Genomic DNA, 57,671 nt, shown 5'->3' on the forward strand with positions numbered 1-57,671 from the left:
AAACCTCGCCTACAAAGATTTGTTGTTGATGTGAGATTACATTAAAATAACTTTATGTAAGGTTATAAATTCACTTACAAACTTTGAGATTTTCTTTATAAAAAAAGCCACCTACAACTTAATATTGTAAGTGGTTATATATTTTATTCTGCAAAAGCATCATTTATAAATCTAGCTGTTGCTGCTTTAACTGCTACAGCTAATGGTATTGCAATTACAAGTCCTATGCCTGTTGTTATAGATGAAGTTAACAAACTTGCAACAGCACCTTGCCATCCTTTAAATAAAGCCCAGTTAAATACAAAATATCCTAGTAGCGAAACAACTCCTCCTGCTACAAATCCTAATATATTGTAACTTAAACTTTTACCATTATTACCATTGGCAAAAGCTATTTTGCCTGTTACATACCCCATAAGACCTTTTACAATAAGAGTTGGAATTACCCAAAGTGAATATCCTGGTGATATTAAATCAAATAGTGCACATCCAATACCTGCTGGAATAGCTGCTTCTTTACCAATAAGAATAGCTATTATAAATATCATTGTAGTTCCTAGATGAATCATAGACATACCACCACCTATAGGTATTGGAATATGTACCCAAGTACCTACAAAACACAGTGCTGTAAATAATCCCATTAATATAATTTTCTTTGTTTTCAAATTACTCCCCCCATAATCAAACAAATTCTACTAACAATTCAAACCTTAACCTAATTTTTGAATTATTATGTACATATTTACATTTTTTTAATATCTATATACATAATAATATATTGGTTTAATTTAGTCAAACATACATTATATTACATTAATTTCAACTTTTCCTTATTTTTTTCTGTAATAATTCAATTTATATTGACTTATTCATATTCTAGTTGTAACTTATTTATATACTAAAATAAAATTCAAATTAAAAGAAGGTGATTTAAATATGAAAGTTGAATTTGATAAAAAATTGTTTAAATATGGTGTATATATAACTTTAACAGCAATTGTTATATATGTTTCATTTTTACTACTATTCAACATAGGTACTATTTTTAAAACAACTTTTGCTATTTTAGCTCAATTAATTAATTTAATTAAGCCATTATTAATAGCCATTGTTATAGCATACTTGTTATTTCCTATTACTAATGGAATTGAAAAATTTCTTGATAAAAATAAGTTTCATAAATTTAAAAATGAGTCAACAAAGCGTGTATTGGCTATTTTAGGTGCTTATCTTTTAATAGTAGGTATTATTATGCTTTTAATTTGGGGTATTTATTTTATGATTGGTGGTCAATTATCAAATAATACAACATTAACTAATATAATAGATGAGATTACACAGTATTTAAGAAATAGTTCATTATCAGCTACATCCATAAAAACAGCTATTGAAGGATTAAATATTCCACTTTTAGATAATCTAGAACCACATATTATAAATGCAATTAATTCTTTACAAACATACATTGCAAGCAATCTTGGAAATATGACATCCTCAATTATGTCTATTGGCAGTAGTATTGCTTCATTCTTTATTGCTTTTATAATTAGTATCTACCTTTTAAAAGATTATGAATACTTTTTATCTCTTTGGAATAAAATTTACTACTTAATATTTGGAAATAGCATTTTAGGTGGTAAAATAACTCATATTTTCAAAGTTATTCATGATGTATTTGGTAAATATATTCGTGGACAATTATTAGAAGCTTGTTTTGTTGGAATACTTTCTTCTATAGCACTTGCTATTGCAGGCATAGACTATGCCATTGTCATAGGTTTAATCGCGGGAATATCTAATATGATTCCTTATGTTGGCCCTATAGTTGGAACTGTTCTTGCTGGAATCATGGGACTTGCTAGTGGAAAACCAATAAAAGTTCTCTATGCAATTATTGCAATGCTAATAGTACAACAAGTAGACAATAACCTTTTAGCTCCAAAAATTGTTGGAAACAGTGTTGGATTACATGCTGTATTTACAATGATGGCTATTTTGATAGGTGGTAATATTGGTGGTTTATTTGGTATGTTACTTGCAGTTCCAATAGCTGCATCATTAAAAGTTCTTTTTAATGATTGGTATGATAAATATACAAAAACTGAACGTAAAAATAAAAAGAATATTATTTCTTAATTTAAATGAGGCTTTTATTATATAAAATAAAAGCCTCATTTAATAATATTATTTTATTTGCTATAATTAGTATAAAATTCATCTAAGCCTTTTGCTCTTAATTTACATGCTGGACATTTTCCACATCCCTCTCCAATAATTCCATTATAACAAGTTAATGTTTTATCCTTTATAATTTGAAATGCTCCTAAGTCATGACTAAGTTTCCATGTATCACATTTATTAAGCCACATCAATGGAGTATGGATTATAAATTCATAATCCATAGCTAAATTTAAAGTTACGTTTAAAGATTTTATAAAACTATCTCTACAATCTGGATATCCACTAAAATCACTTTCTGAGACACCAGTAACAATATGCCTTAATCCTTTATTTTTTGCATATATTGCTGCAAAACTTAGAAAAATCATATTACGTCCCTCAACAAAGCTGTTAGGAACTTTTTCATCATTTTTAACTTCTTCAACTTCAATATCTTGTCTTGTTAAAGAATTTGATGTAAGGCTATTTAATAATGACATGTCTAAAATATCATAATGAATATTATACTCTTTGCAAATGTCACTAGCACATTTGAGCTCTAATTTATGTTTTTGTCCATAATCAAATCCTATTGCTATTACATTCTTAAAGTTTTCCATACACCAAAATAGACAAGTAGTACTATCTTGTCCTCCACTAAGAACAACTAAAACATCTTCATTTTTCATAATACTCATTATCTATTGTCCACCTTTTCTGGATACATATCATGACTTATAAGTCTATTAAAAGCTACCTCTTTCCATTTAGTACCTTTCTTACCATAGTTACAATAAGGATCAATAGATATTCCTCCTCTTGGTGTAAACTTTCCCCATACTTCTATATACTTAGGGTCCATAAGCTTTATTAAATCTTTCATTATAATATTCATGCAATCTTCATGAAAATCTCCATGATTTCTAAAACTAAATAAATATAATTTTAAAGATTTACTTTCAACCATTTTTTCATTTGGAACATATGATATATAAATTGTTGCAAAATCTGGTTGTGATGTTATTGGACAAAGACTTGTAAACTCTGGACAATTAAACTTTACAAAGTAATCATTATCTTTATGTTTATTTTCAAAGGTTTCAAGAATTTCTGGTGTGTATGAAAAATCATACTTTACATTTCTATTTCCTAATGAATTCAATTTTAAATTTTCCTGCATAATTATTCTCCAATCTTACCTTTAAATATTTTTATTAAAATTACACCTAAAATAGCTGGAACAACTTGTCCAAGGCACAAACTAATAGCTAAAACCTTATAAGGCACAATTAATATTTGTGATAACCAAATAGGCACCAAAATACCTGGAATAAGTATTATAGGAATTGCTACAAAACATATATTTAATTTAAACTTTCTAATTAAGCAAATTAAAATTGAGGTTATTACACCTACTAATCCTCCACCTAAAATATCAAATATACCTAATCCACCTAGTAAAATATTAGATATGACGTTCGAAAGACCAAGGGGTAAAACTAAGAATGGGCATAGATAAGCTAATGCATACAATGTTGTAGCAATACGAATTTGTACTGCACCAAATGAAAAACTTTGAGTTAAAAACATTATTACTACGTAAAGTGCTATTACTATACTTGAAGTAGTAAGCTTTTTGGTTTTTAAACTTCTATTATCTATTTCCATAAAATCACCTCCAAAAAAATAAAAGATGGAGCATTGCTCCATCTTAAAACACATAAATAAACTTTTTTATGCTCTCCTAGTTTTGTTTAGAGACAGGATGGTCAACGAACTGTCTTATTTAATTTAATTTATTTTACTTTCTTGATTATAAATTATATTTTTTCTAAAATCAAGAAATTATTATATGATTTTACATAAATATATTAAATATCTTTGAAATACTTTACAAAATAGATTTTTATAAGATAACTATCATGTTATAATTAAATTGCATATTCTGTAAGTTTATGTTTTATATTAATGTTTTTAAAAATTTTATGCACTTTTAAGAAAGGACTATTTTTTATGAAAAGTATAAAAACAAAAATATTGTTTCCAATTTTTTTAATGTCAATATTTTTCATTGGATTTATGGGAATTCAATTTATGCATACTAAAACGAACTTAAATCTTGTAAACGAAATGAAAGATAAACATTTTACTACTATGCTAAAAGCAAATGATTTAAAATTAAGTGTTGTTCAAGTTCAACAATGGCTTACTGATATAAGTGCAACTCGTGCTGCCGAAGGCTTTGATGATGGCTTCGAAATTGCTGAAGATTATGCCAATAATGTAAAAACTATTTTAAGTGAACTTAAAGATTTAAACCCTAAAAGTGAGTCAATGCTTAATGATATTGAAAAAAGTTTTGAGCCTTATTATGAAACTGGAAAAATAATGGCCTCTGCTTATATTAGTGATGGGCCTTCAAAAGGTAATAAATTTATGGAAGACTTTGATGCAAATGCTGAAACCATTAATAAAAAAGTTGATGAATTCAAGATTATATCAAGTGAAAATATTGATAAAAGTATAAATAACATTAATAAGTCTGTTGGTAAAACCACTAACTTAATTTTAATAGACCTATTTATATTAGTTATTATTTCAGCACTTTCAACAATGTTTATAAATAAAAATATACTTATACCTATAAACAAGATATTGCTAAAATTAAATGATATGTCAAATAACAGCAGTGATTTAACTGAACATATTGATTTTGTTAGTAATGATGAAATCGGCAGACTTGCTTCAAGCTTTAATTTAATGCAAAATTCATTTAGAGAAATAATTAAAACTATTACCTCTGAATCACTTAGTGTTGAAGACAAAGTAAAATCTGCAAATACAACTATAACTGAATTAAACTTATTAACTGAAAATGTATATTCAATTACCGAAGAAGTTTCTGGTGGAATGGAAGAAACTGCTGCATCTACAGAGGAAATACGCGCATTAGCTTCTGAAGTTAGTAGCAATATAGATTTAATTGCTAAAAAAGCTAAAGAAGGTTCAAATGAATCAAATATAATTAAATCTAGAGCAACTGAACTTAAAAATGTAGCACTTACTTCTAAAATCAATGTAGAAAAAATAAATACAGAAACTCAAACCAAACTTTTAAATGCTATTGAAAATGCTAAACAAGTTGAAAAAGTAAATGTTTTATCTGATGCTATCTTAAAAATTTCATCACAAACTAATTTATTGGCATTAAATGCAGCAATAGAAGCTCAAAGAGCTGGTGAAGCTGGAAAAGGATTTTCCATAGTTGCTGAAGAAATAAGAAAACTTGCAATAGACTCTAAAGATACAGTATCAGAGATTAGAGTTGTTAATGATTTAATTGTTGATACCGTTACTAATTTAGTAACTACTTCAAAAGAAATGATAGATTTTATAAACGCTAACGTTATAAGCGATTATAACATGATTGTAAAAACTGGTGAACAATATAATGATGATGCTACTATGATTTTTAACATGACCAAAGATTTCAGTGAAATGTCTAACAACATAATGATTGCAATGGAAACTATAGTGCAATCTATAAATGAAATAAGTGATTCTACTAATTCTTCGGCTAATGGCACTAATAGCATTGCTGAGAAAATGAATTTTCTTTCTGAAAAATCTCATTCTGTAGTAAAGCTTATTGATGAAGTTAATACTAGTAGTAATACACTTAATGATACAGTAAGTAATTTTATAGTATAAAGTACATAAAAACAGAGTATAAAAATCCTTATACTCTGTTTTTTATTTAAATTTTATTCCTTGTATAATCCTCTTAATAATTCTATTTCTTTTTGGTATCCATCAAGTTCATTTGGCGTTTCAAGGAAAAATGGTAAATGACGTAATTTAGGATGATTAATTATATTTTTAATTGCTTCTATTCCTAAAGATCCTTCACCTATTTTTTCATGTCTATCTTTATGACTTTCAAAAGGATTTTTACTATCATTTAAATGTATTGCTTTCAATTTATCAAGTCCAATTATTCTATCAAACTCTTCTAAAACCCCATCTAAATTATTTACTATATCATATCCAGCATCATATACATGGCATGTATCAAGACAAACCCCCATATGATCTTTTAATTCAACTTTACTTATTATCTCTTGTAATTCTTCAAAACTTCTTCCTATTTCCGTTCCTTTTCCTGCCATTGTTTCTAATAAAACTGTTGTTGTCTGTTCTTCTTTTAAAACAGAATTCAACATATCTACTATGTACTGAATTCCAACTTCTACACCTTGTTTAACATGACTACCTGGATGAAAATTATATAGATTATTAGGTACATATTCCATTCTCACCAAATCATCTGCCATCATTTCCATTGCAAATTTTCGAGTATCTTCCTCTTTAGAACAAGCATTTAAAGTATATGGTGCATGAGCAAGAATCACTCCAAAATTATTTTCTTTTGCTATTTCTAAAAACTCTTTAACATCCTTCTCGTCTATATCTTTTGCCTTTCCACCTCTAGGATTACGAGTAAAAAATTGAAAAGTATTAGCTCCAATTTGAACTGCTTCCTTTCCCATATTTTTAAAACCCTTACTAGTTGACAAATGACATCCTATATTTAACATATATCTATCTTCCTCTCTTGTTTATTCTAAAAGCCTAATTAAAAATAATATATAACCATAAAAAATTCATCTTGGAGAATAAATTCCCCATTATAATATTCTTAATAAACATAGTTTTAATAGTAAGTATAACTATTATTTTATATGTTTTAACTAAATTGCTCTTCAAATTATTATAGAAATTGATTTAAAAAACTGAGGCTTTAGTTTTATTGTTAATTATTAATTCTTGTACAATAGTTCAAACTTATATATCTAAATGATACTACAGTTATATAAAACTTTGCAATGGATAATTTTTATTATTTAAAAGTTTTTATTATTGTTTTATTTCTTCATTAAAATTTTTAAATAACTCTTCACCTATTTCATTAAGCGATTTATTCTTAATTTTCAAAAACCAAAGTGCTGGACTAAGTGTATTATTATCATTCACTACTTTCATTGTTTTTATATTATTTCTCTTATCATAAGAATCATTCATAATTGCATAAGATGGGCCAAATGAAATTGCCATATTTTGTTCTACTGAATTTATTATAGAACTAAAATTATTTGTTTGAAACAAAACATTAGCAGACTTTTGAGTTTCATTTTCAATATGACTCAAATAATTTAGTAAAAATTTATCATTATAAATAGCTAACGGTTGGTTAATAATATTTTCATAATCTAAAATATCAAAACTAGCAATTGGAGAGTTTTGATTAACTAAAAAATAAAATTCTCCATCTATAATCTTAGTAATTTCATAATTTAAATTGTGATTCTTAATATTATCAGAAAACGCAATCAACACAAAATCTAATTTTTCTTGTTGCAATAAAATTAATAACTCTTCAGTATTTTGCTCAATTATTGTGCTTTCAATAAATGGATATTCATTTTTCAACTTTTGAAGTGACTTAATAAGCGGAGAATTAATTCCTGGAATACATCCAATTCTTAACTTAACTTTAGGACTTTGAAATTTCTTATCACAATATGCATATATATCTTTTTTTCTTTCTAAAATCATATATGCATTTCTAATTATATACTGTCCTTGTATTGTTGGAAAACTTCCCTGCTTTGATCTTTCAAATATTTTTATTTTTAATTCATTTTCAAGTGAAGAAACTGCTTGACTAATAGCTGAAGTGGTTAAATGAAGTTTATTAGCAGTTTTTGAAAAACTTTTTTCTTCTGATAATGTTGTTATAATTTCAAGTTGTTCAAAATTCATAACTTACCTCTTTGTATTAAGTTGTACTTAACTATATGTTAAGTAACTTTATTTTTACTTAATTATATCATAGTTGTAAAATTTAAATATAATAAATTAACAAAGGAAGTGTAAATAAATGTGTACTAGTTTAACTCTTAAAACTGAAAACGGATATAACATTCTTGCTAGAACAATGGATTTTGCAATAAAACTAAATGAAGAAGTTCATTTAATACCTAGAAACTATAATTTTATTAGTGATATAGATAAAAAGCCTTTAAAAGTCAAATATGCTTCAGTTGGTATGGGAATGTTAGTAGATAATCATCCTGTACTTGCAGATGGTGTAAATGAAAAAGGATTAACATGTGCAACTCTGTATTTTCCTGGATTTGCCGACTTTGAAAATGGACTTAGCGAAAATAAAACAAATATTGTAGCCTATGATTTAGTTGTATATTTACTATCTCAATTTGCTGATATAAATGATGTAAAAGCCAATATGTCCAATGTAGAAATATTATCTAAAAATATATCTGTATTAGGTGTAACTCCACCTTTACATTGGATTTTATGTGATAAATCATCTAAGTGTATAGTTATTGAAAAAACAATTAATGGCTTGCAAATTATAGATAATCCTATTGGGGTAATGACAAACAGCCCAAATTTAGAATGGCATTTAAATAACTTACGCCAATATATAGGACTTAATCCTAAACAACTTTCACCTACTAAATGGCAAGATTTAGACTTAAGTCCATTTGGTCAAGGTTCTGGTACTTTTGGATTACCTGGTGATTTTACTCCACCATCTAGATTTGTTAGAGCAAGTTATTTAAAAAACAATATCTTAAATGTAAAAACAGAAACTGATGGTGTAACAGCTGCCTTTCATATATTATCTGAATGTAATATTCCAAAAGGTGCAGTAATAAAACAAGATGACTCTGTAGACTATACAATTTATACATCTGCAATGTGTAGTGAATCTGGTTCTTATTATTATCACAATTATGAAAATCGCCAAATATCTGCTGTTCACCTATTTAATGAAAATTTAGACTCAGACAAAGTAAAAGTATTTCCAAACTGCAATTCTCAATGTATAAATAATTTAAATTAAGATTATTTATTAATAATTGTATAAACTAAAGTATTAAATTGAAACCTATATAAAACTTAAACTAAAAAAGGTATGAACTACAAATTAAAGTAGCATACCTTTTTATTAATTATGAGAAAAACTCTTTATGTTCAATATCTACTATATCTTTAGCATTTACTTTTATATCTACCACTCCACTAGCATTTTTCCCAACAAGTCTAATTGAATACTTTTCATCTTTTGATGTTTTAAAACTTATATTGCTATTTTCTTTAAAATCTATTTTTTTCTTAATTATATTATAATTAGAATCTAATACTACAATACCGAAAGTTCCATTTTCTATATTACTATTATCCTCTATACTAATATAATTATTTTTACCTGATTTAAACTCCATGATTGTCCACTTTCCAGTAAACTTTTCAAACTCAAAACTGCAATAATTATAGTCATTTTTATTATTGTTTGTAGATTTAACACTTCTCTCTTCTTCATTTTTACTACTCAAATATTTATCAGAACATATGTATGAAGAACTGCTTTTATATGAATTAATGAATAAACTTATCGTTATTACAAGTATTATAACAATTAATAATACTTTACCTCCTCTATTCACCACTACTCCCCCTTAAATTAACATTAAAATCCATAAAACAAAATAATTTATATTAATATTTTTTACTTTATAGTATAATTATATAATTACATTATTTTCTATATTAAGTATATCATTTTCTTCTATATTTTTCTAATATTTTTATAACTGTTATCTATATAAAGAAATATAGGAATCACAATATTATATATAAAAAAATAAATGGTAAAATCTTATATTTTTAAGATTTTATCATTTATTTTTTTATTATTTATTTATTTCTACAACTAATTTTTCTATTTCTTCTTTTTTTATTTTAGATTCACTTTCTTTCTTTTTAGTTAGCATTTTTATTATAGTTTTTTCAAAAAAGTTCATCTTGTCAAAATCATATTCATAACCACAGTAACTTTTATATAAGACTTTATCTAATAATTCTTTAGGGAAATTAGCATTCCATTGCTGTTCTAATTTCTTTTCGTCTTCCATTCCTGCACACATATAAAAATATAACTTCTTATCTTTTAAATAGCTCAAATTCTTTTCTATCCAATCCTTTAATGTCTTAGGTGCTTGTCCTGCTTTTATACCTGTTCCAATTACAACTTTATCTATTTCTTTTAGATTAAGTAATTTCCATTCCATTACATTTGCAACTTCTACTTCGCCATTTATTTTATCTTTAATCATATTTGCTACTTTTTCACTAGTTCCATAATTACTTCCGTAAACTATAGCTGTTTTCATAAAAAACCACTCCTCTATATAGACTCTCTATAATTTTTCTAATTTACATATAAATACATATTATATTAATTATTCTATATTGTAAACACCTGATTATGTTTATTACTTATACATTTATTATAACACTTTGCAAGGTTGAAATCTGGCCTAATTATTAATTGAAAGTTGAGAATTGAAAATGATTTATAATATTATTTAATTCAATTTTTTCTCCTTCGTAGCTGAGACTTTAGTCTTGGTGGTCTTTGATACGAAATTAACATTCAAAATAACACTTTGCAAGGTTGAAACCTCGCCTACTTATTAATTGAAAATTAAAGATTGAAAATGACGTTATGTAAGAATGAATTCTCACCTACAAAATTTGGGACTTTAATCTTGTCCGTGTTTTATTCATATATGATTTTACAAGGTTGAACTTTGTTTATAATAAAAAACAGCTTTAAAATTTAAAAGCTGTTTTTCTATTTCATTTATGTATTAAATTATGCATATGCTTTATGTTTCTTACCAGCTTTTATTGTTGCTATGTTATTAGCATGATCTCCTATTCTTTCAATGTTTGATAGTAAATCAAAGAACATAACACCTGAATCAGCTAAACACATTTTAGAGCTTAATCTTTTAATATTATTCTCTCTAAATTTAACTTCTAGCTCATCTATTTTTTCTTCCATTTCTTCTGCTATATTCTCATTTATGCTTTCATGGTTTTCATAATTTTCTATTGCTAAATCCAATGCTCTTAATGTAGTTTCAAACATTTCCTTCACTTCATCTATTGCATCTTCTGACATTTCAATTTTCTTATTACATTTCTCTAAAGCAAGTTCTGCTATGTTTTCTGAATGGTCACCTATTCTTTCTAAGTCATTTATAGTATGATATATTTGACTTACCAATTTAGCATTTTCTTCTGGTAAATTCTGTTCTGAAAGCTCTACTAAATATTCTGTTATATCTTTTTCTAAAATATTTATTGTATTTTCATTTTCATAAATCTTTTCAATATTTTCTTCTTTATCATTAAAGAAAGTATTCATGGCCAATTCAAAGTTTTCCTTAGCTTTTTTCGCCATTCTTATAGTTTCTTTAACAACTTGAGCACTAGCAACTACTGGAGTTTCTAGAAGATTTTTATCTAAATAGATTGCTCCTTGAATTTCTATTTCATCATCCTTTTCTGGCAACATACGATCTACTAGTTTAACCACATATGTTGATACTGGAAGCATTACAACTGTTATAACAATATTAAATATAGTGTGTGCATTTGCTACTTGTCTTCCTAAATTATCAGGAGTCATATGTGCTACTATTTTTACAACTTGTGATACAAATGGTAAGAATAATATTGTTCCAAAAATCTTGAATAATAAATGTATTAATGCTGCTTTTTTTGCAGTTCTATTAGCTGTTAATGATGCTATTATTGCAGTTACACATGTTCCTATGTTACAGCCTAGAACCATTGGGAATGCAACTTTCATATCTATAGTTCCCGCTGTAGCAAGTGCTACTAAAATTGCTGTTGTTGCTGATGAACTTTGTAGTACCGCTGTCATTACAACTCCTACAAATACACCTAATAATGGATTAGTACCTACAACCAAAATAAAATTTTTAAAAGATTGTAATTCTGAAATTGGCTCCATTGAAGATGACATCATTCCCATCCCCATAAATAATATACCAAATCCTACAGAAATTACTGCTAATTCTTTTGTTTTTTTCTTTTTAGCCGCCATCATAAGTATAGCACCTACGCCAATAAATATAGGTGCTACAACTTCTAGTTTAAAACTAACCATTTGAGCAGTTATAGTTGTACCTATATTAGATCCTAATATTACGCCTGTAGCTTGAGTTAAAGACATAAGTCCTGCATTAACAAAACTAACAACCATAACAGTAGTCGCACTAGAACTTTGAATAATAGCAGTTACTATAGTACCTACAAATACTCCCATTAGTCTATTACTTGTTATTTTTTCTAAAATACCCTTTAGACCTTCACCTGCTACATTCTCAAGTCCATCACCCATTAGTTTCATTCCATACAGAAATAAACCTAATCCTCCAAAAATACCTGTAAAAATTTCAAAGTTACTCATAAAAAATTATTAATCCTCTCGCTTTATATTATTTATACACCATAACTATTTATCACCAACCATTAAATACCATTAACTAACAAAATAATTGCATATATAGTTTATTCTTTTAACGGTGTATTCATCTTTTTAGGCGACCAATGCTCAAAATATTCATTTAATACGACTTTGGTACCCTATAAAACTTGATGTTTCCATCATTTTTTACTATAATATATTATTTTTTAGATCTTTTTTAAAGACCATCCCCCTTTATTAATTTATTTTATAAATAGCTTTTTTTCAATCTATACCAATTTACAATTTATCATTCTAATTATATGCTGTCAATGGTTTTCATTATTTAAAAAAATTCAAATCTTTCACAATTTGTAGTATTACTTATAATTTTTTCTATTTATTAAACATTTGAAATATATTGTTATTCTGGTAAAAAGTTAATTGAAAAGTTTTTATATTTTTTGATATTCTTTTTATTTTTCTACAGTTCTATCATTCCACTGAAATCTTAAAAATCTAGTTCCTTGAAAAGTTAAAATGCCCCACTCAAACTCTTCAAGTTCATAAAATATTCTTCTATTAACAACAAAGTTAACTTCACTACCCGTATCAAGCTTAAATTCAAGTTTAAATGTTTCATTATGATGCATAACATTATTTACATCCATAGTCATACTAACATCTTTTTTTCTATTTATAAGTTGTGCTTTGATAGATATAACTGGCGAATTTTCGTTTTTTACATATTGTCTAATTCCATTTATAATTACAATTGCTAAAATTATAAAAAATAAAATTTGAAAAACTATAATCATATATTTACCTCCATTTGCTAATCAGCATAGTTCTTTATATTAGCATATTCAAAATGTATATTGATTACCTTCATGTATTTTATATTTAATTTTGTTTACAATAAATTTAATGTTCTTAATTATAATTATGTAAACTAATTTAATAATAGAATATATAATTTATTATGGCATCAAAAAACTCCAAGGTTGAAACCTTGGCTACGAAGAAAAAATTAAAGTTAATGAAACAATTTATTATGAATAACCCCTTGTATCATTTTCAATTAAAAATTGTAGGCGAGAATTTATTCTTGCATAACGTCATTTTACATATATTACTTCTAAATTTATATCTATATCAAAGTCCACCAAGACTAAAGTCTCAGCTACCGATAAAAGCAAGTTTAATTAAAAGTCCCAACTTTTGTAGGCGAGGTTTTAACCTTGCATAACGTCATTTTAATGTATTACTTCTAATTTCAAATCCATATCAAAATTCACCAAGACTAAAGTCTCGGCTACGAATAAAAGCAAGTTTAATTAAAAGTCCCAACTTTTGTAGGCGAGGTTTTAACCTTGCATAACATCTTTTTACATATTATTTTTCAATTTCTATTCTGTTAGTGACTGACTTTACTTGCTTATATAAGTATATTATTTAAAAAGATAATTAATTATAAAAAGGTAATTAGTCTATAATATGTCCGTCCCTCTTGTTGATTGGTATATTTAAGGATGAATCCAGTAAAATTTAGCAAGGATATATTCCCATATCAAAGTCTGCCAAGACTGAAGTCTCGGCTACGAATAAAAGCAAGTTTAATTGAAAGCACCAACTTTTGTAGGCGAGAATTCATTCTTGCTTAACGTCATTTTTAATATATTATTTCTTATTTTACATCCATATCAAAATCCGCCAAGACTGAAGTCTCAGCTACGAAAAGAAAATAAAAAAACACCAAGGTTAAAACCTCGGCTACGTTGGATATCAAATCAAAAACCCCAACTATCGTAATCGAGAATTTATTCTACTTAACGTTATTTTACATATATTATTTCTTATTTTACATCCATATCATAGTCCGCCAAGACTGAAGTCTCAGCTACAGTACATAAATCAAATAGCACAAATACAATAAGAAAAGCAACATAAATCTAAAATATTTGATTTATGTTGCTTCTTTTTTAACTATTTTTTTGTTCTTCTATTTTATCTGCAAGTTCATTTAAATAAACCCATCTTTCCATAAGTTCATCTAGTTCACTTTTTAATGTTTCTTGACTATTTAATAACTCTTGTAGTTTTACAAAATTACTTCCATTCTTCCCTATTTCTATCTCAACATTTTCTATTTCTTCTTCTTTCGCTGCAATTTTATCATCTATTTCTTCATATTCTTTCATTTCTTTATAAGAAAATTTAAGTGTCTTCTCTCTTTTTTTATTTTTATAATCATTATCCTTAGGCTTTTCTTCTTTTTTAGCTTCTTCTACTTCTTTTAAAAACTTTTCTTGATAGTCTTTGTAGTCACTATAATTTCCTGTAATTTCTACTATCTCACCATTACCTCTAAATGAGAATATTTTATTAGCTATTCTATCTAAGAAATATCTATCATGGGAAACCGTTATAACTGCTCCATTAAATTCTTCTAAATATTCCTCTAATATATTTAAAGTATCTATATCTAGATCGTTTGTAGGCTCATCTAGAAATAATACATTGGGACTTTCCATAAGTATTTTTAAAAGATATAGTCTTCTTCTTTCTCCACCTGATAATTTATTTATAGGTGTATATTGACTTGGTCCTTCAAACAAAAATCTTTCAAGCATTTGAGATGCAGAAATACTTGTTCCATCGTTAGTAACTACAAATTCTGCACTTTCTTTTATGTAGTCTATAGCTCTTAAATCATAATCCATTTCCTCATTTTCTTGCGAAAAATACCCAAGTTTCACTGTTTCTCCAAAAGATATTTCTCCACTATCTGCTTCTAACTTGTTACTTAACATATTTAAAAGTGTAGATTTTCCCATTCCGTTATTTCCTATTATACCCACTCTATCTTCTTTAGTAGCTATATAACTAAAATCTTTTATTAAATGTTTATCCCCAAAGCTTTTACTTATATTATCTACTTCTATAATTTTTTTACCAAGTCTACTGCTTCCTGTACTTATATTAACTTTTTCATCATTAACTTCAATTTTTCCATTTTTAATTTCTTCAAATCTATCAAGTCTTGCCTTTTGTTTTGTACTTCTAGCCTTTGCCCCTCTTTTTACCCATTCAAGTTCTCTTCTATATAGGTTTTGTCTTTTTCTTTCTAAGCTTTGTTGCATTTCCATACGCTCTATTCTTTTTTCTACGAACATAGAATAGTTTCCATCGTATGTATATAAATTTCCTTTTTCAATTTCAAATATTTTATTTACAACTCTATCTAAAAAGTATCTATCGTGTGTAATCATAAGTAATGCACACTTACGAACCTTTAATTCATTTTCAAGCCATTCAATTGCTTCATTATCCATATGATTTGTAGGCTCGTCTAAGATTAAAAGGTCACACTTTGCAATTAAACTACTAGCGAGTGCAATTCTTTTTCTTTGACCACCAGATAAGTTTTTAACTTTTTCATTAAAATCATTTATTTTAAGTTTTGTAAGAATTCTCTTAGCATCACTTTCTATTTGCCATCCATTTAAAGCATCCATTTTACTTTGAAGTGTTGTAAGCCTTTTTTGAAGATTTTCATTCATACTATCTTTTTCTAATTTATAAAGTACCTCTTCATACTCTCTTAAAACCTTCATAACTTCTGAAGATCCTTTAAAAACTAAATCTAAAACATTGTCTTCATCATCATAAAAAACTTCTTGAGTTAAATATTCAATTCTAAGTCCATTCATTTTTACAACATTTCCATTGTCGTAAGACTCAATACCTGCAACAATTTTTAAAAGTGTTGATTTTCCAGCACCATTAACTCCTATAATACCTATTTTATCTTCGCTAGAAATTGTTAATTTTATATCATCTAATAAAACCTTATCACTATAGCTTTTCGTTATATTATCTAAAGTAATTAAATTCATATGTTACCATCCTTTATTTTATATTTATCTAAGAATAAAGCACGTTTTCTACATGCGATTATTTATATATTTTTAAAATCAAATTATACATCATATCCTTATATTATAGTATATATAATATTTTTGCACAAACAACAATGAATTTTAAAATTCTTCTCCCCTTCCTAGCTGAACATTTCAAAATAATATATCAAAATAACGTTTTGCAAGGTTAAAACCTCGCCTACTTTATTAATTGAAAGTTGAAAATTGAAGATTGAAAATTATATTATGCAAGAATAAATTCTCGCCTACAAAGGTTGGGGCTTTCAATTCAACCTCTGTTTTTCTCGTAGCTGAGACTTTAGTCTTAAAAGTTCTTGATACGGGAATATATTTTTAAAATAATAAAAAAACTCCAATTAAAAGAGTTTAATCTTTAATTGGAGTTTTATATTATTTTTCTAATAAATCTAGACTATATCCTTCTTCTTGCATTTTGTGTTTAGGCACAAACCTAAGTGCTGCTGAGTTAATACAATATCTAAGACCACCTTTATCTTTTGGTCCATCTTCAAAAACATGACCTAAATGTGAATTGCTATGAGTGCTTCTAACTTCTATTCTAAACATATCGTGTGAAAAATCATGTTTTTCTCTAATATGCCCATCATTTATAGCACGTGAAAAAGAAGGCCAACCACATCCTGCGTCAAATTTATCTTTTGAAGAGAATAATGGTTTTCCACTTATAATATCAACATATATTCCTTCTTCAAAATTATCAAAATACTCATTATCATGAGGTGGTTCTGTACCATTTTCTTGTGTTACATAATACTGCATTTTAGTAAGTTTCTCTTTAAGTTCTTCTTTATTACAGCCACAATTATTCCAAGTATCTTCTATAAAAGCCTCTCTTCCTGAGCCTTTATAATACAACTTATATTTTAATGGTTGTTTTTTATAATAATCTTGGTGATACTCCTCGCCAACATAAAAATCATTAGCTTCTTTTATTTCTGTTGCAATTGGTGTTTTGAACTTTTTACTTTTTTCTAAATCATCTTTGTATTTGGTTGCAATTTCTTTTTGTTCATTATCAATATAGAAAATAGCTGTTTTATAGCTTTCCCCTCTATCATTAAACTGTCCCCCTACATCAGTTGGATCTATATTTCTAAAAAATATATCAACTAAATCATAGTAGCTTATTTCATCTTCATCATAAGTTACTCTAACCCCTTCATAATGACCAGTATTTTCTCTTAAAACCTCTTCATATGTTGGATTTTTCTTATGTCCACCAGTATATCCAACTTCAACTTTTAAAACTCCATGACATTTATCAAAGGGTTTTACCATGCACCAAAAACACCCACCTGCAAAAATAGCTTTCTTCACTTTACCCATATATATCACCTCACATTTATTATTAAGCATTGTAAGTGTAAGGTTCCAAATTGAAAATAACATGCTTATCAAATGACAATGATTAAGTTACATTTTATATCCATTATCATATTTGGAACCAAATTTAAATTAACAATTAAAATAATACTTTAAATTAAATATTAAAATTTAAATCTTTTTTAACTCCCAAAGTATATTTTTATATTCTTCATCTAAAGTCATATATTCTTCACTTTCTTTTTGTACATTACAAAGCTTTCCTAATACATAGCTTAACCTATTTTTTAAAATCATTTCATTTTCTTTAGATTTATCTTGATTTTTTTTATTTATATATTCATCAAAAGTATATTCGTATCTATTTATTGTATTATTTTCAAATACTAACAATTTTGATGAAATTTTTGTAAGCATGTATCTATCATGTGTTACCAATATTATAGTTCCACTATATTTATCTAATGCATCTTCAAGTTCTTCTCTAACATGCAAGTCTATATGATTAGTAGGTTCATCTAATATTAAAACTTCACAATTATTTTTAATCATAAGAAGGAGTTTAATTTTCATCCTTTCACCATGACTTAAAGAACTTAAATTTTTACTTAAATCATCTGTAGTAAAACCCATTTGGAAAAGTTCTCTTCTTAAAATCCCTTCTTCCTCTCTAGATTTATAAGAAAATAATTCTATAATCTTCTTAGCTTCTTTAAGTTCTGGGATTTCTTGACTCATATAACCAATTTTTGCATTAGGATTTAAATTTATTTCACCATCCACTTGAATTTCTCTTAAAATGGCTTTTATTAATGTGGTTTTACCACATCCATTTTTCCCAATCAAAGCTATTTTTTCTCCTCTTTTAATATAAAAAGAGCTATTTTTAAATAAGACTTTGCCATTAAAAGATTTACTAATATTTTTTGCTTTTAATATTAATGTTCCCTTGTTTTCTCCATTGTTAACATTAAAGTTTATACTCTTTTCTTTCTTTGGCTTCTTTACTCCTTCTACTTCTATTTTCTCAAGTTTTTTTATTCTAGACTTAACTTGTATATCTTTTTTCTTTGCTTTAACTCTAAAATATTCTTTAACGCCCTTTTTCCCTCCAATTGTACTTGCCTTTTTAGTAGAGTCTCTATGAGCTTTTTCTGACCAAGATTTTAAAGTTTCTATTTGATTTTCTATATTTTTTTTATATTTCTCTTGTTCTCTATATCTATGCAATGTATTTATATATATTCGTTTCTTCTCATCCCTATAAAAAGAGTAGTTACCTTTATACTCTTTACATATGCCATCTTCTATTTCAATTGTTTTATTAGTTGTTTTATCTAAAAAATACCTATCATGTGAAATTATTAAAATAGTATTTTTATAATAACTTATTCTCTTTATTAAATACTCTATTCCATCATAATCTAGATTATTAGTTGGTTCATCTAAAATTAACATATCGTAATTTTTTGAAAACAAATATGCAAGTGATAATTTAGTTTTTTCCCCTCCACTAAGACTTCTTATTCTATCTTCATTTAGTAAATTTTCTGCATTACTAATTCCAAGCTCACTACATATTTTTAAAAACTCTTTTTTAATAACCACACTTTTATTAAAAAGTTCTTCATCATAACTTGATTGATTTAAATAGCCTATATTCATATTTTTCATATGCCAATTTAAATTTCCACCATCTAAAGGATAAATTCCTTTTATTATTTTAACTAACGTTGTCTTTCCTACTCCATTGTCTCCAACTATCCCTATCCTATCTCCAGTAAATATATCTAAATTAATATTTTTTAATATATCAAATTCTCCAAAATTCTTTTTTATATTTCTACACTCTAATATGACTGACATAAAATCACCTTTCCTTTTATGCAGTACCTTTAACTAAAAACACCTTTTAAATTTTATTCATAATATTAACCATAACAGTATTATTTGATAAAAAAATACTAGCCATGTTATAGTTTATTACCATATTTATATCTGTAATAAATCAACAGTTAACAATGATTGTGGATATTACTCACTTCGCTTTTAATATCTAAAAATAAAACTATAAAAAATAAAACTGCAAATGAAAATTTCATTTACAGTTGTTTATTGCAAATCCAATGAAAAGTGTTAATTTATAATGACTTATATAAATGGTTAAAGCCTTAAATTACCTTTAAAATATATTATAATTTAGAACCAAAATTTTAGCTAAAAAAATATATGGCTTTCTTTACTTAAATATATTTTAAATTTTAAAACTACAAATATATAACTTGTTTCATATATCATTATAAAAAATAAAAGCAACTGTATCTGATGTTTTAGCTATATTTGTTCGCACACAAATAAAAGGGTACTGCCCTTAAATTTTTAAACAAATTTTTAAAATTAATTAAGCTAAAACTAAAATACGCATCACTTTCTCCTTTTCTAAAATTAAATATTTTTCTTTTATTATAACACATTCAAGTCTAAAAGTTAATAACATAAAGAAAATTAGCACATATTTAAGTGCTAATTCCCTTTTAATGACAACTTTGTGTGGATTTTTAAAACATATTACTAATTATTTCTTTTCCCATGCAATCATAACAAAATCTTTGCCAGTTTCTTCTTTTACAAATTTTTCACATTTGTTAATTGCTTCTTGCTCTACACTACCTACATCTGCAACTTTATAATTCTTTTTATAATCTTCCATTTCCTATTCCTCCTTTCATTTAATTTTATAATATTGTTCCCATATACATTAAAATTATATACATTTTTAAATCCCTAAACCTCAATTTAAAATAAAATCATTATACGCCTTACACTTTCCATATTATAATTTAATACATCCATATAAAAATCCGCCAAGACTAAAGTCTCAGCTACAAAGGAAATCAAATTGAAAACCCAACTCTTATAGGCGAGAATTCATTCTTGCTTAATGTCTTTTATATATTACTTCTAATTTTACATCCATATCAAAGTCCTCCAAGACTGAAGTCTCGACTACGAATAAAAGCAAGTTTAATTGAAATCCAAACTTTTGTAGGCGAGAACTTATTCTTGCTTAACGTCATTTTACATATATTACTTCTAAAATTACATCCATATCGAAGTCCGCCAAGACTGAAGTCTCAGCTACGAAAAGAAAATAAAAAAACACCAAGGTTAAAACCTCGGCTACGTTGGATATCAAATCAAAAACCCTAACTATCATAATCGAGAATTTATTCTTACTTAACGTTATTTTACATATATTACTCCTAATTTTACCTCCATATCAAACTCTGCCAAGACTGAAGTCTCAGCTACGAATAAAAGCAAGTTTAATTGAAAGCCCAACTTTTGTAGGCGAGAATTTATTCTTGCTTAACGTCATTTTACATATATTACTTCTAAATTTACATCCATATCGAAGTCCGCCAAGAATGTAGTCTCAGCTACGAAGAGAAAATAAAAAAACACCAAGTTTGAAACCTCGGCTACGTTGGATATCTAATTAAAAACCCCAACTTTTGTAGGTGAGAATTCATTCTTGCTTAACGTTATTTTTATGCTTTTTTAAATATTTAAGATAATATATTTAAAGGATTGAATAATACATTTTCATAAAGTATGTTATAATTAATTTACAATAAATAGGATATATTTTAGAGGGGGATATTTATGTGGGATGAATTAGGTGTTAGTAGTGGTACTGCCATTATTGTTTTAATTGCATTGTATTTTGTTATTAAATGGTCTGTTAAAAATGGAATTAAAGAGGCCTATAAAGATATTGCTGAAAACAAGTTCTCTGAGAATGAAGAATCTCTAGAGTCTGAAGATAAAATTTAAAATTCCTAATTATAAACTAAAATAGCACTATGTATGTTTAATAATATAAACCATAAAGTTTTAAAATAACAGTTCAATATATATCTATTTTTAGAAAATGGTATACTTTTATAAAGTATTGGGAGGATATTTATGCTTTATAACTTTGAAATTTATATTTATATATGTTCTTTTATTTTTTTATTGCATTTAATTTATATGATAAAATCCAAAAGTTCAAATAAAATTCCAAGTTATTTATTCATTTTAAATTCATTTTTCTTTATTTTTATTTCGAATTTGAGTGATTTTAATTATGGTATTTACATTGATGAACACAATTTAGTAGGAAATTATGTTTCTTCAATATGTAATATTTTTAATAATCTTGCCTTTTTAATTATTCTATTTTTATTTATTGTAATTAAATCTAAGGATAAAAAGAGCATACTTTATGATAAATAAATTATAAGGAGAGAACTTAATGAAAAATATAAAAAAATATGTTCCGTTTTTAATAGTTTTTATAATTTCTATTATTACTTACGGACTTGTAAAAAACTTAAACAGTAATATGACAAATATTCCTAGAACTACTTATATTAGTGAATCTACATCACCTACTGGAAAATATACAATAATTAATTATATTATAGAAGACAATTTTAATCCACCTATCATAAGTTGTGATTTAACAGACAACACTAATAAATCCATGGAACCTAAAAACATATATCATGTTTCTAATGAAGATGATGCAATTGTCAATTGGTTAAGTGAATCTAAAGTTAAAATAAACAGCAAAACAATTACATTAGAAGAGTAAAACTCAATGAAAAAGCTAAGTCAAAACAATCTTAATTTGACTTAGCTTTTTATAATTTACATATTTATTTCTAATTTTACATCCACATCAAAGTCCGCCAAGACTAAAGTCTCAGCTACAGTTTATGAATTAAATATATTGTCAATGGGATGAATAATATTTTCCACCATTTTCAATTTTTAATTTTCAACTTTCAATTAATTAAGTAGGCGAGGTTTTAACCTTGCTTACCGTCATTTTAATATATTATTTCTTATTTTACATTCACATCAAAACCTACCAAGACTGAAGTCTCAGCTACGAATGAGCCAAAACCCTCGTAGCCGAGAATTCATTCTTGTATAACGTTATTCATATTACTTTTCAATTTACAATCTGTTTGGGACTGACTCTACTTGTCTTGATAAATATCTCTTTTAAAAGGGATATCCATTATAAAAAGGCAATTAGCATATAATATGTCTGTCCCTCTTGTTCATTGGTATTTTTAGATCTAGAGCAATAAATATTAGCAAGGATATCTTCCCGTATCAAAAACCACCAAGGTTGAAACCTCGGCTACAAAGGATATCAAATCAAAAGCCAACTTTCGTAGGCGAGGTTTTAACCTTGCTTACCGTCATTTTAATGTATTACTTCTAATTTTACATCCATATCATAAGTCCGCCAAGACTGAAGTCTCAGCTACGAAGAAACTAGAAATAAAATTAAAAGTCCCAATGTTTATAGCAGAGAATTTATTCTTGCATAACGTCATTTTACATATATTACCTCTAATTTCAAGTCCATATCAAAGTTCGCCAAGGTTGAAACCTCGGCTACGAAGAGAAATTGAAAATTGATAAAAGAATTTATTTATTGCATTTTCCATAATGAACATGTAGTAATTCATGACTTCTGTCTTTTAAAAGTCCATTGTATAGTGAAGTAATCATTGGATTTTCTTGACTTCTCTTTATTTCTGTAACTTTATCGTCTTTGTAAAGTCCTTTCATTCTTTCTTCTTTAACTTTACTAAAGCTAAATGGTTGTCCTGCTCCAGCTATGCATCCTCCTGGGCAAGCCATAACTTCAACAAAATCAAAGTGTTCTTCTCCACTTTCAATTCTTTCAATTAATTGTTCTGCATTGTTAAGACCACTAACTACACCTATACGAAGTGTTTTATCTCCCATAGGAAGTTCTAGAGCTTTTATACCATCCATTCCACGAACACCTATAAACTCTATATTTTTAAGTGCTTTCATGCTCTTATCTTCAACAACTCCACGTATAACTGCTTCTGTAACTCCACCGGTAGTTCCAAATATAACACCAGCTCCTGAGTGTACAGAAAACGGCATATCTGGAGCTTCTGCTTCTATTTCATCAAATTTGATTCCAAGTTCAGTAATCATTCTACATAATTCTGTTGTTGTAATTACATAATCTATATCTCTAATGCCATTTCTTACAAATTCTTCTCTAGCAGCTTCTGATTTTTTAGCTGTACATGGCATAACTGCAACAGAAATAGTTTCCTTTCCTTCTTTTTCATCTCTTTCTTTAAAATATTCTTTAACTATGCTACCAAACATTTGCATAGGTGATTTACAAGAAGATACATACTTCATAAGCTCTGGATGTTTTGTTTCCACATATCTTACCCAAGCTGGACAACAAGATGTAAATAATGGATAACTATTGTCACCAGATTCTAACTTTTCTAAAAATTCCTTTGTTTCTTCTATAATAGTTGTGTCAGCAGTTAAAGATGTATCATAAATTTCATCAAAACCAATTCTTCTCATAGCAGCTACTATCTTATTCATAACATTTTCGCCATGCTTTATTCCAAACTCTTCACCTAAAGCAACACGTACTGCTGGTGCAATTTGTACTACTACTCTTTGTTTTTTATTATAAATAGCTTCCCAAACACTTGCAGCATCACTTCTTACAATAATCGCTCCAGTTGGACAAACTGCTGCACATTGTCCGCAACTTACACAATCAGTTTCAGAAAGTTTTCTTTCAAATGCAGGACTTACTTCCATCTTAGGTCCACGATATGCAAAATCTATAGCTCCAACATTTTGCACTTCATTACAAACTCTAACGCAGTCTCCACATAAAATACATTTGTTTGGATCGCGTATTATTGCTCTTGATGATGTATCTAATTTTTGTAATTTATGTGTATCTTTAAATCTAATCTTTTTAACACCAAATCTTAACGCTAATTCTTGAAGTTTACATTTTCCATTCTTCTCACATATTGTACAATCTCTACAGTGAGATGCTAATAAAAGTTCCAAAATCATTTTTCTGTGTTGATTTATTTTTGGAGTATTAGTTTTAATAGACATTTTATCCTTAGGTGGTGTAGAGCAAGAAGCTATAATTCCGCCTCTCTCATCTTCAACAACACACATTCTACAAGCACCATAGATAGACAATTCTGAATAATAACAAAATGTAGGTAAATCTATGCCAGATTTTCTAACTACATCTAAAATATTCTTTTCTTTATCAAACTCTACTCTATTGCCGTCAATAATCATATACTTAGACATACTTTCTACCATCCCTTCTAAATTAAACTAAATCTATAGCCTTGAATGAACAACCTTCCATACAAGCACCACATTTTATACACTTTGAATTATCGATGGTATAAGGTTTCTTTATCTCACCAGTTATTGCTCCTGCTGGACATAATCTTGCGCACTTAGAGCATCCCTTGCATTTATTTTCATCTATTTTATAAGACATCAATGCCTTACATACACCACCTGGACACTTCTTATCTACAACGTGAGCTATATACTCATCTCTAAAATATTTTAAAGTACTCTTAACTGGAAGTGATGCACTCTTTCCAAGTCCACAAAGAGCAGTAGCTGAAATAGTTTCAGATAATTCTTCTAAAAGCGCAATATGTTCCATTGTTCCCCTGCCTTCAACTATATCAGTTAAAATTTCAAGCATTCTCTTTGTACCTTCTCTACATGGAACACATTTTCCACAAGATTCATTTTGAGTAAAGTTCATAAAGAAACGAGCAACTTCAACCATACAACTTCTGTCATTCATAACAACTAGTCCACCACTACCAATCATTGCTCCAACTTTCTTTAAAGAATCAAAATCTAAATCCAAATCTAGATGTCCTTCATTTACACATAAACATCCACCAGATGGACCACCTATTTGAACTGCTTTAAAGTTTCCTTCTTTAACTCCCCCACCTATATCAAAAATTACTTTTCTTAAAGGTGTTCCCATAGGAACTTCTATAAGACCTGTATGTTTTACATTGCCTGTAAGTGCAAAAGCTTTGGTTCCATAATTGTTTTCAACACCAAAAGTTTTATACCAATCAGCACCTCTATTAATAATGAAAGGAACATTACAAAATGTTTCTACGTTATTTAATACAGTAGGTTTTGAAAACAATCCCTGTTCTACTGTTCTAGGTGGTTTAACTCTTGGCATACCTCTATTACCTTCAATAGATGCTGTAAGGGCACTACCCTCTCCACATACAAATGCTCCTGAGCCTTGATTTATATGTATGTCAAAATCAAAACCAGAACCTAAAATATTTTTTCCTAAAAGACCTCTTTCTCTAGCCATATCTATAGCTATTCTAAGTCTTTTAACTGCAAGTGGATACTCTGCACGAACATATATATAACCATTATTAGCTTTAGTAGCAGCACCAGCTATAATCATACCTTCAATTACTCTATGAGGATCACCTTCCATCATACTTCTATCCATGAATGCACCTGGGTCACCTTCATCACCATTACAAACAATATATTTCTCAGGTTCAGCTTGACTTAAAACTTGAGACCATTTTTTACCTGTAGGGAAACCACCGCCTCCTCTACCTCTAAGTCCTGCCTCAGAAATTTCCTTTACAATCTCTTCTGAAGTCATATCAAAAAGTGCCTTAGCTGCAGCACTATAACCACCAACTGCTATATATTCCTTAATTGATTCTGCATTAATATGACCACAATGTTCTAACGCTACACGTTTTTGTTGTTTATAAAAAGGAATCTCTTCTTGTTTGCTATAACTCTTTACATCATCTTTATAAATTAAACGTTCTATTACTTCTTCCCCAATTATACTTTTTTCAAGAATCTCTTCACAATCTTCTACTTTAACTTTTATATATAACCATCCTTCTGGTTCTATTCTAAGAAGTGGTCCCATTTCACAAAATCCATGACATCCACTCTTTTTTAATCCTATACTCTCGCCATGTGGCTCTTCTTCTAATATAACATCAAGTTTAAGTCCTCTTTCCTTTATAAGTTCTTTAAGTCTTGCATAAATATTTAAAGAACCACCAGCAACACATCCAGTTCCAGCACAAATTAATATTTGTTTATGCTGCATATCTAAAGCTTTTTTATATTTTTTACTAAGCTCATTTAACTCTTCTCTACTATTAATTCTCACTTTTTGTATCCTCCTTTAATTCATTTATTAAAGTTCTTACTTTGTCTTTAGTCATACTTGGATGCACAACATCATTTACAGTACAAACTGGAGCTAGTCCACATGCACCTAAACAAGATACAGTCTCAATAGTGAAAATCATATCATCTGTTGTAGTTTTACTTTCTGAAAGTCCTAATATATTTCTAAACTCCTCTAATATAGGAATTGACTTTCTTACGTGACAAGCAGTTCCGTCACAAATTTTAATAATATACTTTCCTTTAGGTTGTAATGAAAAATTTTCATAGAATGTTGCCACACTATAAACTTTTGCATCACTAATTTTTAATTTTTTCGCAATATAACATAACACTTCTTCTGGTAAATAACGATATTTCTTTTGAATATCTTGCATAATAGCAATAATAGAGGCTTTATTGTAGTTGTATTCTTCTAGTATATCCTCTACTTCTTTTATTTCTTGCTCATTTAACATGACCATCCCCATCCTTTATATGGTATTTTTGGTTTAATTTAATTATATATCACCCAAAAGTCAATTTGAATAAAAAAACTATTACTAAAAAGGAAACTTTTTATTAATATTTTTTCATATTTTCTACCTTATATTGTAAAATTTTATAGTTAAATTTTAATGTATGAGTTCCTATATACCATTATATAAGGTAATTTTTAAATAAATTTTTATTAAAAAGATATAGTTTTTTTATATTTATTCTTATTACAATGAAATATAAAATATACAAAATATTAAAACTTTATATATATTTATTGAATTTTTCAAAACATATACTTCTAAAACTTAAATGAGACTTAAAGTCAATTAGATATATGTTAAATACATCCATTTTTATTTTAGTTTCTTTTCCTATTGTATATATAAATTTATACATAAATTACTTATATATCAAATTTAAATTATTATTTGTATCATTTCTTTCAACATTTATCGATTTTTTTTACACTCCAATAAATTTTTGAAACTTTTTAAAGTGTAAACTTGTTGCCTTAAATATATACAATAAAAATGAGAGCATTTCTGCTCTCTTATCTAAATCTATTTATTGAATTTTCCAAGTATGTTTGTGCTTTTTTATCAATAATCATTACACTTTTATTCTCACTAAGCTTTATTAAAAAACCTTCATTATTAACTTGTGTTGTCAATATATCGTCACTTTTTATAATAAGTTCATCTAAAACAATACCATCTTCGTAACTACCAACTCTTCGCCCAAAAACACTCGTACCGCTTCTATCTCCATGTTCAAGTGTGTATTTAACTTCATTCTTACCCTTATATACTGAAAGTTTAGGTCCATAAAGCCTATCTGTAAAAACAACCAAAACCAGTATAGATAAACATATAAACAATGGCAAATTCATTCTTTCATAATCTAATCCTAATACAAGAATACCTGCTATAATCCAACCAGTAATTAAACTACTTATAATTATAACTATTTGTAATTTAGGATTTATACTTAAATAATGGAAATTCTTAAGTTTCATCTTTTTAAGTTCTGCATTGATAGATTTTATAACATTACCCATTAAATAATCATTAATTACAACTACTAATAAAGATGTTAAAATTTTTATCAAAATACCATAAGTCGAAAAAATAAAAATAACTATTACAAATAATATATTCACCAACCAAACCAAAACCCTAGCAAACTTATTACCTATCATAAACATCTCTCCCTTAAAAACATCACATTGTCAAATCTCCAAAGTAAAATTATGTTTAACCATAAACTTAATTATCTCAATTAATAAAATCACACATTAAAAATATAAACTAAAACTATATAACCTATAATTCTATATCATAACTATAACTCAAAATTTTACAAAATTCTATATTTATAACAAAACTAAACATACTCTTAAAACTCACCTAAATTTTTATAACCATAACTCATTTATATTAATTATTGCCACATCCAATTAAATTCTTACAAAAATAAAAAATAACATCATGCAAAATTAAAACTTCTCCTACAAACTTTAGGACTTTCAATTCAATCTCTGTTTTCCTTCGTAGCTGAGACTTCAGTCTTGGCGGCCTTTGACATGGCATCTCATTTTTAAAATAATATATTAAAATAACACTTTGCAAGAATGAATTCTCGCCTACAAAGATTGGGATTTTTAATTTTATTTCTGTTTTCCTCGTAGCTGAGACTTCAGTCTTGGCGGTCTTTGACATGGCATCTCATTCTTAAAATAATATATTAGAATAACACTTTGCAAGAATAAATTCTCGCCTACAAACTTTGGGACTTTCAATCCAATCTCTGTTTTCCTTCGTAGCTGAGACTTCAGTCTTGGCAGTCTTTGATACGGGAATGTATCCTTGCTTAAGTTTATTTGTTTCATCTTTAGATATACCAATCAACAAAATTTCTAATTAAACACAAAATTAAAGACCTCTAGCTATAAAAGCTAAAAGTCTTCTTTAAATATAAAAATATACTTATTATTAATGTGTTATATTGATTTCTTCAAACCTATTTACCAACTATAAATTCCATAGCCTTTAATGTTTTTTCATCTAAATCACTAGGATATTCATGACCAATTCCTTTATTAATATGGTATTCATACAAAATTCCAACTTCATTAAATAATTTTAAAACATGCTTAACAACTGGATCAATTGAATTTTCTCCTTCAAATATAACTATTTTTGTTTTTCTTTCTTCTAATTTCTTTGTGTCTTCAAGTGTTATTCTATCTAAATAATCACCAGGACATAATGCAATAACTCCTTTTACTGGTATAGCATTTTCAAATGCAACATCAATAGAAGTAGTTGATCCACCAGAAAATCCTCCAATTATTACACAAGTTTCATCAATAGAATAATCTAATAATAACTCTTCATAGCAATTTTTTAATTCTTTTCTTGATAACTCTGGATCACTAAGCCAACCAAAGCTATTATGAAAATACATTTGTGATGATTGCGGATATACAACTATGTATCCTTTTTCTAAAAGTACATCAGGCTTCCACCACCATCTAGCTTCTTTCATATTGCAATGAAACCCATCACCATGTAAGCAAAAGAATAACGGATATTTTTTTGTTGAGTCATAAGATTTGGGAAGGTACACTTCATATTTAAACTTAGAATTTTCTTTAGCTTGTCCAAGTATTTTTGTATTTAAATTATTAAGATACTCATATTCAGGATGTTTTCTTAGTAAATTAAAATTTGACCAATGTAGTGGAAATAAATAACCCTTTTCAAGAGCTTTTTTTATAAGATTAATGCAGCTCTCAGTATTATTGGTACGAGTATATATTCTAGACTCATCAATCATAAGTTCAAATAAATTTTCTTCATACTCATCTTTTGGCAAAAGTTCATTTGCATGAAGAAGCATATTTAAACCTTCATCATACTTCTTTTCAGAAAAAATCATTGAATACTGTTCTTCAAATTCATAAAAATTTTTATAACTCATAAATTCTCCTTTAATTTAAATTTATTCAATTTATTACCATTAACCAAATTATAACTAATGCATTAGTACAAGTAAATGAAATAATTAAATTTGTTCTATTACTATGGTTCTTTTATATTTGCTCTTTTTATAGCTTGAACACCTGTAACAACTCCATAAAAATCAAAACACAAAGCAACTATATAAAGGACCAAATCTAACCAACCAAATTCTCCTATTATAAATGACATCAAAACTAAACCAGTTAAAAAACAAAAAACACATATAAACCTTAACTCACTCTTGTCCTTATACTTATTCAAACACTTAGCAAGCTTCATAATTATCAAAAACATTATAACTAATGTCACTGCAATTGAATTACCTGACATAACACATCCCCCTATTCAAACCATAAATTCTTAACATACAATTTTATTTTATGTGAATATTATACTTTATTCAAATTTATTTTAATATTCATAATTTTTTTCGTCATAAAATCTATAAAAATTTATTTCTTTATAAAACAATAGATAGACCATTAAAAGTCTATCTATAATAGTTTCATATATTCCCTATGCTACTTCTTTATCTATCATAAGATTCTTTTGACTATTTTAGGAATTTCTGAAATACTATTTATAAATACTTCTTTTCTATCTATATTTCCAAATCCATATGATGCAAATATAAATGGAATTTCTGCAAAATCAGCAGCATTCAAATCTCCTTGTGTGTCTCCAACGTATACTGCCTTATCTAATTCATTTCTATTCATTATTATTTTTATATTTTCACCCTTTGATTTTCCAGATCTACCTGACATCTCAAAATCATCAAAATAGCAATTCAAATTATGATAATCTAAGAATGCTTGAATATATCCATCTTGACAGTTACTAACTATATAAAGATTATAATCTCTTTTTAAAATTTCTAACGTTTCTTCCAAATTAGAAAACAAAACTCCGCCATGTTCACGCAAATAAACTTGCTCTTCTTTGCAACATTCCTCTAACACTTTAACACTTTCCTCTAACTTAATATTAGGAAACATTATTCTAGCAATATCTGATATGGTTTTCCCCATAAACCCTTGCATTTCTTCAATACAAATTTGCTTATTAAGTTCACTATATCGTCTAAGCACACTATTCCAAGCAGGTACTACTTGTAAAGATGCATTCCACAAAGTCCCATCCAAATCAAAAATAATTCCATTTTTCATAACCCCACCTACAAACTATTTATTTTTTCATAATGAATTTAAAATAGAAACTTCCTACATACTTATTTATTTTGTATACAAAGTTCTTTTATAGCATTCCTAAAATAACTTATCATTCCTAAAACATCATCTTTGTCATAATAATTCTTAGCTAAAAGTTCATAAGCCCCAGATAAATTTCCAAAACAATGGAATATGTGATAAAACTTCATTCTATTTTCGTCTAAATTATCACTCTTTAAATATTTATAATTATCATTAAATCTAATCTTCAAAAAGCTTTCCTCATATTCTAAATCAAAAAACCTTGCTCCCTCTATATCTATCATATATACATTATCCTCATCATCTATCATTACATGATTAGGACCTAACTCTGAATGAATAAACCTAAAATCACATCTTCTTTCTATATTTTTCATTAAATTCTCTAATACTATCTTTAGTTGTAAATATAAACTTGCATTTTCTTCATCAACCTCTATAAGATAATCCACATTCTTCAAAGCCACACAATAACAATATTCAACAGGATCAAAATCTTCTCCTAAAAAATTATTCAATTGCCCTACTTTACTACTTTTAATTTCATGTAAAGCATCAAGATTTCTCTTTAAAGATTTTAAAATTACATTGGTCCTTTCCGGTTGTTTCTCTAATACATAATCCAAATCAACACCATCAATATACTCCACCAATGCATAAACTGGCTCTTCAAAACCTTCATCCATATAATACAACCTTGGTGTCTTTATCCCATGCTCAACCATTAACTTATTATTTAGTTCAAACATCAAAGCACTGCTAGACAAAAATACATCATCAATTTCATTTTCACAATCTGAAAAATAACTAGTGCTCTTATCCCACACATAAACAACAAACTTAAATCCATCATCTAAGATCCCCAAATAAACATGCTTCTGTGCTCCACCTAAAAGCCTCACTAGACTTTTTAACGACACATCTTCTCCAAAACATATCCTTGCCTTCTCCTCAATCACCTTATCCATAAACTATCCCCCCATAAAATTATCTCTACAATTTTATAATATACTATTTTACTTTTTATACCATATATTAATTTTATTACTTTTGGAAATATTTTTGTTTTTAATTATTTACAAGAGACTTTTGTTTTTATACTTATTTATATAGAAAATAGCCTTAGATGTTGATATATCTAAGACTATACGTATTTTATATTTTGTTTTAGCAGGTAAATCTTAATTGCATTCTTTACCTTTCCTTGTTTTAATGGATTTTTATATTTAAATGTAATGCATCTAAAAGCTTTCAAGTTACACAAGACAGTTTCAATCCTTGTTTTAATGGATTTTATATTTAAATCTGAAGCATCCTTTAACCCCACAGAACATGTTTCCAGTTTCAATCCTTGTTTTAATGGATTTTATATTTAAATGTTTTAGAACCTAATGAGTTTTGGAAAGATACGTTGTTTCAATCCTTGTTTTAATGGATTTTATATTTAAATCTTCAATTAAAGTACTTTAATTATAGCATACTTTACTGTTTCAATCCTTGTTTTAATGGATTTTATATTTAAATATGAGAAAGCTATATATTGCTATAGTTAGGTTTATAGTTTCAATCCTTGTTTTAATGGATTTTATATTTAAATAGCATTTTTTCATATTTCCCTTTGTTTTAGCCATTTATAAGCTATGTAAGACGAGCTTAGAATGTTACTTTTTTAGTTTTAGTACATGCTTTTTTACATCATTTTCTGTCCACCTTACATACCTTATCATATCACCAACATATTGATTTTTCAATGTTTATTCTTCTGTATACTTGTACTTAAAACAAATTTTAGCATTACATATTTAAATACATCACATGTTGTTGTATTATAATCCTTGTTTTAATAGCTATTTATTTTAAACAAGGTGTATTAAAACTTCATACACCTTGCATTGTATATATTTTATTATTGTTTCTCAACTGTACCAAATCCTCTTGATACAGATTTTCCAATTCCTAAATAGTCTGGTATTATAAAATTTGTCTTAAATTCTCCAACAAATGCTATATGTTTAATTCCCTTAAGCATAACTTCCTTTTCACTTAAGTTAATCCAACATTTAATTTGTTTATCTACAGTATAATTTAAACCTTTAGACATAGATATTAAATTTCCTATTAAAACTTTCTTTAATATCTCTTCCTTTTCTAATAAATTTGACTTTTCATATTCTAAAACTTTTTTTTGATTTAAAGCTATCCAAGGTGTTAGAAATTTATAATTAATATAATCATCATAACAACCGAACTCTACTTCTTCTTTTATTATTTTTTTACGATAAGTTATATTTTCTTTGCCGTCTATTAAAAACTCATCATCATTTTTACCAATATTAAAAACATCTTCAATAGCTTCATTTATTCCTATAATCATTGGTGTTTTTCTAATAACTTTATATTGTACTAAAGGATATCTATATATATATTGTTTACCACAATGATTATGTAAAAGTGTATTTCCCTTGTATTTATTTCCCAAAAAGCCTCGTAACTTCTCACTAAATCTTGCACTTGTTTTTAAGTCTTCAAATGTTACTTTTATTACATTTACATTCATAATATTTTCTAAAAAAAACTAGTTTTTTTTAGAACTAACCCTCTTTCTTTATCATAATGACATTTATCTAATAAATTTATTCCAATATCAGTCTCATAAAGATTACTCACCAACTTCTTACTAACTGAAACTTTATATTGATTCAATCTTCTCCATGCATTAACAGTTTCTAAATAATTATCTGAATTTTTTATTATACTAATATTTCTTTGGACCTCATCATCATAATTAATTACAACATCAACTTTAAAATTATCATCATCAATCAATTTAAAATTATCATCATCAATCAATTTAAAATTATCTCTTATATACTTAAAATTCATATTTTTCATTGCATTAATAAATTCATTTGAAACTTCATTACTTTTATTTTCTGTTACTTTATATACTTTATTAAAATATTCACTATTTAACTTAAATATATCTTTTTCATCTATCACTTTTTTATCTTTAAAAAGTTCTAATGTTATCTCAAGTAATATATTGGAATATATCTTGTAATAAGGTCTTCCATTCATATCAACTAATCTATACAAATTTAATATTCCTTTACTTTCAATTCCATTCCTATTTGCTCTTCCAGCACTTTGATTTATAGAATCTAGTGGTGCAATATCCCTATAAACTACATCATAGTCAATATCAACTCCTGCTTCTACTAATTGAGTAGAAACTAATATTGTTTTTTCTTTTGATAACTTTATATTATTTATTATCTCTAATCTATGTATAGGCAACAATTCAGTGCTTAAATAATATATCTTTCTTTTATCACCTGTACTATCTAAAAAATTTTTTATTTCTTTTGCTGAACTTATTGTATTCATTATAAAAAGAAAACTTTTATCTTTATTTTCATTAATATCATTTTTAATTATTACTTTAAAGTCTTCAATAGAAGTTTCTTTATCTGTAAAGTTATGAAATTCTATCCTATTCATCATTTTAAATATTTTTTCATTATCTTGTATTAATTCCTTACCTCTTAAAAATAGAGGTTTAGTTGCTGTTACTGTTATAACATAACAGTTAAACTTTTCTGTTAATATTTTAAACACTATTTCAATAATTTTATAATATTTAGGGTCAATGGCTTGAACTTCATCTAAGATGATTATTGAGCCTGCTAAATTATGAAATCTATGAATAATTGAGTTTATACCACTTTTAAAAATAACATTAAATATTTGTATAAAAGTTGTTGTTATTATGCTACTTTGCCAATTTTCAAATAAGAATTTCCCATCGAAATCTATATATTGCTTACTTTCATCATCCTTATATTCAATCTCACACAAAGAATGGTACTTCATCATCAATTCACTTGAAATATTCATATTATAATACTCCATCATTTCTTCTAGAACATTATAATTCTGATCTATAACACTTGTAAACGGCAGGCAATATATTATTTTAAGTCCTATATTCGTATTATATCTTATAACATTTTTCAACTTTAATGCCGTTCCATAAACTGCTATAGTTTTTCCTGTTCCTGTTGGAACATTTATTGATAATATTTTATCTTTAGATATATCCATTTCATCTATAAAATTTACACAACTCTTATAAATATTTTCTCTAATATTAAATAATGCACTCTTTTCTATGCCGATATTTTTTTCTTTTAACTCCTTCCTTATTTTTTCTTTATACTTTCTACAAATATCTTCACCTATTTGATTTTTCACTTTAAACTCGCTTCCTCTTATTAGCTGAGTTTTATCTGCTGTTAATAGTACTGACCATATATATTGAAAATTAACAAATTCCTCTACTATAACTTCTATATTATTATCTTTAAATCTTCTTTCTCTTTTTTTAGCAACTTTCTTAACTTCATTGACTAATGAACCATCATCCATTCTTTTAAAAAATTCACCTAAATCACATTTGTAAATATCATTCAATTCATTTATATTCTCTTTTAATGACGTTATTATCTTTTTCAAATTTTCTTTTTCTAATGGATGAAAAAAACTATTATCAATTTCTATATTTCCATGATGTCTTTTTACTGCTATAAATCCATAAAGTTTCCATTTTTTAGGCAATAGATAATAACATAAATATGCTGATATTTCTCCATGATTTTTAAGACAACCATTGTATTCATTTTTTAAATATTTTTGAAAATAAATACTACCCTTGCCAAAGTCATGACAAATACCTATTGTTTTTAATATTTTTAAAAACTCTTTATCTTTTATTCCACTATTTAAAGCTAAATTGCACATTATATTTGAAACGCCATTTAAATGGTCAACTAGTAATTGATTTTCATTGTTCTTTAAATTGCTATGCGAAAGTAACTTAAAAGAAGTACACATTAAAATCCCCTACTTTGTATAATTTAATTTTTTTAATATTTAATTTTTCCTTTACTGAGAATATAACCTTTTCATATTTTGTGTACTCTCTAGTATTAGAATTTTTTATAGGTATTCTATCAAAATAAATGAGTCTATTATAAGTTATATCTCCAACAAATTCTTTAGGCATAACTGTATCGCACGTTCCAGCATGTTCTATACTTTCTTTTCTAACTACTCTTTCAAAATCTATTTTTGCAATATGTTCACTGCATCCTAAATACGGTGTAAATTGAAAATTTCTATTTTTTATAATTCTTTCAATTTGTTCTATTTTATCATCTTCATCTTCTAAAAAAATCCTATACTTTACATTTCTTAAAAATTCAACTCTTGATTGAAAATTAGCAGCATCATTACAATCGCTTTGTGCTATTAAATTAAAACTTTGTGTATCCTTATTAATTTTCTCTAGAACTTGTATTCCTATATTCATATTTTTTGTATATTCATATAATTCTGAGTAGTCTATACCCATTATTGCTCCAATCATTCCTTTTACTGCTATTGGATGAATCACAGAATAAGTTAATGCAGATGTAGTAGTATATGCTACTCTAAACCGTGCAAAATCACCCTTTGCTGTAAAAACTATAGTTTTCATATAAATTCACCATTCCTTATAAAGGTAAAATTTCAACGCCAGTTGGAATATTTATTGCCTTAACTTTTGAATGCATATATATTCTTACTTTATCAATATTACTTTTATGAATATTAATAAAGTTATTTAGTTCTGAAAAATCGAAAGTAAATTCATCTATACTTCTTAATTCTAAATCACTTTTCTCATAATTTACTTTTACATAATCTAATTCTCCGTCAATAAAATTTTCATTGTATATAACTTCTAAAAGTAATCTAGGCATTTGATTTTTAGAAGTACTTTTATAACTTCTAACTCCTGTAATTAACAAATCTTTAAAAAGTTCCATATCTTCTTCTGTTACATTTATATTTTGTCTTTTTGCACAGATATCATTGTAAACCATATATGTTTTAAATAATGCATATGGTGTATAATACTTTGACCATGTTGTTCCTTGAGTTTTATTATCTCCTGATGAAAACGACGATGTTCCTTGTGTAAATTTCACTTCTGCCTCATGAATACTTTTGCTCCACATAACTTGCAATGGTCCCATTACATTAAACTTAGGATCAGTTGTGCCAACTACTCCAAAAAGCTTAACATCATAGTAATTATCTTTTAAATGTTGTTCTAATTTATCCTTTTTTTTGTCTAACTCCTCTTTTATTATATTTGCTGCTACTTTTTTACAATCCATTTGTTTTCCTTTTTCATCTGTTGTTGGTTTAACAAATATTTTAATACCTCTATTTATTGCTTCTTCTCTTGCATATCTTTTTATTCTCACATCAGTCATTTCAAGTTTTCCAGTAGTTTCATCTGTTCTCGGTCTATTATCATTTATCATGTCACCATTTTGATTGCTCATTATTGCATCTGAAAAAAATAAAATTTCTCTTGTTTTTGCCATTTCCTATTCCTCCTCAACCTTTTCACCTTCACTAATCTTTTTAAAATACATATCCATTCCCCAAAAGAAAAGATATTTAGCTTCATCAGTTGAAAGTTTATTTTCTTTATTAGCCATTAATTCTTTTGCTTCTATAATCATACCTATTAAATATCCACTACTTATTCTATACTTTCTTATTTTATCATCTATTAAATTACAAAAAGTTATAAAATCACGAAAATCAAATTTTCTAGAGAAGAAAAAATTCTTATCTAATGAAGTTCTATCTGCAATTTTTCCATCTTCTCCAATATTGCTTTTTCTTATCTTCCAATTTATGTAATTATAAGTAACACCTATAATAAACCAAGCTTTTTTTTCATTAGTAGAAAAATACTTTCTATTATTCTCAAATATTTCCAAGTAATTTTCATATTCTCTCATATAATCAAAACCTCCTTCTATACAACCACAATCAACTAAAAAGTTATAATATTTGTTTATTTCTGATATTTTGAATTTACTTTTTTCATTTGAATAATAACTTTCTTTATATTGTTTCATCATTCTATTGAAGAAAATATTTCTATTGAATTTCTTTCCTGAAAAAATAATATCAATTAATTGAAATCTTTCTTTTTTTGTTGGCTCCAATCCATCTTTTCCATACCTATCTGCACCTAACTTGTTAATAAACCAATATAAATTTATCTTTTTCATTCTAAGCTCCTCTGCTAAAAACGAAAATCTAGATGGCAATAATGATTTTATACTATGATGTATTTCAAAGGTCTTTTCCGCTTCTTTCTTAAAGAATATCATATCAGTTTCAGCATTTCCTTTTCCTATCTCCTCAAGTACATCTTCTTCATTAGTTTTTATATTATCTAATAAATTTAATTTTTCTCCATCATTCAATTTTGTATCTCTATATACATAATCTATTTCCTCATTAAATTCATGAGGTATAAACATTATATTGCTACCCATCCAATAGGTTGTTAAATATTTTTCAGCATATTTTTTACCTATTATAATATTTTCAAGACATTCTTTACATATAACTGTACCAGCCTTATTTTTTTCATTTATATTTCCATACACCTCTTTGTCATTGGTGTAAAATTTAAATGTAACTGTATTAAAGCCTTCACCTCTATTATCACATATATGGCATTTGTGCTCTCCCTTAAGCTTTTTAAAATCAACATTGTAAAAATCGTCCAAAAACTTATCACTTAAAATTTCAAAAGGATATTTTCCATTGATTAAAAGAACAGCAAAAAAATTCTTACCGTAATTCTCTATTCTGTTCATTATTAATTTCTGTATTTCATCTCTATATGAATCTAATCCACAATATTTAACTCTACGATTTATAGAATCTAAAAGTTTATTTCTTTGTTCTTGTAAGTAGACATCAGCACGTATCCCTCCACCTTTTTTACCATTTCCTGCTTCAAAGAATAAAGCTTTATATACTATTTCTTCATAAAATTCTTCTACTTCTGTTTTTATTCCTTCATCAGTAATATTAATTAAAAAAATTTCTTTAATAGCATTTCCATTTATAGTTCCAACTAAGTTTTTTATAATATCCTTTTTCGTTTGTTCTCCTGATTTCAATAAGTATTTTCCAATATTTTTTATTGCTACAATCATTTTTACCTCCTTTCTAAATAGTTCACTAAATCTTTATATAGTATTATTGACATATATCATATTTTTATTCTTTACTAATATCTATATATTAATAATGTAAATCTATTTTAACCTTTTATGTATGTTTTCCCATAAAAGTGTTAAAAATAGAAATACATTACAATAAGTATTGAAATCTAATTTCTATTTATTAAAAATTCCATTAAAATAAGGATAAAATAAGCTCAAAAATAACTATTTATTTTTGAGCTTATTTATATTAATTTTCACAGATATTTCTATAGCAACAATCAATACATCTAGCCTTATTTTTTGTAGCTTTAGGATAATATCCGTTCATTACTTCTTTATAATCTTTAACATATTTTACAGCCTTTTTTCTTAATTTATCTTCAAATTCAATTTCTTTTAACAAACTTTTGCTTCTTAAATAAACTAAAAAAAATTTATTTACCTGTACATTGTAAGCATCTTCTATAATTAATGAATATAATGCCATTTGAATTTTATATGTTTCAAAATTTTTTTCTTTGTACTCTGCAAATTTATAGTCTAAAGGAGCATAAGTTTTATCATTTAAAATATACAGCTCATCTACAATACCTTTTATTCCGTATTTTTTAGAAACTAAATATTTTTCTTGCTCTTTTGAAACTCCACCAATACGTTTTCTTATTTTTGTTAAATTCTCCTTTTGCTTATCTAAATGTTTTTCTCTACCTAATTGTACTTTAAATCTTTTTTCTTCATATTGTCTAATACCTAAATTTTTCATATAATAAGTAAACCTTGGACAATATAAAAATTCTATTATTTCTGATGGTGTTACATATTCTTCAAATTCATCAAATAAATTTTGACACGACTTCATTACTAACCAACTCCCTATCGAATCCATTTCCTATTATATCTGTGTCATAAATAAATTCCCTTGTACTTGGAAAAATATATATAGAATCTGTACTTTCATCAACTAATCTTTCCATTATTATTTTTAATTCATCTTTTTCATTTTTATTAAGCTCTCCTAAAAATATACTTTTTTGAACTCTATACAGTCCTTTATTTTTACAAGCTTTAACAGCTCTATTTCTTATCCTATTTTCTGATATATCATACATAACCCAATACAACATTAGCATACCTCATTTAAAATTCTATTTGCAATATTATGACAATCAAACTGAATTATATTATTAAGTTTAATCATTCTATTTTTATATTTTATTTTTTCTTCAAATCTGTTATTAACAGCCTCTATTAGTAATTGTTTCCCCTCTTTATTTAACCAATAACCACCACCTTGAATTTTATCAAACATACTTTCCTTAACTTTTCTTTTAGAAAAAAGCAAAAATACTATCTCATCCATATATCCCCTATACATTTCAATTAAATCAAATACTAGTGCTGTCTTGTTATAATTATCAGTATGCATTATTCCTATGTATGGATCTAAACCAGCTATAACACATGCTTTCTCTACATTTGAATATAATATTCCATAAGCATAATTTAACATACAATTAAACTTATCCTCCGCTGGATTTTTACTCCTTCCTTTAAAGGAATATTTTTCTGGTATAAGCTTGCCTAAAGTATTAAAATATATCTTTGCTGAATATCCTTCATGCCCTTCTAATTTCCCTCTTATATTATTTTCTATATTATTTATCTCATTTTTATGCTTTATTATTTCTTCTATTGAAGTATCTATCAACTTAACTTTTTCATCACTTCTATTTAATTTCAACTTGTTTAAAACTCCTATCTGATTATCAATTTTTTGAATTATCCACTCTTTAACTAACTCTGTTCCTAATTCTATTTCATTAAGCTTCAATTGATATCTTCTAATTGTTGTAATACTTCCAAGTTTCGAATGCCATACTCTTCCAAATGGTTTTCCATCAAACTCTAAAAAAACTACATCAATATTATTTTCCATAGCTAACTTTAAAGCATCTGTTGTAATACTAGTAGATGTAGTTATTAATATACGTTCAACCTTTTTACTTGAAAACTCCTGTTTAACTCCTCCTAAAGAAACTTGAAAACGCTCATCTATCTTGCTTAAATAAGCACCTCTTGAATTAATCACTAACTCCATAATATTCCTCCTTTCTTTTCTAAATATATTAATGACAAAAATTATAAAATTTATACATTATTAGGTAAAATAATTATATTTTTACCTAATAAAAAAAGAGCCATAAATCATGACTCTACATTAATCCTTATTTTAATGGATTTTATATTTAAATAGATTTTAATTCTTTATTTTCTTTTGTAAGTATCTTGTTTCAATCCTTGTTTTAATGGATTTTATATTTAAATAAATAAATCTAGTTGGATTATCTCCATAATCTTTTATGTTTCAATCCTTGTTTTAATGGATTTTATATTTAAATCTACATCCAATTTTTGAATATAATAATTCTATTAATTGTTTCAATCCTTGTTTTAATGGATTTTATATTTAAATCATATGTACTAATTCATTTAATTTTATGTACTCACTATGTTTCAATCCTTGTTTTAATGGATTTTATATTTAAATCCTATTTATTTCATCTAATTTCATATGGCTAATATTAATGTTTCAATCCTTGTTTTAATGGATTTTATATTTAAATAGCATTTTTTCATTTTTCACTTTGTTTTAGCCATTTATAAGATATGTAAGACGAGCTTAGAATGTTGCTTTTTTAGTTTTAGTACATGCTTTTTTGCATCATTTTCTGTCCACCTTACATACCTTATATTAACACCAATACATTGATTTTTCAAGGTTTCTTATTGAATATGCTTGTATATAAAAATAAATTTTTATTCACTAACTATAAACTTAATTTTTATAATATCTATGTTTTAAGTCTTAACTGCTATTTATTTAATATTTCTATGTTTTAAAATTCATTTAATTCATTGAATATAGCATGTTTATTAGTGATAATTCCTGCATATATTTTGTCGTTGTTTTTTCCTATATTTAAATAATGTTTTAAGCATTGTTTAGCTGTAAATGGCATTTCTTTTTCTAATACTTGATTTATACTGACCCATTCTAAAGTTCCCTCATTACAGCTATTTATTTTTATATTTTTATTTATTAATGTTGTGAAGTAATAATAATTTTGTCTAATTTCGTTATTCTTGTTTCGTAGTGTAATATATTTTAATTTTACAGGTTCTACGTCATTGACTGTAATTCCTGTTTCCTCTAATAATTCTCTTAATACACACTCTTTAGGATTGTTTAATTCTTCCTTTTCAAAATGACCACCTATACCACACCATGAAGGGCTCACTACTCTTGAACCTATTCTGTAAAGTAATAAAATTTTATCATTATTTATAATATAAATTGAAGTCATGTTTCTTAACATTTATTACATATCCCTCTTCTATTTACCATATTTTATTACAATTATTAATTTAATTATACATTAAACTATCAATAATATTTTTTTAATTTGCAAAAAAGCCGTGTATTCATTTTCGAATAACACGGTATTTTAATGAATTATTCATTTTTAAAATTATCTACTAATTTGTAATATTATTTTATGTGTCAATTTTGCATATTTTTCTCTTTGTTGCTTATAATGAAATCTTTATATAGAAATATTATAGTAACAATTGCACTAAGGACAGTGATGCCTATAAATATAGTATTATTACATATAATTTTTTCTATAGAAGGCATTACTAAAAGAAAATGAATTACAATGAAAGGATAAACTAATTTTCTAATTTTACACATTTCAACAAATTGACACATACTAAGTATAACTAACGATACTATAGATGTTGTTACCAATGATAATGGTATTTCTATTTTCATAAATATCATCATAAATTCAAAGATACCAATAACAAATAATAATAATGTTAAGATCATCGGCATTGATTTCAACTTCATAAATATAACCTCCTACAAGTTTATATTAATTATATATTATAAGATAATTTATTTATGATTAAATCAACTATTAAATAACTCTATTTTTCGTATTCTTATTTTAGGCATCTAATATATTTTTTAAAACTACCTCTTCTTATCTTTAATGATTACTTAAATAATATTTGCAGGGTTTCCTTTTAGCTTTTTTATTATGATGCAAAAATATCGCAATATACATAAGAAATATTGCGATATTTTAATATATTATTTTATATTTACTTTTTAAGTTTTTTTATAAATTGAAGACTATAGCTTTTTACAATTCATTTATTGTGTCGGTTACTTTCATGTTGGAAATTCGTTTTGATGGAGCATAGACTGCAATAATAGCTGTAATGGTACCAATTAAAAGTACAATGATTAACGGTATAATAGGAATACTCCAAGTAGCATAGCTAAAATGAGAAGCAATAAGAGTGTTGTATATTAACTTGCTAATGAAGAGACCAACTACAACTCCAACAATACAACCAGATGTAGAATAGGTAAACGCTTCGGCGGCTATCATTTTTGTGATTTGATGTTCATCCATACCAACTGCACGCATGGCTCCATATTGCTTTATTCTTGCAGATACACTCATAGAAATACTGTTCATGATATTTAATACAGATACAGAGCCAATAATTGCCAAAAACCCGTATACAAACAGCATGAAAGCTATATAAGTACTGGAGTTACGCTGGTCACGCATATCATTAACTTTATAATTCTCATCTAATATATTACTGATTGCTGTCACATTTTCATCTGTGGCATTGTTTTTTAGCTGTATCATAAAAAGTGAATAATCAGTTATACCAGTTATATGTGAAAATGTATCTGTAGAAGTAATGATTGTTATCTTTCCATCTGTACTTCCATCATCACTGAATGGATTACACTTTAACAATCCAGCAATTTTAACTTCATCATTACCAACTTTTATTTTATCGCCTATGGCTAAAGGATTATCCTTATCAAAAATTGCAAGTACATACTTGCTATCATTATACACTTTTGAAATATCGCTACCTTTTCTTAGTTGCTTATCTTTTGTGAGACAATCCAAATCAAAATCATCGTAGGAAATCATATCAATGTTTTTTGTTTTAGAATTCACTTCTGCCGGAATATCAAGACATTTTTTACGACCAAAAACATGTTTTATGCCATACATATTTCTAATCTTATCAAGCAACACACTATCTATTGAATTGGAACCTTCATTGCTTGAAATATTTATATCAGAAGTATTGGACGATTGTGGCATAATATACCCAACAAACTCTATTAGAACAGAAAAACTCAAAAAAAGGATAATACTAAATGCAAAGGAGCTTGTCATAAGTATAAAATTTTTCTTTGCTGATACTGCATGGTGAACTCCAAGGGAAATATCAATTTTTGAGAAATGAGTATTCACAGAACGAGTTGTGTTTTTTGCATTATCAGAATTTCCAGACACTGCTGCTACTGGAGATACTTTAGATGCTCGTTTTGCTGGAGAACTAGCAGCAATAAGCACTGTAACAATACCAAGCACAATTCCGCTGATAATACCAATTAGACTTATTTCAAAAATAGGCATATCTGAAAATTCTCCACCAACAAGAAACCGTAATGCAGCACATAATCCCCATGTGATTACAATTCCAAGAGCAATTCCTGCTGGAATAGCAGTTTTGCACCAATTAAGAGCTTCTAACCTAACAAAACGGATAATTTGTTGTTTGCTCATTCCAATACATCGCATCATTCCAAAAAATTTTGTTTTTTGGGCAACATTACTGTTCATGCTACTTGAAATCATAAGTACACCAGCAATCAGTATCATAACAAACAATATAGCAGCAACAGCATATAGCCTTTGTGCCATAGCACTATCCCATACTCCTTGTAAACTGCCATGTTTACTAAGTAGTCTTGCTTTCTCCATCCTAACACCCATATCTGCCATGCTGAAAACAGCCGTTACCATAAATACGGCAGAGACAATACATAGAAATGTCATACGGTTCTGTCGTTTATGTACTTTTGCAGAAATAGGAATCAGACTAAGATAACTTCTCATTCATGGCACCTCCCAAAATCGGTTAGTATTCCATCTGACACTTGCAGCACTCGATCCGCAGTTTGTGCAATACTTCGATTGTGGGTAATCATAACAATAGTTTGTTCATACTTCTTTGCGGCTTCTTTTAATAAAGCAATTACTTCACTACTATTTTGTGTATCCAGATTACCAGTTGGTTCATCTGCAAGGATGATTGATGGTCGCGTAATCAAAGCACGTCCTATTGCTACACGCTGTTGCTGTCCACCAGATAACTGGCTAGGTAAATGATTTCGACGTTCTTTCAAATTAAGCACCTTAAGTAATTCTTCAAGATATTCTTTATTGGGTTTTTGATAGTCTAGTAGTACGGGAAATATGATGTTTTGTTCAACATTTAATTCTGGAATTAGATTAAAGCTTTGAAAAATAAATCCAATATTTCTGCGTCTGAAAACTGTCAAGTTGCTATCTTTCATTGAAAAAATATCTTTGCCGTCAATAAGCACCTTTCCTGAAGTAGGTGTGTCTAGTGCTCCTACCATATTGAGAAGCGTACTTTTACCAGAACCAGATTCTCCAACGATGGCTACAAATTCACCTTTTGGAATGGAAAAGCTAACATCTTTCAATGCGTGAACAGCAGTTTCACCTCTGCCATAGGTTTTAGAAATTGATTTAACTTCTAATAAATTCATAGGTTGTTCACCTCTTTCTGTCTTAATACTTAAAGATTATCATTTCAATCCTACTGTAATATGACACTCTCCCTACAATTTTGTAGGAATTAAAAAATTGATTGTAAAGATAGTACCTATACCTAATTCACTATCAACTTCAATTGTTCCATTGTGTGCTTCAATAATGGCTTTTGCAAGTGGAAGTCCAAGTCCGATGCCTTGTGTGTCTTTAGAAAAATGACTACGATAAAATCTTTTAAAAATATGATGTAAATCCTCTTTATGAATTCCACTTCCATTGTCTTTTATGTTGACTTGAACAACAGATGCAAATTGTTTCCATTCAATATGAATTTCTTTTCCTCTTTGTGTATGGTCAAGAGAATTTTTCACTATATTACTGATTGCTTCCATCAGCCAATTACGGTCACACAATAAAGTAATATCATCATTACCAGATAAATTTATTTTCTTTTCCTCTTTCTTTACACGAAATAAAAAATGTCTTTCTATACTAGCCATCATTTCAGATACATTTTCTTCAGCTTTTTCCATCACCATTGTTCCAGCATCCAACTTTGTGATTTTCAAAAGGTTTTGAACCAGCATTTCTATTCTGTCTAGTTCTTGTTCCGAAAGGTCTGTGAACTCCTGAATGGTTGGTAAATTTTCTGCTTCTCCTTGCAAAATACCGTTATAGATGTTTAGTGCCGCAAGCGGTGTTTTTAACTGATGGGAAATATCTGCAATTGTATTTTTCAAGAATTCCTTGGCTCTTAATTCATTTTCAGCATGTGCATTCAAAATAGAAACTAATGAATTCACTTCATGAAACAGTCTATATAATTCACCTTCATAATCACACTCAATACGAGCGTTTTGATTTCCTGAAATATATTCTGTAATTTGTAAAGCAGCGTCTTCAATAATCTTGTGCTGCTCCTTAAAATACTCATAGCATACAATCAAAATTGCCACAGCCATGCACAATGAACATAGAAAAATATATATTGCTGCATTTTTAGTTACCAAGGTCATGATAACTGCTGTAATAACACAGAATACCAATATGCATATAAGTATTCTACTAAAGAGATCCTTGATTTTTTTATTTGTTAGTATTTTCATCATACACCTCAATCAACTGAATTCCACTTATATCCCATGCGACGAACGGTAATTATCCTTTTTGGGTTGCTTGGATCATCTTCAATTTTTGTGCGTAATCTACGTATGTATACGGTAAGTGTATTACTATCAACATAATTTTCGTTGCAATCCCATAATTGGCTTAAAATCTGTTCTGCTGAAAGTACCACATTTTCATTTTCCATAAAAAGACGCAACAACTTATATTCGCCTGCGGTTAATTCAAGCTTTTCATTGTTTTTGTAGACTTCTCCTTTTAGAAGCTCAACCCTTATATTATTAGAATGCAGTTCAGCATCTGTCTTAATAAAATTATTACTTCTTCTAAGCAATGCATTTATTCTTGACATGAACACAGCAAGCTTAAAAGGTTTTGTAATATAATCATCACCGCCAATATCAAGTCCCATAATGATATCAGTTTCTTCATCAGCCGCAGTCAAAAATATGATAGGCACATTTGAAATTTGACGAATTTTTTTGCATATATCAAAACCACAGCCATCAGGCAAAGAAACATCCAAAATCACTAAATCATATTTTCCATCTGCCCACACATTATCTGCCTCATAATTTGTACGGGCAATATCTAGTTCATATCCTTGCTTTTTAATAGCAAAAGAAAGTCCGTTAATTAAACTCAAATCATCCTCAACTAAAAATATCCGTTTCATTTATCTTCACCATCCATTGTCTTATTGATTTTACATTAGTTTCAACTTGAAATCCCTAACTTCCTTTTATCTTTATTTCTTATACAAATAAATCTTACTTAATATATTTTGATTATTATAAATTAATTATAACATATTATGTAAATACTGAATTATTCAGTATTCAAAGCACATTATTATAGGGTTTCAAGTTCAAATTTAAAGTAATGTATTTCTCAAATGATAGTACTAATCTTACAGTTTATTCTGATATCATGATTGAAACCAATTAAGAACTAAGAGTGAAAAGTGAATAGTTATGGTTAATATTACTCATTTCATTCCTAATATTTAAAATGGAAATATATAAAAACTACGTTTTTATATTGTTTATAACTAATTTGCTTAGCAAATTTAATAAAAAATCATTCTTTAAAATTGGAAATCCAATTTTTACATTCACTTTCAACTTTCAATTTTCAATTTTCAATTTTAAAAATATAGACTAAAACTTCGAGTTAAAATTCTCAACTTAAACATGAATGACTTAAAGTTTAAACTTGTATTCCTATATAGGGTTCCAAGTTCATCTTCATAATTATTAGTTCCAAAACTTGGATACCCTTAAGAGTGAGACTAGCTCGGAATCGTTTTATAGTAAGTATTTCTTTTGAAATCAATATATTTACAGCTAAAAAATAGTTTTAAATTCGAGCTTGTTTCCCTATAGTAGTCTAAACTTAAACCTTATATCACATTTTAATTATAATTTATATCTTGCATTGGAATTGTGACATAAAAAAATACCGTAAATTTATTTTTAATAATACGGTATTTTACGAAAGTATTTATTTTTATAGTTATTATTTCTTATTCCTGAATTTCACTATAAGGAATATTCTTCAAATAATTCTCAACAGCTTCTTTTCTGATATCAATAATATCCTTAGGAAGATCACTTAGTTCAAACCACTTTAATTCTGAACATTTATCCTTTTCCATAATTGTAGGTAACCCTTCATAATCATTTACAACAAAATAGATATCATAATATGTTCTTCCTCCACTAATACTAACACGGTGTGATAAATGAGCAAAAGATAAATCATCAATTTTTACATCAATACCCAATTCTTCTTTACACTCTCTTAAAACCGCCATTTTAGCAGTTTCATTTTCATCAACATGACCACTACCTGCTATATCCCATTTTCCATCTTGATAACCAGTATTCTTTCTACAATGTAATAAAATTTTTGTATTTTTTTCATTGGTTTTTAAAATAATTGGAAATATTGCTGATAATGCCTTGAAATGTTTTCCCATTCTTTACTCCTATTAATACTTATTTTTGATAAATTATATCATATTTATAAATACAATGTTATTTAATTTTTATATTATAAGAATATTGAGTATTAGACTATCCTTATAATTTTTCTTATATACCTATCTTGTTCTCCATATACTTACAGTATTCCAATGCAAGTGAATGATTCAGTACAATATTTTGATCTGAAGTATAACATGCAAGTGCTTCTTTTATTAAGCCTTGATATTTACCATCAATATTTTTTATTCCCCATTCTCCACCTTCTTTTTTTGAAAGCACTAATCTATCTTGTACATATGCTAAAACCCTGCAAAGGTTCAAAATAATATAAATTGAATTATCTATTACTTCATCTTGTGAATCGGCAATATCTCTCTTAATACTATCTAAATATGCTTCTGATGGTATTTCTCCGAAAACATCATTAATTGGTTTTCCATATAGAACAATGCCCCGATTCTTAGTTATGACAAAATGAGCTGCTAAATCAGGGTCTTTTCCATTCATTTTTTCAATATATTCAGTTGGATTACTCTTATACCAGTTTAGATGCATATTTGAAAAATGCAAATCAAAAGGAGTTGGATAAACAAAATTTTTACAATACTCACTTCTAACTATACTCATTTCTATTCCTTTTGCTGGTGCATTATCATTCAAAGCAATAATAACGTCCATAAACATTTTCTTTTGAATGTCTGTAATTGCACTTTCTACTACAAACAAAATATCCAAATCGCTTTTCGTCGGATTAAAGCACCCCATTACACTAGACCCATGTAGATATACTCCAATCAAATTCCTCTCGAAAATACGACAACTATGTCCAACTAATTCATCTAATAACTTTTTTATTTCCATTATATCCCCCTCATATATAAACAAATAATCTTTAATTCGCCATTTAATACTATCACGAATTAATTATAATATATTTTGTAAAAAACACTCTTTATTAATTACTTCATCATTTAAGAAAACTATGAATGATTTTAATTATATTTATGCTTAATATATATTTTCAACAATCTTGTAGTACTAAACTTATAAATCATGTGCCTAATAAATTTTGTAATCTCCTATAATGCGAATGTCTGTTGGTGGTACTACTGGATAAGAGAAATGAATGTTGTGAAATTTCCATGTTCCATTTTTATTCACAAGGATAGCAGAAAATCTTACTGGTCTAACGACTTCTTCCCCTAGATTTTCTTCATTCAAACAACTAGATATATACTTTAGCGTACTTATAAGTTTATTCTTTGATTCTAATTCACCCTCTAAATTTTTTCTTATGTTTTTTAAACAATTGTCATACATCTTATTTACATTTAATTCTTTTTTTAATATTGCTTCAGTTGTTATCCATGCTACGTCACCATAAGATGATACTATTGCACCATCAATATCAATAATAAAATTCCCCCAATATACCCAATCTACTTCAATCAATTCACTAATTTCTTTATGCCCCAAGCACCATTCAACATCTCCTGTTCCAACAACCAATGTATCACTATCATCCCAGAAAAGTTCATCTATAAAACTGTCTTTTAAAGTTATATCTCTTTTAGCATATCCATTTTGAAATTTGATTAAGGTATCTCTAACACTACGCTGAACTTCTTCGTTTGCATTTCCCCTACCAAAATTTCTTCTCTCTTGACTCCAGATATTCATTATTGTTCCTCATCTCTTTCATTAAATTTCTAAAAATATAATTTCACATATTGTATTGTTCTACAACTACGATTCAAGTTTAATTGTTAATCCATATTATAACATATTTTCCAATATCGTATTGTTAAGTTTCCAAAGAACAAATATCATTAATCGCTTAGAATTATAATGTATATATTCCATTGAAATTGTGACATAAAAAATACTGCATATTCTTGTTGAATAATACAGTATTATTAATAAAGTATTTAAGAATAATGATTATACCATAATATCCCAAGCATACATATCTATTTTCTCTTTATGCAAGTTTTGTATAATTTCATCATCAGTAACATCATTTATGTTAATACGCGTCGCTCCTAATTTCTCTATTGTTTTTTTTGATGCAATATTATCATACCTAGCCCCTATAAACAAACGTTTAAATCCATGAGCCAATGCAACTTGCTTAATAAGTTTACATGCTTTCATTGCATAATTGTGCCCAGAATAATCTTTAGAAACACCATAACTAATATGACCTCTTAAATATTGTCTGCGTGTATTGTCTACTGCAAAATAAATTACGCCAATATCTTCATTATCATTAATGCGTATTATAGAAAATCCGTATCTTGGTAAAATCCCTTTATCATAATCAGGAAAGTCTTTGCTTTTCAAAACTAATTTAATTTCATCATCTTTTAAGTCATTAAATTCCATAAATTGAAACATACATACCTCCACTAAGATATTTTTGTTACACCTTATATTTGAAATACGATGAAAAAACACCACTAAAGTCAAAATTAAATAATGCGGTGCTTGAGTAAATCATTCTTTTTTTCATTTATGCACAACATAAGAATGTTGTATATTAACTAATGTTACGATATATATTATGCTTGATTATAATAATAATGCCATTGTATAACCATCTATATAGCTACCATCAGATAACATTTTGTCATTTCTTAATGTGCCTTCTATTTCAAAACCCAACTTTAAATATAAACTTATTGCTCTATAATTGTTTGTGTCAACTTTAAGTGTAATTCTAGATATACCATTTTCTTTTGCCCATTCAATTCCTGCTTTCATTAATTTTTTACCTATACCCATTCCACAAAATTCTTGCTCAATTGCTAGTGCAAATTCAGCAGAATGCCTAATCCTTTTATTGATATTTCCATTCAATCCACATATTCCAATTACTTCTCCGTCTGTTTCTGCCACAACCAATAAATCTACTTCTGAATCTACCTGATTCTGAATAAAATTTTCCTCTTCTTCAATTGTTATATTAAATTCATCAGGGTTATTTAATAGAAAATCAGTTTCTTTACCAACTTTTTTAATAAGATTAATCAATTTTTCAGCGTCTTTTACCTCTCCATTTCTTATGTTAATTGTTCTATCGTTAATAATGTATTTAGCTTCTTCTATTTTTCCCATTTTAATCCTCCTAGATAAAGTTATCCATATTTTTATATAATTATATTGGAAAAGGCAATTGAATACAAATATATATTTCATTGAAATTCTGACATAAAAAATACTGCATATTCTTGTTGAATAATACAGTATCAATAAAGAAATTATTTATTTCTATTTATTATATCTTATATTAAATCTAATTACTAAATTAGAATTTGTAGTAGATAGTGTTATCTACTCATTCATATTATCAACAAATTCTTTGGGTTTAATGGTCATCTCTACCCATGCAGGTCGAAATCCACTCTTTATTGCATTGCGTACCGATTTAATATTTGACCATGCGCAACAATAAAATGGTACTTTCCCTTTAGCTAAAATTTCTATGGCAAGTCTACTAGTTAATGCTGATGCAATTCCCTGACGTCTTACGTCTGGCAAGACGTCAACACCGATTTGCCACATTGTTTCACAATCTGCAGAACAGCCTGCTAAACCCACTAGTTGGTTATCTTTATATGCTCCCACGCCTAATACATCTAACTGCTTCCTCGATTCGCATAATGCATTGGACCATTGTGGCAAATATAACTCAACAAAATCTTCCTGTTCTAACACTCTCAACTCATACTTGCATTTTTGAACAGACAACTCATTAAGGTCAGGTAGAAAATATTCTGCCATAAAACAAACTTGCATACCATATTTTATGAACTCATTGTTCAATACATGCATATTAGGTGTTTCAAAACAATGCTCTACTTGATATTTGCTTATATAATTCTCAACAATATTTTTATATTCCATCTGAATTGAAGCTACTATATTTTGTCCGTAAGAAATTAAGTTGCAAGCAAGCGGTAATTCTAGGTATCTTCTTGCATTTGAGTTTTTTATAGACTCAACAATCACATTGCCTTTACCCTTAAAGTCATCAATTTTACAATTTGCATCTATAGCTGACTGTTTCATTGCAATCTCTAAAATATCTTTATTTGTCATGTCCTCCACCTCCCAAAATTCCTATTTATCTTATATATTCAATAATTTCACCATTTACTACTTTATCTTGATATTTAATTGTTTTTATAACAACCTCATGACAAACTACAATCACTCTGTCATATTTCATATATTTTTCCAATACGCTATCTACTCTTCTATTCATATTTTCCTTAGTTTCCCACACTTTGACCTGACCCTTAGGATGTACTCCATTATGTAAATCAAAATCTCTACTCAAGGAACAGCATTCTTCTGAGGTTCTATGTTGAAAGTTTACTATATCAGGTATCCATTCATGTAGGTCAACATCAACTTCTATATCTATTCCTAATTCCTTGGATAAAATTGCTGCACTTTGAAGTGCTCTTGTATAAGGTGATGAAACAATAATATCACATTCTTTAAGTCTATTATCTTTTGATGTTTCTTTTAATTGCTCTATTCCAGTTTTAGTTAATGGTGCTAAATCCAACCCATGTCCAATAAAATTTCTATCATTAACAGGTTGATACGTTGGTTCTCCATGCCTAATTAAATAAAATAATGTCATAATTAGCCCCCTTTAATACATGCTTTCTAAATATAATAAATTAATTATTTTATATTTTCTAAATTTCACATATTCATTTCTTAATAGTATGGTATTAAGAAACAATTATTTATTTTTATTGATTATAATTTAAAACTTATATAATAGTTAATGAGTAAAAGTGAAGAATTGAAAATTTAGGAATAAATTCATCAAATCCGAATTTTAATATATATTATTAAGAAATATCCTTTTACCTCTTCACTTTGCACTCTTACTTTTTAACTTATCTGCAATTTCTTAATTAAAACATGAATAATTTAAAATACTTACCTATATAATTGTTTTACCATTAATCCTCACCAAAACGACTTGTTTTCTTTAGTACCTCTTTAACTATCTTTGCTACTTGTTGATACTTAGTATTATCAACAAGTCTAAAGTATAAGCTTTTCAAGAAAAGAGTTACATTAAATTCAATAAATAAATCATCAGGAAGTATTCCTGTTTTTTCTATGTTTCCAAAGCTTCTTATCCATTCTTCAATTTCTTCTACAGGAATTATATCTCTTTCTAAAACCTCTTTAACAGCTGATATCATACGTTCATCCTCGTTGTTAATATATCCATAATAATTTATGTTGATTTTTTTATATATTGCATTTAGTATTTCTTTTAATTGTTCATATCCTATTACTTCACATTTTGCAAGTTCCATCAAGGCATCAGCGCCATGAGCAGCACCATGCGCCCAGCCTTTACCTTCTACAAAACCTCTTACATCCTTGTCCTCATTATAAAATTTTAAAACTTTATTAAATGCCTTTAAAATATCATTATCAGGTAAAAAATTTTTATGCTTATAGATTATACATGAAGACACTAAAACAGAAAAAGTCCTATCAAAAACTGTATCATCAACTTTTCCCAATCCATTAAAAATATGTTTTTCATCTAATGCTATTAGAAATATGTGATGTGCTTCTTCTGGTGTCAGAACATCTGTCATTATCCAATCTAGAAGAATGCTGCAAATCAAATCATCACGAAACTCACCATCAATATCTCCTATATACTCCATCATATCTACTGATAATTCATATGGGTTTACACCCTCTGGTACTGCATATTCGTTATCTTCTATATTCATTAACAATGTTTTTAATGCTTGTTTTTCCATATATTTCGCCCACCTCTCAATATTTTTGAATTCACTTCTTTTGCCATAGCTTAATGTCTCTTTTTACCAAATCTTCATTATACATTCCCATTATATTGCTTTCACTACTAAAACAGTAGTTCATGAAATACACTCTATTTTTAATGTTATATAATGCCTCATTTTATCAACCTATTTGTTTCAATTTTCAATCATTTTACTATATTCATCATTATTTCCCTTTCATAATAAACAAACCATATTTCTATCTGTATTTTTAAATTATAACATTGCATATGTTCATATAATACCTAAAACATTTTTACTAATTAAAAATGCTCCAATTCTAATATAGCTAATCCATTTTATAATAATAATGCAATCTTATGTTTTAATTGTTATATGCAAAAGTATGTTTTTCTTAATATTGCGATATTTGCATATTTTATTTTCTATTTACTTATTAAATTTTGTATTTTTCTTTCTTGATCTATGTTTTCTTTCTTCATATTTTTGCCAATATACATGTTTTTCATCGTATTGTGTTCTTGGTTCCTTTTCTTCCGCTGGATATCCAACATATACAATTCCTAAAGGAATTACTTCTTGAGGTAAGTTTAATATTTTATATAAAGGTCTATATGAGCTTTCCACAGGATATAATCCTACCCAAATGCTACCGAGTTCCATAGAAGTAGCTGCTAATAATATATTTTCAATAGCCGCACTACAATCTTGAACCCAAAAATCTTTAACTGGACCTGACATTGCTAATTTCATATTTCCACATACTACTATCATTGATGGTGCATTATATTTTCCAAAATACGTTTTTTCATTTATTTTATTTATTATATTTTCATCTGTAATTATAATAAACTCCCAAGGCTGACTATTACATGCAGTAGGTGCTGCTGTAGCAGCTTTTATTAAGGTTAATAAAAGCTCTTCATCTATAGCCTTCTCTTGAAACTTTCTTATACTTCTCCTTTTATACATACACTCAATTACGTTCATTTTATCAATCACTCCCTTCTTGTAAAATTGGAAGTTTTTCAAATGGCAAACTTTAAAATTTTAACTTTCCTTTTGACTTCTTCATACATTTCATTAACTTGTGGGATATTATCAGGTTTTTTTACTCCACTTTATATGTATTTTCATTTCTTCATTCATTATATCTTTAATATTTTTATCTTTTTCTATCCAAACATATTCTACTTTAAATACCAAATCCTTTTCACACTATTATATCCAAGAGCTTTCTAAGTAATATTCACTTATATCAATCTTTTCATTAAGTTAGTTAAAGTAATTACATCCTATAAACCCCTCTTTTACCTTTAACTATATATTTATTATAACATAATTTATAAACATAACCTTGCTTATGATACGGTATTTTCATCTATAGGAACAGCCTTAACCAAGTAATATCAATACCTAAGATTTAAAACTGTACTTACTTGTGATATGATTCTCCATATGAATCATAATCAGTATTATTTCAAATTCAAGTTTTAACCATATTTTTATACAAAAGATAGCTAGTAAATCTTTTATAATTTTACTAGCTATCTTTGCAATATATTATTTGCCCAATTAGGTATTTTTTTATCTCTCCATATTATCTTATCGTTTTTTAAATATATAACTTCTTTTAATACTTCTGTATTATCATATATGTTTACTTCATCACATATTTCAATTATATTATTTAAGTTATTTAATGAATCATAATATCTTCTTTCTATATCCTTATCTGGTATTCCATGCCCACCTTTACTAACTCTAATTTTAACTCTCTCTTTAGCAACTTCGGGATTCTCTACTCCTACATAATTCATAACTATATAAAATCCATTGTCTTTTGCAAACTTTATATTCTTTATTATACTTTTCCCAGATAAAGTAGTTTCCTGATTGAATGATATGCCATTTAAAATATAGTATTTTATTAACTTAACAGCTTCTCTTGCACATTTAATTTGAAGATTATTATCTTTCCAAGAACCAATCCTAGCTACCATCTCATCTGTATTTATTCTTTTTTCTTCTTTATTTTCATTATAGTATATAGCTTTATATATTGAAGTTTTTCCTGCACCATTAACACCTGCAAAAATTGTATACGTCGGCATATTATTTACCTATTACCTTTGCTTGCTCTTTTTGTAGCACTAAATTTGATAAAGTCATATAAAAATCTTGCTCTTCTTTTGTTTTTGCCTTTTTAAATAAATCCTTCAATTGGCTATAAGAATAATTGATAAAAATATCATATAAGTTATTATCTTTATTTTCCATATCAAACTCCTCCT

The 57,671-nt window shown here is 27.1% G+C and carries 52 protein-coding genes and 2 CRISPR repeat arrays; of the genes, 5 read left to right on the forward strand and 47 right to left on the reverse strand.

Going from position 1 to position 57,671, the window contains the following annotated elements; all coding sequences use genetic code 11:
- Positions 1–143: 143 nt before the first annotated feature.
- Complete coding sequence (locus tag BN346_RS02200; RefSeq protein ID WP_242838379.1) at positions 144–668, reverse strand: ECF transporter S component; 525 nt, start codon at positions 666–668, stop codon at positions 144–146.
- A 271-nt stretch (positions 669–939) separates the two neighbouring features.
- On the opposite strand from BN346_RS02200, the gene BN346_RS02205 reads away from it, so the two are divergent.
- The gene (locus tag BN346_RS02205; protein ID WP_034438905.1) at positions 940–2,139 is read left to right on the forward strand and encodes an AI-2E family transporter; all 1,200 of its coding nucleotides are present in this window, start codon (positions 940–942) and stop codon (positions 2,137–2,139) included.
- A gap of 53 nt (positions 2,140–2,192) precedes the next feature.
- Here BN346_RS02205 and queC read toward each other — a convergent pair whose 3' ends face one another.
- From queC to BN346_RS02220, 3 genes are read right to left on the reverse strand one after another with little or no spacing between them, the layout of a single operon-like run.
- On the reverse strand, positions 2,193–2,852 hold the full coding sequence (gene queC, locus BN346_RS02210; RefSeq protein WP_034439072.1) for a 7-cyano-7-deazaguanine synthase QueC: 660 nt from the start codon (positions 2,850–2,852) through the stop codon (positions 2,193–2,195).
- A gap of 8 nt (positions 2,853–2,860) precedes the next feature.
- A complete protein-coding gene (queF, locus tag BN346_RS02215) occupies positions 2,861–3,343 on the reverse strand; it encodes a preQ(1) synthase (RefSeq protein WP_034438907.1) in 483 nt (160 codons plus the stop codon).
- A 2-nt stretch (positions 3,344–3,345) separates the two neighbouring features.
- Complete coding sequence (locus BN346_RS02220; protein WP_034438909.1) at positions 3,346–3,831, reverse strand: QueT transporter family protein; 486 nt, start codon at positions 3,829–3,831, stop codon at positions 3,346–3,348.
- A gap of 345 nt (positions 3,832–4,176) precedes the next feature.
- On the opposite strand from BN346_RS02220, the gene BN346_RS02225 reads away from it, so the two are divergent.
- On the forward strand, positions 4,177–5,874 hold the full coding sequence (locus BN346_RS02225) for a methyl-accepting chemotaxis protein (protein ID WP_034438911.1): 1,698 nt from the start codon (positions 4,177–4,179) through the stop codon (positions 5,872–5,874).
- 53 nt (positions 5,875–5,927) lie between these two features.
- On the opposite strand, the gene BN346_RS02230 is transcribed toward BN346_RS02225, so the two are convergent.
- On the reverse strand, positions 5,928–6,761 hold the full coding sequence (locus BN346_RS02230; protein ID WP_034438913.1) for a deoxyribonuclease IV: 834 nt from the start codon (positions 6,759–6,761) through the stop codon (positions 5,928–5,930).
- Positions 6,762–7,080: 319 nt separating this feature from the next.
- Positions 7,081–7,986 (reverse strand): LysR family transcriptional regulator, encoded by a 906-nt coding sequence (locus BN346_RS02235; RefSeq protein ID WP_034438915.1) that lies wholly within the window; start codon positions 7,984–7,986, stop codon positions 7,081–7,083.
- 118 nt (positions 7,987–8,104) lie between these two features.
- Here BN346_RS02235 and bsh point away from each other — a divergent pair, with 118 nt between their 5' ends.
- Positions 8,105–9,094 carry a choloylglycine hydrolase gene (gene bsh, locus BN346_RS02240; protein WP_034438917.1) on the forward strand — a complete coding sequence of 330 codons (990 nt, stop codon included), beginning with the start codon at positions 8,105–8,107 and terminating at the stop codon, positions 9,092–9,094.
- 109 nt (positions 9,095–9,203) lie between these two features.
- Here the strand turns inward: bsh and BN346_RS02245 are convergent, their stop codons facing one another.
- From BN346_RS02245 to BN346_RS22170, 8 genes are all read right to left on the reverse strand, one after another.
- Positions 9,204–9,698, reverse strand: a complete 495-nt coding sequence (locus tag BN346_RS02245) for a hypothetical protein (RefSeq protein ID WP_034438920.1) — start codon at positions 9,696–9,698, stop codon at positions 9,204–9,206.
- Between the two features lie 246 nt (positions 9,699–9,944).
- Positions 9,945–10,424 (reverse strand): flavodoxin domain-containing protein, encoded by a 480-nt coding sequence (locus tag BN346_RS02250; protein WP_034438922.1) that lies wholly within the window; start codon positions 10,422–10,424, stop codon positions 9,945–9,947.
- A gap of 485 nt (positions 10,425–10,909) precedes the next feature.
- Positions 10,910–12,538, reverse strand: coding sequence for a Na/Pi cotransporter family protein (locus tag BN346_RS02255; RefSeq protein ID WP_034438924.1), 1,629 nt, complete (start codon positions 12,536–12,538; stop codon positions 10,910–10,912).
- 473 nt (positions 12,539–13,011) lie between these two features.
- Complete coding sequence (locus tag BN346_RS02260) at positions 13,012–13,353, reverse strand: DUF2500 domain-containing protein (protein WP_034438926.1); 342 nt, start codon at positions 13,351–13,353, stop codon at positions 13,012–13,014.
- 1,164 nt (positions 13,354–14,517) lie between these two features.
- Complete coding sequence (locus BN346_RS02265) at positions 14,518–16,434, reverse strand: ABC-F family ATP-binding cassette domain-containing protein (RefSeq protein ID WP_034438928.1); 1,917 nt, start codon at positions 16,432–16,434, stop codon at positions 14,518–14,520.
- Between the two features lie 435 nt (positions 16,435–16,869).
- Positions 16,870–17,826, reverse strand: coding sequence for a peptide-methionine (R)-S-oxide reductase MsrB (gene msrB / locus BN346_RS02270; RefSeq protein ID WP_034438929.1), 957 nt, complete (start codon positions 17,824–17,826; stop codon positions 16,870–16,872).
- Between the two features lie 168 nt (positions 17,827–17,994).
- Entirely contained in the window at positions 17,995–19,689 is a 1,695-nt protein-coding gene (gene abc-f, locus BN346_RS02275; protein WP_034438931.1) for a ribosomal protection-like ABC-F family protein, read from the reverse strand.
- Positions 19,690–20,398: 709 nt separating this feature from the next.
- The gene (locus BN346_RS22170) at positions 20,399–20,533 is read right to left on the reverse strand and encodes a hypothetical protein (protein WP_278245484.1); all 135 of its coding nucleotides are present in this window, start codon (positions 20,531–20,533) and stop codon (positions 20,399–20,401) included.
- Between the two features lie 956 nt (positions 20,534–21,489).
- On the opposite strand from BN346_RS22170, the gene BN346_RS21875 reads away from it, so the two are divergent.
- Both BN346_RS21875 and BN346_RS02285 read left to right on the forward strand, forming a co-directional pair.
- Positions 21,490–21,660: a DUF6019 family protein gene (locus BN346_RS21875; RefSeq protein ID WP_187372120.1), complete on the forward strand. Its 171-nt coding sequence runs from the start codon at positions 21,490–21,492 to the stop codon at positions 21,658–21,660.
- 463 nt (positions 21,661–22,123) lie between these two features.
- Positions 22,124–22,465, forward strand: coding sequence for a DUF5412 family protein (locus tag BN346_RS02285; RefSeq protein WP_034438933.1), 342 nt, complete (start codon positions 22,124–22,126; stop codon positions 22,463–22,465).
- Positions 22,466–23,316: 851 nt separating this feature from the next.
- Here the strand turns inward: BN346_RS02285 and BN346_RS02290 are convergent.
- The 33 genes from BN346_RS02290 to BN346_RS21880 form a co-directional block, all read right to left on the reverse strand.
- The gene (locus BN346_RS02290; RefSeq protein ID WP_034438936.1) at positions 23,317–25,020 is read right to left on the reverse strand and encodes a [FeFe] hydrogenase, group A; all 1,704 of its coding nucleotides are present in this window, start codon (positions 25,018–25,020) and stop codon (positions 23,317–23,319) included.
- Between the two features lie 22 nt (positions 25,021–25,042).
- A complete protein-coding gene (locus tag BN346_RS02295) occupies positions 25,043–26,923 on the reverse strand; it encodes an NADH-ubiquinone oxidoreductase-F iron-sulfur binding region domain-containing protein (protein ID WP_034438938.1) in 1,881 nt (626 codons plus the stop codon).
- Positions 26,913–27,407, reverse strand: a complete 495-nt coding sequence (locus BN346_RS02300; protein ID WP_034438940.1) for an NAD(P)H-dependent oxidoreductase subunit E — start codon at positions 27,405–27,407, stop codon at positions 26,913–26,915. Before BN346_RS02300 ends, BN346_RS02295 begins: the two co-directional genes overlap by 11 nt.
- Positions 27,408–27,973: 566 nt before the next feature.
- On the reverse strand, positions 27,974–28,621 hold the full coding sequence (locus BN346_RS02305) for a hypothetical protein (RefSeq protein WP_034438942.1): 648 nt from the start codon (positions 28,619–28,621) through the stop codon (positions 27,974–27,976).
- 821 nt (positions 28,622–29,442) lie between these two features.
- On the reverse strand, positions 29,443–30,405 hold the full coding sequence (locus BN346_RS02315) for an alpha/beta hydrolase (RefSeq protein WP_034438946.1): 963 nt from the start codon (positions 30,403–30,405) through the stop codon (positions 29,443–29,445).
- 101 nt (positions 30,406–30,506) lie between these two features.
- The gene (locus BN346_RS02320) at positions 30,507–30,776 is read right to left on the reverse strand and encodes a hypothetical protein (protein ID WP_034438948.1); all 270 of its coding nucleotides are present in this window, start codon (positions 30,774–30,776) and stop codon (positions 30,507–30,509) included.
- Positions 30,777–30,982: 206 nt separating this feature from the next.
- Entirely contained in the window at positions 30,983–31,615 is a 633-nt protein-coding gene (locus tag BN346_RS02325) for an HAD family hydrolase (protein WP_034438949.1), read from the reverse strand.
- 62 nt (positions 31,616–31,677) lie between these two features.
- Complete coding sequence (locus tag BN346_RS20350; RefSeq protein ID WP_051539908.1) at positions 31,678–32,628, reverse strand: phosphotransferase; 951 nt, start codon at positions 32,626–32,628, stop codon at positions 31,678–31,680.
- Between the two features lie 299 nt (positions 32,629–32,927).
- A CRISPR array of direct repeats spans positions 32,928–33,257; the repeat unit is 38 nt; unit sequence TGTTTCAATCCTTGTTTTAATGGATTTTATATTTAAAT.
- Positions 33,258–33,566: 309 nt separating this feature from the next.
- Positions 33,567–34,217, reverse strand: coding sequence for a CRISPR-associated endonuclease Cas6 (locus BN346_RS02335; protein ID WP_034438951.1), 651 nt, complete (start codon positions 34,215–34,217; stop codon positions 33,567–33,569).
- 8 nt (positions 34,218–34,225) lie between these two features.
- Entirely contained in the window at positions 34,226–36,553 is a 2,328-nt protein-coding gene (locus BN346_RS02340; protein ID WP_034438953.1) for a CRISPR-associated helicase/endonuclease Cas3, read from the reverse strand.
- On the reverse strand, positions 36,537–37,199 hold the full coding sequence (gene cas5b / locus BN346_RS02345) for a type I-B CRISPR-associated protein Cas5b (RefSeq protein WP_034438956.1): 663 nt from the start codon (positions 37,197–37,199) through the stop codon (positions 36,537–36,539). The genes BN346_RS02340 and cas5b overlap by 17 nt, the downstream gene beginning before the upstream one ends.
- Positions 37,200–37,215: 16 nt before the next feature.
- Positions 37,216–38,097, reverse strand: a complete 882-nt coding sequence (gene cas7b / locus BN346_RS02350; protein WP_034438959.1) for a type I-B CRISPR-associated protein Cas7/Csh2 — start codon at positions 38,095–38,097, stop codon at positions 37,216–37,218.
- Positions 38,098–38,100: 3 nt separating this feature from the next.
- Entirely contained in the window at positions 38,101–39,741 is a 1,641-nt protein-coding gene (locus BN346_RS02355; RefSeq protein ID WP_034438961.1) for a TIGR02556 family CRISPR-associated protein, read from the reverse strand.
- Positions 39,742–40,000: 259 nt separating this feature from the next.
- Positions 40,001–40,612, reverse strand: coding sequence for a CRISPR-associated protein Cas4 (gene cas4, locus BN346_RS02360; RefSeq protein ID WP_034438963.1), 612 nt, complete (start codon positions 40,610–40,612; stop codon positions 40,001–40,003).
- Positions 40,587–40,877 (reverse strand): CRISPR-associated endonuclease Cas2, encoded by a 291-nt coding sequence (cas2, locus tag BN346_RS02365; RefSeq protein ID WP_034438965.1) that lies wholly within the window; start codon positions 40,875–40,877, stop codon positions 40,587–40,589. The genes cas4 and cas2 overlap by 26 nt, the downstream gene beginning before the upstream one ends.
- Entirely contained in the window at positions 40,877–41,851 is a 975-nt protein-coding gene (gene cas1, locus BN346_RS02370) for a CRISPR-associated endonuclease Cas1 (RefSeq protein ID WP_034438966.1), read from the reverse strand. The genes cas2 and cas1 overlap by 1 nt, the downstream gene beginning before the upstream one ends.
- A gap of 116 nt (positions 41,852–41,967) precedes the next feature.
- Positions 41,968–42,377: direct repeats of the CRISPR family, unit length 38 nt; unit sequence TGTTTCAATCCTTGTTTTAATGGATTTTATATTTAAAT.
- Between the two features lie 273 nt (positions 42,378–42,650).
- Positions 42,651–43,130: an NUDIX domain-containing protein gene (locus BN346_RS02375; RefSeq protein WP_034438968.1), complete on the reverse strand. Its 480-nt coding sequence runs from the start codon at positions 43,128–43,130 to the stop codon at positions 42,651–42,653.
- Between the two features lie 185 nt (positions 43,131–43,315).
- Positions 43,316–43,666, reverse strand: coding sequence for a hypothetical protein (locus BN346_RS02380; RefSeq protein ID WP_034438970.1), 351 nt, complete (start codon positions 43,664–43,666; stop codon positions 43,316–43,318).
- Between the two features lie 298 nt (positions 43,667–43,964).
- Positions 43,965–45,761: an ABC transporter permease gene (locus BN346_RS02385; RefSeq protein WP_034438972.1), complete on the reverse strand. Its 1,797-nt coding sequence runs from the start codon at positions 45,759–45,761 to the stop codon at positions 43,965–43,967.
- Complete coding sequence (locus BN346_RS02390; RefSeq protein ID WP_034438974.1) at positions 45,758–46,441, reverse strand: ABC transporter ATP-binding protein; 684 nt, start codon at positions 46,439–46,441, stop codon at positions 45,758–45,760. Before BN346_RS02390 ends, BN346_RS02385 begins: the two co-directional genes overlap by 4 nt.
- Positions 46,442–46,513: 72 nt before the next feature.
- Positions 46,514–47,551 (reverse strand): sensor histidine kinase, encoded by a 1,038-nt coding sequence (locus tag BN346_RS02395; protein ID WP_034438976.1) that lies wholly within the window; start codon positions 47,549–47,551, stop codon positions 46,514–46,516.
- An 8-nt stretch (positions 47,552–47,559) separates the two neighbouring features.
- Complete coding sequence (locus BN346_RS02400; RefSeq protein WP_034438978.1) at positions 47,560–48,246, reverse strand: response regulator transcription factor; 687 nt, start codon at positions 48,244–48,246, stop codon at positions 47,560–47,562.
- Positions 48,247–49,095: 849 nt separating this feature from the next.
- Complete coding sequence (locus BN346_RS02405) at positions 49,096–49,551, reverse strand: NUDIX hydrolase (RefSeq protein WP_034438979.1); 456 nt, start codon at positions 49,549–49,551, stop codon at positions 49,096–49,098.
- A 115-nt stretch (positions 49,552–49,666) separates the two neighbouring features.
- Positions 49,667–50,419 carry an aminoglycoside adenylyltransferase domain-containing protein gene (locus tag BN346_RS02410; protein ID WP_034438981.1) on the reverse strand — a complete coding sequence of 251 codons (753 nt, stop codon included), beginning with the start codon at positions 50,417–50,419 and terminating at the stop codon, positions 49,667–49,669.
- A gap of 198 nt (positions 50,420–50,617) precedes the next feature.
- The gene (locus tag BN346_RS02415) at positions 50,618–51,238 is read right to left on the reverse strand and encodes a nuclear transport factor 2 family protein (RefSeq protein WP_034438983.1); all 621 of its coding nucleotides are present in this window, start codon (positions 51,236–51,238) and stop codon (positions 50,618–50,620) included.
- Positions 51,239–51,499: 261 nt separating this feature from the next.
- Complete coding sequence (locus tag BN346_RS02420; RefSeq protein WP_051539910.1) at positions 51,500–51,955, reverse strand: GNAT family N-acetyltransferase; 456 nt, start codon at positions 51,953–51,955, stop codon at positions 51,500–51,502.
- 174 nt (positions 51,956–52,129) lie between these two features.
- A complete protein-coding gene (locus BN346_RS02425) occupies positions 52,130–52,675 on the reverse strand; it encodes a GNAT family N-acetyltransferase (protein ID WP_034438985.1) in 546 nt (181 codons plus the stop codon).
- Between the two features lie 216 nt (positions 52,676–52,891).
- Complete coding sequence (locus BN346_RS02430) at positions 52,892–53,659, reverse strand: GNAT family N-acetyltransferase (protein WP_034438987.1); 768 nt, start codon at positions 53,657–53,659, stop codon at positions 52,892–52,894.
- A 25-nt stretch (positions 53,660–53,684) separates the two neighbouring features.
- Positions 53,685–54,212 carry a histidine phosphatase family protein gene (locus BN346_RS02435; RefSeq protein ID WP_034438989.1) on the reverse strand — a complete coding sequence of 176 codons (528 nt, stop codon included), beginning with the start codon at positions 54,210–54,212 and terminating at the stop codon, positions 53,685–53,687.
- Positions 54,213–54,543: 331 nt separating this feature from the next.
- A complete protein-coding gene (locus BN346_RS02440) occupies positions 54,544–55,371 on the reverse strand; it encodes a DUF2785 domain-containing protein (RefSeq protein WP_034438991.1) in 828 nt (275 codons plus the stop codon).
- A gap of 435 nt (positions 55,372–55,806) precedes the next feature.
- Positions 55,807–56,367, reverse strand: coding sequence for a nitroreductase family protein (locus tag BN346_RS02445; protein ID WP_034438992.1), 561 nt, complete (start codon positions 56,365–56,367; stop codon positions 55,807–55,809).
- 557 nt (positions 56,368–56,924) lie between these two features.
- A complete protein-coding gene (locus BN346_RS02450; protein ID WP_034438994.1) occupies positions 56,925–57,491 on the reverse strand; it encodes an ATPase in 567 nt (188 codons plus the stop codon).
- A gap of 1 nt (position 57,492) precedes the next feature.
- Positions 57,493–57,657 carry a hypothetical protein gene (locus BN346_RS21880; protein ID WP_187372122.1) on the reverse strand — a complete coding sequence of 55 codons (165 nt, stop codon included), beginning with the start codon at positions 57,655–57,657 and terminating at the stop codon, positions 57,493–57,495.
- Positions 57,658–57,671 lie beyond the last annotated feature (14 nt).

The sequence above is a fragment of the Clostridium ihumii AP5 genome (genome assembly GCF_000612845.1).
In the GTDB taxonomy this organism is placed as follows: domain Bacteria; phylum Bacillota; class Clostridia; order Clostridiales; family Clostridiaceae; genus Clostridium_J; species Clostridium_J ihumii.

Bases quoted from the DNA above. Each gene is read 5' to 3' on its own strand.
- cas4 (WP_034438963.1), bottom strand. From the start codon at position 40,612: ATGAAGTCGTGTCAAAATTTATTTGATGAATTTGAAGAATATGTAACA.
- BN346_RS20350 (WP_051539908.1), bottom strand. From the start codon at position 32,628: ATGGATAAGGTGATTGAGGAGAAGGCAAGGATATGTTTTGGAGAAGAT.
- BN346_RS02220 (WP_034438909.1), bottom strand. From the start codon at position 3,831: ATGGAAATAGATAATAGAAGTTTAAAAACCAAAAAGCTTACTACTTCA.
- BN346_RS02340 (WP_034438953.1), bottom strand. From the start codon at position 36,553: ATGTGTACTTCTTTTAAGTTACTTTCGCATAGCAATTTAAAGAACAAT.
- BN346_RS02225 (WP_034438911.1), top strand. From the start codon at position 4,177: ATGAAAAGTATAAAAACAAAAATATTGTTTCCAATTTTTTTAATGTCA.
- BN346_RS02205 (WP_034438905.1), top strand. From the start codon at position 940: ATGAAAGTTGAATTTGATAAAAAATTGTTTAAATATGGTGTATATATA.
- BN346_RS02450 (WP_034438994.1), bottom strand. From the start codon at position 57,491: ATGCCGACGTATACAATTTTTGCAGGTGTTAATGGTGCAGGAAAAACT.
- bsh (WP_034438917.1), top strand. From the start codon at position 8,105: ATGTGTACTAGTTTAACTCTTAAAACTGAAAACGGATATAACATTCTT.
- BN346_RS02305 (WP_034438942.1), bottom strand. From the start codon at position 28,621: ATGATAGGTAATAAGTTTGCTAGGGTTTTGGTTTGGTTGGTGAATATA.
- BN346_RS02355 (WP_034438961.1), bottom strand. From the start codon at position 39,741: ATGATTGTAGCAATAAAAAATATTGGAAAATACTTATTGAAATCAGGA.
- BN346_RS02410 (WP_034438981.1), bottom strand. From the start codon at position 50,419: ATGGAAATAAAAAAGTTATTAGATGAATTAGTTGGACATAGTTGTCGT.
- BN346_RS02325 (WP_034438949.1), bottom strand. From the start codon at position 31,615: ATGAAAAATGGAATTATTTTTGATTTGGATGGGACTTTGTGGAATGCA.
- BN346_RS02420 (WP_051539910.1), bottom strand. From the start codon at position 51,955: ATGTTTCAATTTATGGAATTTAATGACTTAAAAGATGATGAAATTAAA.
- cas1 (WP_034438966.1), bottom strand. From the start codon at position 41,851: ATGGAGTTAGTGATTAATTCAAGAGGTGCTTATTTAAGCAAGATAGAT.
- BN346_RS02375 (WP_034438968.1), bottom strand. From the start codon at position 43,130: ATGTTAAGAAACATGACTTCAATTTATATTATAAATAATGATAAAATT.
- cas2 (WP_034438965.1), bottom strand. From the start codon at position 40,877: ATGTTGTATTGGGTTATGTATGATATATCAGAAAATAGGATAAGAAAT.
- BN346_RS02415 (WP_034438983.1), bottom strand. From the start codon at position 51,238: ATGAATATCTGGAGTCAAGAGAGAAGAAATTTTGGTAGGGGAAATGCA.
- cas5b (WP_034438956.1), bottom strand. From the start codon at position 37,199: ATGAAAACTATAGTTTTTACAGCAAAGGGTGATTTTGCACGGTTTAGA.
- BN346_RS02235 (WP_034438915.1), bottom strand. From the start codon at position 7,986: ATGAATTTTGAACAACTTGAAATTATAACAACATTATCAGAAGAAAAA.
- BN346_RS02425 (WP_034438985.1), bottom strand. From the start codon at position 52,675: ATGGGAAAAATAGAAGAAGCTAAATACATTATTAACGATAGAACAATT.
- BN346_RS02400 (WP_034438978.1), bottom strand. From the start codon at position 48,246: ATGAAACGGATATTTTTAGTTGAGGATGATTTGAGTTTAATTAACGGA.
- cas7b (WP_034438959.1), bottom strand. From the start codon at position 38,097: ATGGCAAAAACAAGAGAAATTTTATTTTTTTCAGATGCAATAATGAGC.
- BN346_RS22170 (WP_278245484.1), bottom strand. From the start codon at position 20,533: ATGGAAGATTATAAAAAGAATTATAAAGTTGCAGATGTAGGTAGTGTA.
- BN346_RS02315 (WP_034438946.1), bottom strand. From the start codon at position 30,405: ATGAGTTATAAAAATTTTTATGAATTTGAAGAACAGTATTCAATGATT.
- BN346_RS02260 (WP_034438926.1), bottom strand. From the start codon at position 13,353: ATGATTATAGTTTTTCAAATTTTATTTTTTATAATTTTAGCAATTGTA.
- BN346_RS02265 (WP_034438928.1), bottom strand. From the start codon at position 16,434: ATGAATTTAATTACTTTAGATAATATAACGAAAAGCTATAGTGATAAG.
- queC (WP_034439072.1), bottom strand. From the start codon at position 2,852: ATGAAAAATGAAGATGTTTTAGTTGTTCTTAGTGGAGGACAAGATAGT.
- BN346_RS02300 (WP_034438940.1), bottom strand. From the start codon at position 27,407: ATGGTCATGTTAAATGAGCAAGAAATAAAAGAAGTAGAGGATATACTA.
- BN346_RS02405 (WP_034438979.1), bottom strand. From the start codon at position 49,551: ATGGGAAAACATTTCAAGGCATTATCAGCAATATTTCCAATTATTTTA.
- msrB (WP_034438929.1), bottom strand. From the start codon at position 17,826: ATGGGTAAAGTGAAGAAAGCTATTTTTGCAGGTGGGTGTTTTTGGTGC.
- BN346_RS02445 (WP_034438992.1), bottom strand. From the start codon at position 56,367: ATGAACGTAATTGAGTGTATGTATAAAAGGAGAAGTATAAGAAAGTTT.
- BN346_RS02285 (WP_034438933.1), top strand. From the start codon at position 22,124: ATGAAAAATATAAAAAAATATGTTCCGTTTTTAATAGTTTTTATAATT.
- BN346_RS02440 (WP_034438991.1), bottom strand. From the start codon at position 55,371: ATGGAAAAACAAGCATTAAAAACATTGTTAATGAATATAGAAGATAAC.
- BN346_RS02320 (WP_034438948.1), bottom strand. From the start codon at position 30,776: ATGTCAGGTAATTCAATTGCAGTGACATTAGTTATAATGTTTTTGATA.
- BN346_RS02385 (WP_034438972.1), bottom strand. From the start codon at position 45,761: ATGAGAAGTTATCTTAGTCTGATTCCTATTTCTGCAAAAGTACATAAA.
- BN346_RS21875 (WP_187372120.1), top strand. From the start codon at position 21,490: ATGTGGGATGAATTAGGTGTTAGTAGTGGTACTGCCATTATTGTTTTA.
- BN346_RS02255 (WP_034438924.1), bottom strand. From the start codon at position 12,538: ATGAGTAACTTTGAAATTTTTACAGGTATTTTTGGAGGATTAGGTTTA.
- abc-f (WP_034438931.1), bottom strand. From the start codon at position 19,689: ATGTCAGTCATATTAGAGTGTAGAAATATAAAAAAGAATTTTGGAGAA.
- BN346_RS02430 (WP_034438987.1), bottom strand. From the start codon at position 53,659: ATGACAAATAAAGATATTTTAGAGATTGCAATGAAACAGTCAGCTATA.
- BN346_RS02390 (WP_034438974.1), bottom strand. From the start codon at position 46,441: ATGAATTTATTAGAAGTTAAATCAATTTCTAAAACCTATGGCAGAGGT.
- BN346_RS02435 (WP_034438989.1), bottom strand. From the start codon at position 54,212: ATGACATTATTTTATTTAATTAGGCATGGAGAACCAACGTATCAACCT.
- BN346_RS02335 (WP_034438951.1), bottom strand. From the start codon at position 34,217: ATGAATGTAAATGTAATAAAAGTAACATTTGAAGACTTAAAAACAAGT.
- BN346_RS02380 (WP_034438970.1), bottom strand. From the start codon at position 43,666: ATGAAGTTGAAATCAATGCCGATGATCTTAACATTATTATTATTTGTT.
- BN346_RS02395 (WP_034438976.1), bottom strand. From the start codon at position 47,551: ATGAAAATACTAACAAATAAAAAAATCAAGGATCTCTTTAGTAGAATA.
- BN346_RS02230 (WP_034438913.1), bottom strand. From the start codon at position 6,761: ATGTTAAATATAGGATGTCATTTGTCAACTAGTAAGGGTTTTAAAAAT.
- BN346_RS02250 (WP_034438922.1), bottom strand. From the start codon at position 10,424: ATGAAAACAGCTATAGTTTACGGAAGTAATTATGGAACTAGTGAAAAA.
- BN346_RS21880 (WP_187372122.1), bottom strand. From the start codon at position 57,657: ATGGAAAATAAAGATAATAACTTATATGATATTTTTATCAATTATTCT.
- BN346_RS02290 (WP_034438936.1), bottom strand. From the start codon at position 25,020: ATGTCTAAGTATATGATTATTGACGGCAATAGAGTAGAGTTTGATAAA.
- queF (WP_034438907.1), bottom strand. From the start codon at position 3,343: ATGCAGGAAAATTTAAAATTGAATTCATTAGGAAATAGAAATGTAAAG.